The organism is Bradyrhizobium diazoefficiens (assembly GCF_016616235.1).
Classification (GTDB): Bacteria; Pseudomonadota; Alphaproteobacteria; order Rhizobiales; family Xanthobacteraceae; genus Bradyrhizobium; species Bradyrhizobium diazoefficiens_H.
This window is the reverse complement of the sequence record NZ_CP067100.1, coordinates 6950153-7007823: the sequence shown is the minus strand read 5'-3', so window position 1 is coordinate 7007823 and position 57671 is coordinate 6950153. Positions and strand designations below refer to the sequence as shown.

Genomic DNA, 57671 nt, shown 5'->3' with positions numbered 1-57671 from the left:
GCAAAATCGCGCCATTTGAGGGGATGGGGTGCCCCGTGAGGCGCTTGACGTCAAGTCATTGGGTCAAGTCATTTGGTGCCGAGCCACTTTTTGGCGGCGGCCTCGGCCTTGGCCCGGTCCTCGGCCGACAGATCCGACAATTGCTTGTCGAGCTCCGGATCGCCCTTGCCACCGGTCTTCGCCACCAGATGCCATTTGAAACCCTCAACCTTGTCGACGGGCGCGCCCATGCCGTTGATCAGCACCCAGGCGAGGCGGTTCTGCGCGATCGCGCTGCCCTGGCGGGAGGCCTTGCGGAGCAACGCGACAGCGGCCGGCTGGTTCTTCGGCGTGCCGGTGCCGTTGAACATGGCGATGGCATATTCGACCTCGGCGTCGACATTGTCGGCGAGCGAGGCGGCCTGGAGCAGCCGCACCGCGCGTTCCGGATCCTTGGGCACGCCGGTGCCTTCCTTGTAGAACGTTGCGAGCGCGTATTGCGCCTCGGGCAGGCCGGCGTCGGCGGCCTGGCGCAGCAGCTCGGCGGATCGCTTGACGTCCTGCGGCAGGGTCTGGCCGTCGAGATAAAGCAGCGCGAGATTATAGGCGGCCTTGGGCTCGCCGAGCTTGGCAGCGGAGGCCATCAGCTTCACCGCCTCGCCCTTGTCGACCGGACCGCCGCGCCCGGACATGCGCAGCATGGCGAGCGCGAACATCGCCTCGCGGTCGCCGGCGTCCGCGGCGCGCTTGTACCATTCCAGCGCCTTGGCGTAGTCGCGGCGGATGCCCATGGCGTTGGAATAGAGCTCGCCGAGCATGGTCATTGCCTTGGGATCGCCGGCTTGTGCGCGGGCGGTGGCGAGATCGAACGCGATCTTGTACTGGCCGCGCTGATAGGCGCCGAACACCAGATCGACGCCGGGTGTATCGGCCGGCGGTGCGGGGATCACGGTCGCGGGCAGTGCCGGCTTCGGCGAAGCGGCCGGCTTGGGCGAGGCCGAAGGTTTGGGCGCCGGCGCCGCCTCCTTCTTCTTGGCGGCCGGTGGCGGCTTGGGCTTGTGCTTCTCCGCGGGCGCGCTCGGGACTGTCGCCGGCGGCGTGATCTGGAGCTGTGCGGCCGCGGGCGCTGTGAGCAGCAGCGTGGCCAGAATGGTAATGCGCGGGAGTTTCATGTCGGGCGCTAGCCGTGCTCGCTGCCCGCAGGATTCTGGCCCGCAAGCGCCGCCGCATGAGCCTTCTTGATCGCGGCGTCAGCCTCGACCAACGCGGCCTTGGGCCCGCGCGGATCGGCCCAGATGAAGTCGCCAACCAGCACGAAATCGGCGCCGCTGGCGGCGAAGTCGTGGGCTTCCTCCAGCGACGTGGCGAAACCGACGCAGGGCGGCTCGAACAGCTCGGCCCACCAGTCGAGCCGCTCGGCGATGGCTTGCGACGAGGGCCGCTGTCCTTTCGCGTCGGGCTCGCCGAACAGCACGTAGTCGGCGCCTATCTCGCCCGCGCTCATGGAATCGTGGCGCGTGGCGAGCCCGCCGACACCCGCGATGCGATCGGGCTTGAGCGAGGCCGCGGCCTCTTCGAGCGCGGCAAGGCCGGTGAGATGCGCCCCGTCGGCGCCGCCGCGCGCGACCAGCTCGGCATGGCCGTCGATCAGCAGCGCGGCGCCCGCCTTCTGCACCGGCGGCGCCAAGGCTTTGATGCGCGTGATCATGCTGCGCTGGTCGGTCTGCTTCAGCCGCAGCAGCACGGCCGCCACATCGGCGGCGCCGAGCAGGCCTGGCAGCTCGGCGACCAGCGCAGCGGGATCATCGACAACAGGCGTCGCGAGGTAGAGACGCGGCGCCGGGCGCGGCGGAGGCGGTTTGTTCGACAAGATCTAGGCTGCCTTCTTTTCCAGGCTGCTTTGCCATTCGCCTTTGGACGCGAGACCGTTCATGCGGGCGCGATGGCTGAACGCGGCTTGACCGGCTGCGATGTTCTCGGCCTTGCCCGACCAGGCCTTCTGCGGCGCGGCTTGCAGCGCGCGGCCGTAGGAGAAAGTCAGGCCCCACGGTAGCCTGCCGAGCTTGTGCATGGCGTTGAGATGCGCGGTCGCCTCTTCGTCCGACTGGCCGCCGGAGAGGAAGGCGATGCCGGGCACCGCCGCGGGCACGCAGGCCTTCAGCAGCCGGATCGTCTTCTCCGCGACCTCCTCGACGGAGGCCTGCTTCGCGCATTTCTTGCCCGAGATCGCCATGTTCGGCTTCAGCACCATGCCTTCGAGCGCGACGCGCTGCACGCGCAATTCCTGGAACGTCTTGTTGAGCACGCGGCTCGTCACCTCATAGCAGCGATCGATGTCGTGGTCGCCGTCCATCAACACCTCGGGCTCGACGATCGGCACGATCTGCGCGGCCTGGCACAGCGCGGCATAGCGCGCCAGCGCATGGGCGTTGACGCTGATCGCGGTCATCGAGGGAATCCCGCTGCCGATATCGATCACCGCGCGCCATTTGGCGAAGCGTGCGCCGCGCTCGTAATATTTCTTCAGCCGCTCGGCGAGCTTGTCGAGCCCGACGGTGACGAGCTCACCCGGGCACATCGGCAGCGCCTGCGTGCCCTCGTCGACCTTGATGCCGGGGATGGCGCCGCTCTCCTCGATCAGCTTGACCAGCGGCGTGCCGTCCGCGGCCGCCTGCCAGATCGTCTCGTCATAGAGGATCACGCCGGAGATGTACTGGCTCATGGCCTCCTTCGACCGGAACAGCATCTCGCGATAGTCGCGGCGGTTGGTTTCGGTCGATTCCACGCCGATCGCGTCGAAACGTTTCTTGATGGTGCCGGAGGATTCGTCGGCGGCAAGGATGCCCTTGCCTGATACGACCATGGCGGTGGCGATCCTGTTGAGCTCAGTCAGATTCATCGAGAGGTCCTCCCAAAACGATTCTGCCCTTGCCCGGGAAAATAGACCGTTCTCGGGCAATTGCCGAGTTTAACGTTCGTCGCAGGGTAAGGGGGGAGGTCTTGTTTACCTCTCCCCGCCTGCGGGGAGAGGTCGGATCGCCCCCGGCGATGCGAAGCATCGTCCGGCGCGATCCGGGTGAGGGGGTACAGGTCCATCTATAGGACATAACTCGCGGAGAGAGCCCCTCACCCCTCCCTCTCCCCCGGAGAGGGAGGGATGGATCACGCCATCTCGCGATCCGCTACGCCACCTTCGGGTCGAGCTCGCCCTTGGCGTAGCGCTTGGCCATCTCGGCGGTGGTCAGCACCTTCTTGATCTTGGAGGCCTGCCCCGCGGTGTTGAACTCCTGGAGCCGCTGCTTGCACAGTCTGGTCATGGCTTCCATCGCCGGCTTCAGGTACTTGCGCGGGTCGAACTCTTCCGGGTTGTCCTTGAGGACCTTGCGGATCTGGCCGGTCATCGCCATGCGGTTGTCGGTGTCGATGTTGATCTTGCGCACGCCGTTCTTGATGCCGCGCTGGATCTCGGCGACAGGCACGCCCCAGGTCGGCTTCATCTTGCCGCCATTGGCGTTGATGATCTCCTGCAGCTCCTGCGGCACCGAGGAGGAGCCGTGCATGACGAGATGGGTGTTGGGCAGCTTGCGGTGGATCTCCTCGATCACGTTCATGGCGAGGATGTCGCCGTCCGGCTTGCGGGTGAATTTGTAAGCACCATGCGACGTCCCCATCGCGATCGCGAGCGCGTCGACCTTGGTCTCCTGGACGAATTTTACGGCCTCGTCGGGATTGGTCAGGAGCTGGTCGTGGCTGAGCTTGCCCTCGGCGCCATGGCCGTCTTCCTTGTCGCCCATGCCGGTCTCGAGCGAGCCGAGCACGCCGAGTTCGCCTTCGACCGAGATGCCGCCGAGATGGGCCATGTCGGTCACAGTCTTGGTCACGCCGACATTGTAGCCCCAGTCGCCGGGGGTCTTGCCGTCGGCTTTGAGCGAGCCGTCCATCATCACCGAGGTGAAGCCGGCCTGGATCGCGGTCATGCAGGTCGCGGGCTCGTTGCCGTGGTCGAGATGCACGCAGACCGGGATGTGCGGATAGATCTCGGTCACCGCGTCCATCATGTGCTTGAGCATGACGTCGTTGGCGTAGGAGCGCGCGCCGCGCGAGGCCTGGATGATGACGGGCGCATCGACCTGGTTGGCGGCGTCCATGATCGCCAGCGCCTGCTCCATGTTGTTGATGTTGAAGGCCGGTACGCCGTAATCGTTCTCAGCCGCATGGTCGAGCAATTGACGCAACGTGATCCGAGCCATCTGTCTTTCTCTCCGTTTAGGCCGACGGGGCCGCTTCTTGCCTACTGATTACTTGGTGCGCAGAACTTCGACGCCGGGCAGGGGCTTGCCCTCCATCCATTCAAGGAACGCGCCTCCGGCGGTCGAGACATAGGTGAAATCACCGGCCACATGGGCCTGGTTGAGCGCGGCAACCGTGTCGCCGCCGCCGGCGATCGAGATCAGCTTCTTCGCCTTGGTGCGCTCGGCGGCGTGCTTGGCGGCCGCGACGGTGCCGCGGTCGAATGGCTGCATCTCGAAGGCGCCGAGCGGTCCGTTCCAGACCAGCGTCGCCGCATCGTCGATCGCGGCGTGCACGCGCGCGACCGATTGCGGGCCGACGTCGAGGATCATGCCGTCGGCCGGGATCGCGTCGAGCCCATAGGCATGCGAGGGCGCATTGGCGGCGAAATGATAGGCAACGGTGGCATCGACGGGGAGGATGATGGCGCAGTTGGCGGCTTCCGCCTTCTCCATGATGCGCAGCGCGGTGGCAGCGAGATCCTTCTCGGCCAGCGACTTGCCGACCGCGACGCCCTGGGCGTGCAGGAAGGTGTTGGCCATGCCGCCGCCGATCACGAGCGCGTCGACCTTGCTGACGAGGTTTTCCAAGAGGTCGATCTTGGTCGAGACCTTGGCGCCGCCGATGATGGCGATGACGGGCTTGGTCGGCGAGCCCAGCGCCTTCTCCAGCGCGACGAGCTCGGCCTGCATGGTGCGGCCGGCATAGGCCGGCAGCTTGTGGCCGAGACCCTCGGTCGTGGCGTGGGCGCGGTGCGCCGCCGAGAACGCGTCATTGACCCAGATGTCGCCGAGCTTTGCCAGCTCCGCGACGAAGGCGGGGTCGTTCTTTTCCTCTTCCTTGTGGAAGCGGGTGTTTTCGAGACAGAGAATGTCGCCGTCGTTCAGCGCGGCCACGGCTTTGGCCGCGGGCTCGCCGATGCAGTCGTCGGCGAAGGCGACGGGCTTCTTCACGACCTTCGACAAGGCCTCGGCCACGGGCCTGAGTGAGTCCTTGGCGTCGCGTCCCTTGGGACGGCCGAAATGCGCGAGCAGGATGACCTTGGCCCCCTTGTCGGAGAGCTCCGTGATGGTCGGTGCAACGCGCTCGAGCCGCGTTGCGTCGGTGACGCGCCCGTTCTCCATGGGCACGTTGAGATCGACGCGCAGCAGCACGCGCTTGCCCTTCACGTCGACGTCGTCGAGGGTGCGGAATTTGTTGGTCATCTCTGGCTCTCTTGTCCCGGACGCTGCGCTAGCCGCGAAGCGGTGCGCTGCAGAACCGGGACCTATGCGGGGGACATGGGTCCCGGCTCTGCGGCGCACCGTGAAGACACGCTGCGCCGCGTCCGGGACACGAGAGTAACGCTTAGATCACCTTCGCCATCGCGACGGCGGTGTCCGCCATGCGGTTCGAAAAACCCCACTCATTGTCGTACCAGGACATCACGCGCACCAGCGTGCCGTTCTGCACCTTGGTCTGGTCCTCGTGGAAGGTCGAGGAGTGCGGGTCGTGGTTGAAGTCGATCGAGACGTTCGGCGCATTGGTGTAGCCGAGAATGCCCTTGAGCTGCTGCTCGCTGGCGCGCTTCATCGCCGCGTTGATTTCCTTGGCGTCGGTGGCGCGCTTGGCGACGATCTTGAGGTCGACCACCGAGACGTTCGGGGTCGGCACGCGGATCGCGACGCCGTCGAGCTTGCCCTTCAGCTCGGGCAGCACGAGGCCGATCGCCTTGGCCGCGCCGGTCGAGGTCGGGATCATCGACATCGCCGCCGCGCGGCCGCGGTAGAGATCCTTGTGCAGCGTGTCCAGCGTCGGCTGGTCGCCGGTATAGGCGTGGATCGTCGTCATGAAGCCGGTCTCGATGCCGACGAGGTCGTTCAGCACCTTGGCGACCGGCGCGAGGCAGTTGGTGGTGCAGCTTCCGTTGGAGACGACCAGGTGATCCCGGGTCAGCGTGTCGTGGTTGACGCCGTAGACGATGGTGGCGTCGGCGCCGTCGGCGGGCGCGGAGACCAGCACGCGCTTGGCGCCGGCGGTCAGGTGCGCGGAGGCCTTCTCCTTCGCGGTGAAGATGCCGGTGCATTCCAGCGCGATGTCGACGCCGAGATCCTTCCAGGGCAGCTTCGAGGGATCGCGCTCGGCGGTCACCTTGATCTTGCCGTTGCCGAGGCTGATCGAGTCGCCATCGACCGTGACGGTGCCGGGGAAGCGGCCATGGACGGAGTCATAACGAAGCAGATGGGCGTTGGTCTCGACCGGACCGAGATCGTTGATGCCGACGACCTCGATATCCTTGCGGCCGGACTCGGCGATAGCGCGCAGCACGTTGCGGCCGATGCGACCAAAACCGTTAATTCCGACGCGGACTGCCATGTTTCGTCTCCTTATGACCGTTCAATGACGTCTTCAATAACCCTATCGCCCCGCACAACGCGCCTTGGTGCGCCTGCGAGGGTTCTTTAGGGCGGACGCCCGGTTCGGCCGGGCGGTGCTTGATCATATGAGGAGTTACGTAGTCCTTTTTTTTGGCAAGCTCAACTCTCAGGAAACGCGCTTCAGCACAGCGTTAACCGCAGCCTCGGCGGTAATGCCGAAATGCTTGAAAAGGTCCTTTGCCGGGCCGCTTTCGCCGAAGGAATGCATGCCGACAAATTCACCATCCTGGCCGATCACGGCATCCCAGCCCCAGCGCACCGCGGCCTCGATCGCGACCTTCACCGGCGCGTTGCCGATGATGGCAGCGCGCTTGGCTTCTGGTTGCGCTAACAACAGCTCGAGCGAGGGCACCGAGACCACCCGTGACGCGATGCCGCGCTCGGCGAGCTGCTTCTGGGCGGCAACCGCGATCTCGACCTCGGAGCCGGAGGCGAACAGCGTCGCCTTGGCTTCGCCCTCGGCTGCAACCAGCTCGTAGGCGCCGGCCGCGCAGGGATTGTCGTTCGGCGCATTGGTGCGGAGCTGCGGCAGGTTCTGCCGCGTCAGCGCCAGCACGGTCGGACCGTCGATGCGGTTCAGCGCCAGCTCCCAGCACTCGGCGACCTCGATGGCATCGCAGGGGCGGAACACGCGCATGTTGGGGATGGCGCGGAGCGCTGAGAGATGCTCGACCGGCTGGTGGGTCGGACCGTCTTCGCCGAGGCCGATCGAGTCATGCGTCATCACGTAGACGACGCCGGCGCCCATCAGCGCGGCAAGGCGCATCGCGGGCCGCGCATAGTCGGTGAACACCAGGAAGGTCGCGCCGTTCGGGGCGAAGCCGCCGTGCAGGAAGATGCCGTTCAGCGCCGCGCACATGCCATGCTCGCGGATGCCGTAATGGATGAAGCGGCCCTTCGGCGTCTTGGCGGAGAAGGCGGTCGCCGACTTCGCCTTGTTGTTGTTGGAGCCGGTGAGGTCGGCTGAGCCCGCCAAAAACTCCATCGGCATCGCGCCGGCAATGACTTCGATCACCGCCTCCGACGACTTGCGTGTCGCGGCCGTCATCGGCTTTTCCAAGAGCTCCTTCTTGTAGGCGCGCACCGCTTTGGCGAGCGCGGCCGGACGCTCATGGCGCAGGCGGCGCTCGAACTCGGCGCGCTTGCGGCTGCCGAGCTCATTGAGCCGTGCTTCCCATTCCTGCCGTGCGGATGCGCCGCGGCTGCCGGCTGCGCGCCAGGCCTTGAGCACATCCTCGGGCACCGCGAACGGCTCGAGCGCGATGCCGAGATTTTCCTTGGCCGCCTTGAGCTCGTCGGCGCCGAGCGCCTCGCCATGCGCCTTCGCGGTGCCGGCCTTGTGCGGCGCGCCGAAGCCGATGGTGGTGCGGCAGGCGATCAGCGTCGGCTTGTTCGACTTCTGCGCGCGCGTGATCGCTGCGGCGATCGCAGCCTGGTCGTGGCCGTCGATCTTCTCGGCAGCCCAGCCGCACGCCTTGAAGCGCTTCACCTGGTCGACGGAATCGGAGATCGAGGTCGGACCGTCGATCGAGATGCCGTTGTCGTCGTAGAGCACGATCATCTTGTTGAGCTTCCAGTGCCCGGCCATCGCGATCGCTTCCTGCGACACGCCTTCCATCAGGTCGCCGTCGGAGGCGAGCACATAGGTGTGGTGGTCGACGATCTTCTTGCCGAACTCGGCGGCCAGCATCTTCTCGGCGAGCGCCATGCCGACCGCGGTCGAGATGCCCTGGCCGAGCGGGCCGGTGGTGGTCTCGATGCCCTTGGTGCGGAAGTTCTCCGGGTGTCCCGGCGTCAGCGAGTCGACCTGGCGGAACTGCTTGATCTGGTCCAGCGTCATTTCGGAATTGCCGGTGAGATACAGCAGCGAATAGAGCAGCATCGAGCCGTGGCCGGCCGAGAGCACGAAGCGGTCGCGATCGGGCCAGGCCGGCGCTGAGGCATCGAATTTCAGGAATTGCGTGAACAGCACCGTGGCCATGTCGGCGGCACCCATGGGCAGGCCGGGGTGGCCCGATTTCGCCTTCTCGACGGCGTCCATCGAGAGGCCGCGGATCGCGTTGGCCATACGGGTGTGGTCGACTTGCGTCATGTCTGAAATCCGTCTGAAATGAAGCGCTTGGCTCTGATCGAGCCGCGTGGGAGGAGCCTGGGGGCCACTGAAGGTCCGGGCTGGGATAGCACCTCGGTTCCGGGAGTCCAAGGCAATCAAACGCCGGTTTGGCCGTAAAAGTTGCCTCCAATACGCGCCCGAAAAGCAACGGCCGATTGTCCGACGCGATCGTGCCTGCACGGAACCGGCAGGCGGTCTGCTTCCGATTGATCGGTGCATAGTTTCGCGGCGGCGTTGCGCTTGGCTAGCTTGCCACGTAAATTTCTGCTTCTAACCGTTTGCCGAACCGAGTCTTTTGCCGGACGGCAGGTCCCAAGGTAAAGGCCACAGGCTCCGCCGCTGACTGCATGAACGATCGCGTGTCCAACAGCTCTGCCATGACGGAGTCGTCCGCCGTCGAGATCGAGATCGCGACCCGCAGGCTGACGGCGGCGCTCGACGCGCTCGAAAGCGCGGTGGAACGGCGGCGCGATGCCGATCGCGACGAGAACGAGCTCGCTGCGCGCATTCAGGCACTGGGCGCCGACCGCTCGCGTTTAGCCGATGAGCTCGACGGCGCGCTGGTGAAGGCGCGCAAGCTCGAGCGCACCAATCGCGAGATCTCCGACCGGCTGGATTCCGCGATCGTCACGATCCGCTCGGTGCTCGATACCGGAGAGGACGGATGAGCCACATCAACGTCACCATCAACGGCCGGCAATACCGCATGGCCTGCGAGGAGGGCCAGGAGGTGCGGCTCTTGAAGCTCGCCGAGAGCCTGGAGACCCGGATCGAGTCGCTGCGTGGAAAATTCGGCGAGATCGGCGATGCGCGCCTCACCGTCATGGCGGCGCTGACCGTCTGCGACGAACTGGTCGACGCCGGCAACCGCATCCGCACCCTGGAGCAGGAATTGACCGAGCTCAGGGATTTCCGCAATGCCGCCGTCGAGCGCGCCCGGATGACGCAGACGGCGGTGGTGAATGCGCTGAATGCCGCGGCCGAGCGTATCGAGAAATCGACCCAGGTCCTGAACCGGACCGTCGGCAACGGCATCGCGATCGGGTAATTTTCTCCCTCCCCCGCTTGCGGGGGAGGGTCGGGGAGAGGGTGTCTCCTCAACGGGACAATCCCCCAGAGGAAAGAACCCTCACCCGCCGCGCTTCGCGCGCCGACCTCTCCCGCAAGCGGGAGAGGTGAGTAACTGCCACCCGGGCTGGCGGTTCGTCAGTATCGTTGTTACATTGCCCGAGCGAGGCTGCGACGCGCGTCAGGAGCCATATATCCCCGGGGCCTTATCGATCCTTTAGGGAACTGTCCCTGGCCGGGCCCGTGGGCCCGGACATATGGTGCCCACCTACTTTCGTAGGGAACTCCGGGATCGAGTGCTTCAACGGCGTCCGCGGCTTCGCACTGTTGTCTACTTGGTTTGTGCTTGTTGAAACCGACTGCGGCCAGTTCAACAGGTGTCATGCCCCGGCTTGACCGGGCATCCAGTACGCCGCGGCCTTTGTGTGAAACACGACCGCCTCTGGAATACTGGATCACCCGCCTTCGCGGGTGATGACCTTGGGGGACCAACGCGCATGTCCAATTCGAAAGCCGAGCTCCGCGCCAAAGCCCTCGCCAAGCGCGATGCGCTGAGCGAGAAGAAGCGCGCCGACGCCGCCGCCGAGCTCGCCGAGCGCGGGCTGCCGTTCGATCTTCTGCCCGGCAGCATCGTCTCCGGCTACGCGCCGATCCGCAGCGAGATCGATCCGATGCCGCTGCTGAAGAACCTCGCGGAGGAGGGCGCGAAGCTGGCGCTGCCTTGCGTCACCGCGCGCGGCCAGGCGCTGATCTTCCGCATCTTTCATCCGAACGATCGCCTGATGCTTGGTCCGCTCGGCATCCCCGAGCCGTCGCCGGCGGCCGCCGAAGTCATTCCCGACATCATGCTGACGCCGCTTGCGGCGTTCGACCGTCTCGGCCATCGCATCGGCTATGGCGCGGGGCATTACGATTTCACCTTCGCGCATCTGCGCAAGGTCAAGCACATCGTCGGCATTGGGCTCGCTTTCGCGGCGCAGGAGATCGAGGCGGTTCCGGCACTATCCCACGACGTGGCGCTGGATTATGTGCTAACGGAATCGGACGTGTTCGATTTCCGGAGTTCTGAAGTTGCGCATTCTGTTCGTGGGTGATGTCGTCGGCCGTAGCGGGCGCGAGGCCATCGCCGAATATCTGCCCGGCATGGTCAAGGACTGGTCGCTCGATTTCGTCGTCGTCAATGGCGAGAATTCGGCCGGCGGCTTCGGCATCACGGAAGCGATCTACCAGGAGTTCATCGAGGCCGGCGCCGACGCGGTGACGCTCGGCAATCATTCCTGGGACCAGCGCGAAGCCCTGGTGTTCATCGAGCGCGCCGACCGCCTGGTGCGTCCCGCAAACTATCCGCGCGGCACGCCCGGCCGCGGTGCTGCCTTGGTCGAGACCAAAAACGGCAAGCACGCGCTCGTCGTCAACGCGCTCGGCCGCGTCTTCATGACCCCGTTCGACGATCCCTTCGCGGCGCTTGAGCGCGAGTTAGGGGCCTGCCCGCTCGGCGTTGCCGCCGACGCCATCGTCGTCGATTTTCATTGCGAGGCGACCAGCGAGAAGCAGGGCATCGGCTTCTTCTGCGACGGCCGCGCCAGCCTCGTCGTCGGCACGCATACGCATGTGCCGACCGCCGACCACCAGATACTGTCCGGCGGCACCGCCTACATGACCGACGCCGGCATGACCGGCGATTACGACTCCATCATCGGTATGCAGAAGGAAGAGCCGCTGCGAAGGTTCACCTCGGGGATTCCGTCCGGCCGCTTCGAGCCGGCCGCGGGCACAGCGACGCTCAGTGGCGTCGCAGTGGAGACGGACGACGCGACCGGGCTCGCGCTGCGCATCGCGCCGGTGCGTGTGGGCGGCCGGCTGGAGCCGGCGACGCCGAAGTTCTGGTTGAGCTGAATTTTCGCCGGGCGCTAACGGTGCGCTCTCGCCCCCTGTAGGAGAGGCTGGCTCGGTGCGTTCGCCTCGCCGCCATCTCGCTGCTGATCGAGGCCGAAGGCTGCCACGAGGCTGCCGCGGTTGGGCAAGCGGTGCGATTCCGGTACTAGTCTTCTCAATCGCGACGTCCGTGCCATGATCGCGAGCACCACGGCGATCTCGGAACGACGATGCAATAGCGAGCAAAGTTTCTTGTCGAGCCCCTTAGATCGGGAAGAAGAGCCCCGCCGCCCTGCATCCGGCGGCGCCCTCGACGATGGATGGAGAACCTCGCCCGGACGGACGGCAGGTCCAGCTCGATAATAATGCTAGTTTTGATCGCGCTGCTGGCCCTCGAACCAGCAGCCAACGGCTCCAGGAGGTATTACCGGGCATGGAGACCGGTCCCTAGTGCCTGCTGGTAGGTGCGGAACGGCAGCGGCTAAGCCCTCAAGCGGTTTGAGGCCCGGTTCTTGGCGGCTGGTGCTCTCGGACGATCGAATTTCGTTGGATGGGGCCGTTTCGGATCGACATCTTGGCGCGAGTCGACTACCGCAAGCGCTTCGCACCTTCACGTAACATTAGGAACTTTACAGGAAGCTCGGCGATTCTTATGATTGCCTTGCAAGGGGAGAAGCTCATGACCAATGAACTTAAGGAACTGATTGAGCGGGCTCGCCAAATTGAAATGTCGCCGGCCGAGCTCGGTGAGCAGCGCCGCAGCTTCGCCTACGGCAACACCCAGATCGAGAACGAGTTGATCACCCGCGAGATGATCGCTAGCCTCGACAAGAAGCTGCATCAGGGCGAGTAGTCGCACCGTGACCGATGATCGGCACAGCGTTGCCGAAACCGCTTCACTCCTGAAAGACCCAAACGAGATCGCACTGCGCGAGGCCGAAAACGGCATTCGTCAGTTCGATCTCGCGGTCGAAATGATACGGTCCTTTGTCAAGGACAAGGAGCGGCCGTTTCGGCTACGCGCAAACCTAATCTTGCAATTGCACCAAGCCGCGCTTGACGGCATCCATCCGCTGGCCGGAACGTGGCGCAATACGAAGGTCTCAATCGGTAAGAGCAAGCACGTTCCGCCGGAGGCCGCATTCGTCTCTGACGAGATCCAGGATATGTGCGAGTACGTGAATAGCAATTGGACAAGGAATGCCGACCACCTGGGCGCCTATGTGCTCTGGAAGCTGAACTGGATTCATCCGTTTGCGGATGGCAATGGCCGCACTGCGCGCACCGTTTCTTATGTCGTGATGAGCGCTAAACTCGATAGCCTCTTGCCAGGCGCGCCAACTATTCCGGAGCAGATTTCCGCCAATAAGGCGCCTTACTACGCCGCGCTTGAAAAGGCCGATGAGCATTACAAAGAAGGTAAGATCGACGTCAGCGAGTTGGAGGACATGCTCAATGCGATGCTTGCCAAGCAGCTGCTGAGCGCCGCGAAGCAGGCCAGCGGCGAAGTCCCGCCCCCGGAGACGCGCAACTATCACTGATCACTACAAGGGCGACGAGCCGCGACGTTTTGGGGCGGCAACGGCAACGCGATAACTGCAGCCTTGCGATCACTCCGCCGTCTGCTCCCTTAGCTCCGCCACGTCCTTCGCCGTCAGCTTCGAGCCCTTCGCACCGAACCGTGCCGTGACGTAGTTCGCCACTGCCGCGATCTCGTCGTCCGTATACGCCTTGCCGAGCGCCGGCATCGACAGCGCACCATCTGGCGTATGCCGCTTCGTGCCCGAGATCACGATCTGCGCGACGTTGGTGGCGGCTGGGTGGTTGACGACCCAGATGCCCGTGAGCGTCGCCATCGGCGACACCGGGCTTTCGCCGCTCCAACCGTGGCAGCTGGCGCTGGCGAACATTTTCTTGCCGCGCGCGTCGGCCGTCACGCCGTCCTTGTGCGAGGCGGGCGCGACCGGGGCTGTCGTCGCCGGCAGGTCGGGCGAGGGCTGCGGCGGCACGCTGCGCAAATACGAGGAGCGGATGTCCTCTGGCGCGAACTGGCTAAAACTGTGGTCGACCGCTTCACCATCGGACCCGAGGCCGAGCCGTGGCCGGGCGCATGGCCGAGCGACAGATACGAGATCAGATCCTCGTTGCGTCAAATGCCAAGGCTAGTCGCCTTGCCATTGTTCATTTTTGCAAACCATATTCAGCCATCCTTGCGGCATGTGTCTCCGGATCAAGTATCTCGTAGGCTCGCACCATCATGTTCAGAAAATCTCGCACGTCGTTGAAGTAATTCCGGAATGCGGATTTCATTTCTTCGACGTTTCTGGCGCCCACTAAAACAATATTGTCATCCGGAAATTCTTTCTCAAGTTCGAGAAGCCGGGACGATGCCTCCAATTCCAGATCAAATTGGTAGAGTTTGAATCCCTCCCTTTTGGAGGCGCGTAAGATGATATGGTCCGCTTCTATGTGATCACCGACCCAATCGTTAATGACTAGGTTTACCAGCATGTCCATAACGCCGATTTCGCGATTTAATGTCTCAAATTCTGCGTACAACTCCTTATTGCTCTTATCGGGAAATAAGCGTGGTGGGATACCTTCAATTGCTCTCGCCAACATTTCACTCGATAGGCGAAACAGTTCGATGTAACGCCTGTCGCCACGATCAAATTTCGGCTGGTTCTCAGTTACCTCGGTCACAACCTCGACTGCGGTTGCCCATGCATGCTGAACATTGGTGCGGTACTGAATCTCAATAAGGAGCCCGTCGCACTTCGGATTCCCCTTCTTAGACTTGGACTTATGTTCGTAGATGTCATGGATGCCGCGGTAGCCGCGATCCGAAGGGCTTTCTATGTAGTCGTACTTACTTTTCTCGTTTTTGCGAATGTGTTTGATTTTCGCGTGATGGAGCTTGGAACGAAATTCGTGGAGCGCTTTGATATCTGGAAATATCAGTCGGCAGCCAGCAACGTCATCCATGCGAGCAAGCTGCATTCCGTCATGGCGGGACAGCTTGTCTATAATCGTTGAGCGGCGCTTCAATCGCTGCGCCACCTGCACATCCAAGTTCTTGGCTCTGGCTCGCAAGAGTGACTGAAACGAGTTGATCACATCACGATGGGACATCCTCCACGATTCCAGGATATCCGACTGGCCCGGGCCTAGCTTCCCCGCACGCAACGCGTCGCCGGCGCGATTGATCGCGCCCTTCGATCCCCAGTGGGGTAAATCCGTCTTGTTAGCCATAGCTGCCAGCGCCGCCTCGATGGACCCACTTTCGGTCCACTGCCGGAAGGCATCCGGTGGGACGCCTTCCCCGTGTGGAAAGCGTCTTATAAACCTATGATCATGTGCAGTCACAGAGATAACTCTCCTCCAAGCGAGGGTAAGAGCAGAGCACTACTCCGCTGTCTGCACCCGCAACTCCGCCAAGTCCTTCGCCGTCAGCTTCGAGCCCTTCGTCCCGAACCGCGCCCTGACATAGTTCGCCACCGCTGCGATCTCGTCGTCGGTATACGCATTCCCGAACGCCAGCATCGACAGCGCGCTGTCGGGCGTATGCCGCTTGCCGCCCGAGATCTCGATCTGCGCGACGTTGGTGGCGGCGGGATGGTTGACCGCCTAGGTGCCGGTCAGCGTCGCCATCGGCGAGACCGGGCTCCCGCTCCAGCCATGGCAGCTGGCGCAGGCGGTGGCGAACGCTTTTTTGCCGCGTGCGTCGGCCGTAAGGCCTTCCTTGTCCGAGGGTGCGAGCGGTCGTGGTGGCGGCAAATCGACGAGGGCTGCGGCGGCACGTTGCTTATGTCTTCGGGCGCGACGATGTCGCCTGGGTTGGCAGCGCGACTGTCTCGTCCGACCCGCGGGGGGTCGAAGGAGGGAATACCCTCACTTCGGAATACTAGTAGTATGCCCCTGTTTTGCCCGACGGGTCAACTGATGCAGCAGACGTGTCGAAGTCTGGCGAGATGATATTCGACTCGCTCTCAACCGGAGGAGCGGCGCTTTCGGCCGCAGTCCATTTCAGGTTCAAATCCGTCCCGCTCTAAGCCGTTGATTGCGCACGTCCCGGCTACTGTGCATGGGGTTGTTTTCAAGCTTTTCGATTCAAGGGCCGCAGGAGCGGCCCTCAGCTCTGCCGAAAGCCCATCCGGAAGGCGCCCCAGTGCTTGCCGCGGATCACGATCGGCGAGGATAAATCTTTCATCAGCACGAACTGTCCGCCGCCCATGTCGCGGCGATAGGTTTGCAGCAGGAACGGTTTTGTGTTGGCCGCGACCTTCTTCACCGCGCGGTCGGTGAACAGGCGGCGGTTGCGGCAATTGGCGTTGTTCCAGACCGGGTCCTTGCCCTGCGGCAGGCGGTAGTTCGGATTGTGGGTCGGCAGGTACCCGCCCCTGGCCCAGGCGACGCAGAACACGATGCGCGGATCGGATTTCTGGATCGGGTCCTGGATCGCGGGCAACACGCGGTCAGTGAACTCGACGTAGCTGGTGAGGTATTGCTTCGGATCGGTGCCGGGAATCTCGCGGTAGTTCTCGTCCATGAGCTGGTCGAGCGTGATCTCGCCGCGATCGATCGCAGCTTCGAACTCGGCCGAGATCCGCTTCGCCGTCTCAATGACGACACGGATCAGCGGCGCATCGGACGTCTCGACGCCGCTATCGGCGATCAGCGCGATCAGGCCTTCGGAGGTGTCGAGCAGTTTCGCCACGCGCTGATCGGCGTTCTTGAGATCGCGCGAGGAGAGGTCGACGCCCTTGGCAAGCTCGTTGAGCTCGCTGATGACGGTGTCGCAGTGGCCGAGATTGGAGGTCGCCGCGCGCGTGACGCTGCCGATCTCCGCCTCGACCGAGGCAAAGCCCTGCTGGACGCGGGAGATGATGCCGGAGATCGCTTGCGCGCCTTCGCCGGCGGTCTTGGCGCGCTGCGAGGCGTCGCTGCTCTCGCCGATCAGGCCTTCGATCTGGCCGTCGAGATCGCGCACGGTGTCGGCGATCTGGTGCGTGGCCTGGCGGGTGGCCTCGGCGAGGTTCTTCACCTCGCTCGCGACCACCGCGAAGCCGCGGCCGGCATTGCCGGCGCGCGCCGCTTCGATGGTGGCGTTCAGCGCCAGCAGGTTTGTCTGTTTCGCGATCGCCTCGATCGAACCGGACACCTTTGCCACTTGCGCCAGCGCGGAGCCGACGGCGCTGAGGCGCGCCTCGATCCGCTCCACGGCCGCGACGAGCTCGGAGATGTGGCTGACCGCGGCATCGACCGCGCTGCGCGACTGCGCGATCTCGCCGACCGCCGCTGAGGTCGTCGTCTGCACCGCCTGCGATGCATTGGCGATGGCATGGTTGGCCGAGACCATCGTCTCGGCCGTCTTCTGGAGGTGGTGGAACCGATCCGACTGGTTCGTGACGCGGTGTGCGACTTCCTGGACGTTGCCGGCAATGTCGGCGAGCTCGACGCCGAGGCCGCCGATGCGGTCGGCAAGCTGGTCGATCAGCCGTTCGGCGAGGGTCCGGTTCGATCCGGTATCCATGACTGCAAGTTGCGCAAGGGACATGTACGGGCTTTCTCCAGTCAGAGCCGTCGATCGGCTCTCCGCGGCATTCCCATTCCAGTTTCGACCTTAGAGGATGATTCGCGCCCGGCGTCTTGCCCAAGAGTGCACGAGGGCGCGTGCACTACAGTTTGTAAGCGGTGCGGAATCCACCCCAGTGCCGGCCCTGGACGCGGATCGGGACGTCGATCTCCCGCATCATCACCGTATTGCCGTTGCCCATGTCGCGCGCATAGCTCTGGATCAGGTACGAGCGCAGGTTGTGCGCGGCGGCCAGCCCCGCCGGATCGTTGAAGATTCGCCGGTTGCGGCTGTTGGCGGTGTTCCAGGCGACGTCGCCCGGCCGCTGCGGATGCGAATAGATCTTGTTGTGCACCGGCAAAAAGCCGTTGCGGTCGACCATGGCGCAGAACGCCATGCGCGGCTCCTTGGCGAGAAAAGCCTCCTGGAACGGCGGCAGTGCACGATCGGCCCAGTCGAGATATCTGGTGCGATATTGCTGCGGATTGGTGCCGGCGATCTCGGCATAGTCGGTGTCGAAGAGGTCGTCGATCTTGACCTCGCCGCGCGCAACCGCCTGCTCGAAGATCCTCGTCAGCGCATTGCCCGCCTCCATCGCACGGGTGACGAACTCGGTGTTCTCTTCGTGGATCGACCAGAGCTTGTCCTCGATCTTCTCGGTCAGCTCGGCATTGGGGACGACGAATTGCGCGCGGGCGCCGGCCTTGGACTGCTCGACCACGCGCAGGCGGCAAGCGCCGACGTCCTCAAGCGTGCCCTCGACGATCGCCTGCGGCGCCAGCCGGCTCGCGTCGGCGCCGCCGATCAGCACGCCGTCCATCGCGATCTCATAGACCGGCATCATGCCGCGTGCGGTTTCGAATTTGAGATGGCAGGGCAGCCGCTCGGTCTTGCGGCGGTCGTTATGCTCGCTCTGCTTGAGCAGCACCGCGCAGCGCGATTTCAGCTTCCGGGCGAAAGTGGTGACGGCCTTGCCGGCGCTGGCGACGTTCTCGCCATGGGTCTCGGCCGCCTTGGTCGCGGCGTCGATCTCGGCCGCGCTCTCTCCGACCGAGATGATGAACTCCGATGCGCTCGCGGCATTGCCGGAGACCTCGCTGGTGGTGGCGTTCTGCTCGGCGACGGCGCCGTTGACGGTGTCGAACACCGGGCGGATCGCCTCGATCGCCTGCGAGATGCGGTGCACGGCATCGGCGGAGCCGGCCGCGTCGCGCTGTAGTGCGTCAATCTTCTTGGAGATCTCTTCCGTGGCGCCCTGCGTCTGCACCGCAAGCGCCTTCACCTCGGTGGCGACGACCGCAAAGCCTCGTCCCGCAGCGCCTGCGCGCGCGGCCTCGATGGTCGAGTTGAGCGCGAGCAGCGTCGTCTGGCGCGCGATCTGCGCGATCAGGTTGACCACGTTGCTGATCGCCGCGGAGGACTCGCGCAGGCGGTCGACATTGGCGCGGGCCTCCTGCGCCGCGGCGCTGGCCTCGTCGGCGAGCTTGCCGGCCTCGCGCACCTGCGCGCCGATCCCTTGCGCGGACTGGGTGAACTTGTCGGCGGCGTGGGCGAAGGTGGACGCGTTCGACTGGGCGGCATTGGTCCGGCCGGTCAGGGCGTCGGTGCGCTCGCGGATGGCGGCCAGCGTCGTGGCGGTCGCCTCGGCGCCGCCAGCCACCGAATTGGCGGCCCGCTCGAGCTGGCGGATCATCGCCCCGAGCTCGAGTTCCAGCAGTTCCAGGATTTCCCGGGCCGAATCGCCATCCGTGGCCGGAGCGGGTTCGGAATGGGCCGGCGGCTGCGCAGCAGCCGGCCCCACCGCTGGCGCAGCCATGTCCGGCAGACGCTTCCGAAATAGTCCGAACGCCATCAGCTCTCTCTTGTCGGGGGATGGGCGGACGCTATTTTCGCAAGTCGGAATGAAATCAGGGTTAACGGTGCCTGCCATCCAGGCATGGGCCACTACGGTGGTACCTTAAATCCGCGGAGCCCCTTTCTTTCCGGTGGGCAGCCGGCCTATAACGCCGCGCTTCCCACGCTCATCTTAGGCGCACGATTCCTCAAGAGACCACGCATGGCCGGACATTCCCAATTCAAGAACATCATGCACCGCAAGGGGCGGCAGGATGCGCAGAAGTCGAAGCTGTTCGGCAAGCTGGCGCGGGAAATCACCGTCGCGGCCAAGCTCGGCACGCCGGACCCCGCCATGAACCCGCGCCTGCGCGCCGCCGTGATCGCCGCGCGCCAGGAGAACATGCCGAAGGACAATATCGAGCGCGCCATCAAGAAGGCGCTCGGCAGCGACGGCGAGAACTATGACGAGATCCGCTATGAGGGTTACGGCCCGGGCGGCGTCGCCGTCATCGTCGAGGCGCTGACCGACAACCGCAACCGCGCCGCCTCCGACATCCGCTCCTTCTTCACCAAGTCCGGCGGCAATCTCGGCGAAACCGGCTCGGTCTCGTTCATGTTCGACCGCACCGGCATCATCGAATACGACCGCAGCGTCGCCGATGACGACGCCGTGCTGGATGCCGCGATCGAGGCCGGCGCCGACGACGTGGTTTCCAGCGAAAGTGGCCACGAGATCTACGCCTCGACCGAAAGCTATCGCGACGTCGCCAAGGCGCTGGAAGCCAAGTTCGGCGAGCCGCGCAAGGCCGCGCTGATCTGGAAGCCGCAGAACACGGTCGCCGTCGACGACGAGACCGGCGAGAAGCTGCTGAAGCTGATGGACCTGCTCAACGAGCACGATGACGTCCAGAACGTCTACGCCAATTTCGAGGTGTCGGACGCGCTGATGGCGAAGATGGGCGGCTAGAGGCAGCGATCGCCTTTCCTGGGGGACTTCTGTTCTGTTTCTGTTTCGCTATCATGGGCCAACCGCTATCACTGGCCCATGAGCGCGCTTCCGATTCGCCAACCCGTTCGCATCATCGGCATCGACCCCGGCCTGCGCCGCACCGGCTGGGGGGTGATCGAGGCCGAGGGCAACCGCTTGATCTACGTCGCCTGCGGTTCGGTGGAACCGCCGGACGATCTGCCGCTGTCGGGCCGCCTGCTCGCGATCCATGAAGGGCTGGCTGCTGCTCTGTCCGGTCACCAGCCGACGGAAGCCGCCGTCGAGCAAACGTTCGTGAACAAGGACGGCGTTGCCACGCTGAAACTCGGCCAGGCCCGCGGCGTCGCCATGCTGGCGCCCGCAATGTTCGGCATCTCTGTCGCCGAATACGCGCCGAACCAGGTCAAGAAGACCGTGGTCGGGGCCGGCCATGCCGACAAGCAGCAGATCGCGATGATGCTGAAGATTTTGCTGCCGAAAGCCGAGCCGCCGTCGGCCGATGCCGCCGACGCGCTCGCCATCGCGATCACCCACGCCCATCACCGCCAGAGCACCGCGCTCAGGCTGAAGGTGGCGGGACTCTAATGCGCATTGTGAGGCACATATGAGCCGCATGCTTGGTGCGCTCCCTCCCCCCTTGTGGGGGAGGGTCGGGGAGAGGGGTAGCCTCGGCGGCGGTGTCGCCGTCGCCGACAAGCTGGGCACGCCATCCTCGCGCCTTCGAGAGAATCCCCGTGTGGCACCCCCCTCCCTGACCCTCCCCCACAAGGGGGGAGGGAACGGACAGACCTTGCCGTGCGTCCTGCAAGCAGTGGCCGCGCAGCGATGATCGGCAAGCTCAAAGGCCTGATCGATTCCTACGGCGAGGATTTTGTGATTCTCGACGTCGGCGGCGTTGGTTACCAGGTTCATTGCTCGTCGCGCACCTTGCAACATCTGCCCAAGCCGGGCGAGGCGGCCGTGCTGTCGATCGAGACCTATGTCCGTGAGGACCAGATCAAACTGTTCGGCTTCCGCACCGACCAGGAGCGCGAATGGTTTCGCCTGCTCCAGACCGTGCAGGGCGTCGGCGCAAAAGTTGCGCTCGCGGTGCTCGGCACACTGTCGCCGGCCGATCTCGCCAATGCGATTGCGCTGCGCGACAAGGCCGCGGTGGCGCGCACGCCCGGCGTCGGGCCCAAGGTCGCCGAGCGCATCGTCACCGAACTGAAGGACAAGGCGCCGGCCTTTGCCAATGTCGATCCGGCCGTGGTGCATCTCGCCGGCGCCGTCGACGACCAGCGCGCGCCGCGGCCCGTTGCGGATGCGATCTCCGCGCTGGTCAATCTCGGCTATGGCCAACCGCAGGCGGCTGCGGCGATTGCGTCGGCTTCGCGCAGTGCAGGTGAAGGCGCTGAAACGGCGCAGCTCATTCGCCTCGGCCTGAAGGAACTGGCGAAGTGAGCGACGGTCAGCGCCTCTCCGCGTCGGATCAAGGTGCAGCATGGCTGCAGTTGCAGCGACTCGGTCGCATGTTCGTCCTCATTCTCCTCGGAACTCTCGTTGCCGGATATCTTGCAATGCTGGCGTTTTCAGCGTCCGGTTGCTTTCTGAGCCAGGTCGTTCGATGCTTCTCGATCTCGCGCGACCTGATCGGGTTCAGTTGGTTCGCTCTGAAAGCGTTGTCCTTGCCCACGGTTATTGCAGCAGTGTTGGTTACAATCATTCTGCAAATCCGCGGCTTCCTCGTCTGGTGGAACATTCTTTCTGCTAGCTTTATTTCGGCTTTAGCGACTGGCCTGATTAGTCGAGTGTCGTTTCTTTCGGGTGACGTGTTCTTCATTTTTGTGTTGGGTTTGATCCTTTTTGCGGGGGCTCAAGCATCTCTTCTGATCCGCAATCGGCTCGACAGATCTTCGATATGAACACACCCTCCCGCATGGTCTCGCCCGAGCGCCGCAGCGACGATGTCGGGGACACTGCGCTGCGTCCGCAATCGCTGTCCGACTTCGTCGGCCAGCAGCAGGCGCGCAAGAATCTCTCGATCTTCATCGAGGCGGCGCGCAAGCGCGGCGAGGCGCTGGATCACGTGCTGTTCGTCGGCCCACCCGGCCTCGGCAAGACCACGCTGGCGCAGATCGTGGCGAAAGAGCTCGGCGTCGGCTTTCGCGCCACGTCGGGGCCTGTCATCGCCAAGGCCGGCGATCTCGCTGCGCTGCTGACCAATCTCGAAGAGCGCGACGTGCTCTTCATCGACGAAATCCATCGCCTCAGCCCCGCGGTAGAAGAAGTGCTCTATCCCGCGATGGAGGATTTTCAGCTCGACCTCATCATCGGCGAGGGCCCGGCGGCACGCTCAGTGAAGATCGAGCTGTCGAAATTCACTCTCGTCGGCGCCACCACGCGCGCCGGCCTGCTCACCAATCCCTTGCGCGACCGCTTCGGCATTCCGGTGCGGCTGAATTTCTACACGATCGAGGAATTGGAGAGCATCGTCACGCGCGGCGCGCGCGTGCTCAATGTCGGCATGAGCGCTGATGGCGCCAACGAGATCGCGCGCCGTGCCCGCGGCACGCCGCGGATCGCCGGCCGCCTGCTCCGCCGCGTGCGCGATTTCGCCTCCGCCGCCGATGCCGCCTCGATCGACCGCAAGATTGCCGACCACGCGCTGAGCGCACTCGAGGTCGACGCCGCGGGCCTCGATGCGATGGACCGGCGCTACCTCACAACCATCGCGCAGAACTACGGCGGCGGCCCGGTCGGCGTTGAGACGATGGCGGCCGCGTTGTCCGAGCCGCGCGACGCGATCGAGGACATCATCGAGCCTTATCTGATCCAGTGCGGTTATCTCCAGCGCACCCCGCGCGGCCGGCTGCTCACCTCGCACGCCTTCCACCATCTCGGCATCACCGAGCCCTCGCGCGATGCGGCAGCGCAATTCGGTCTGTTCGGCACGGACGAAAGCGACGACTGATTGCGTTGGCGCAACAGGCCCGGTTGTCATGAACTTCTGGTAACCCTTTGTGCAGGCGCCTGCACGCGAATGCAGACGGTCTGCACCAACGGACCCCAATTCCGCTTCAATCGGATCGCATCAAAACGCCGCATCAGAACCGGGCTTCCATGATCACACGTCGTCACCTCATCCGCTCCATCGGCGGTCTTTCCGCCCTCGGCATCTCGACCGCCGCCTATGGGGTCGGCGTCGAGCCGATGCGGCTCCGCGTCACCCGCTACCATCCGACCCCGCGGCAATGGCCGGCGGATTTCCGGCTGAAGATCGCGGCGATCGCCGACATCCATGCCTGCGATCCCTGGATGTCGCTGGAGCGGATCGAGGCGATCGTCGACCGTACCAACGCACTGAACGCCGACCTCATCGTGCTGCTCGGCGACTACGTCGCTGGCGTTCACCAGGTCGCGCGCATCATTCCATCGAGCGAATGGGCCAGGGTGCTGGCCGGCCTCAAGGCGCCGCTCGGCGTCCATGCCGTCATGGGCAATCACGATTATTGGGATGACCGGACCGTGCAGCGGGCCGGGCATGGGCCGACCATCGCGCATCGCGCGCTGGAGGCGGCCGGCATTCCGGTCTACGAGAACGACGTCGTGCGTCTCACCAAGGACGCCCGCTCGTTCTGGCTCGCCGGCCTCGGCGATCAGCTCGCCTTTGCGCCGGCGCAGCGCTTCCGCAGCACGGCGCGCTTCGGTGCCGACGATCTCGCGGGCACGCTGGCAAAAGTCACTGACGATGCGCCGGTCATCCTGCTCGCGCATGAGCCCAACATCGCCTGGCGTGTGCCGGCGCGGGTCGCGCTGCAATTGTCCGGCCACACCCATGGCGGCCAGGTCCGCCTGCTCGGCTGGTCGCCCGCCATTCGGGGCCCGAATAGCGGGCAGCTCGCCTATGGTCATGTCAGGTTGAAATGCGACGTCATCATCTCCGGCGGCCTTGGTTGCAGCATCATGCCGGTCCGTGTCGGCGTGCCGCCCGAGATCGTCGAGGTGACGCTGGGACGGGCCGCCCCGGTTGTGTCCTAACACGCTTGCGCGGCGGGCAGTTTTTGCGCAAAACGGGCCGGTAGCAAAAGCAAGAGGCCCGCGACGTGACTGCCCATCTCGACGGCGAGATCCGCGACGGCCGCCACCACATGCAGGTCCGCGTCTATTACGAGGACACGGATTTCTCTGACTGGACGGTGTCGTAACAGGCAGTGCTGATCGTGCCTGATTTCTCACGATCTTCTGAGAAGAGTTTCATGCTGAAAAGGGCCGCGGCGTTCAGGTACGGTGTGTATTCGTAGGGCATCCGCTTGCGTACGGGATGCACTATAATGCAGTCGACCAAGTTACGGAAAGCGATGCGAGTTTCGATCGCCTTCGGATTTGTCTTGAGACCGGTGACCAGTCTCTTAGCTTCCGAACGGTATCGGTCACCGAACTTCGGGTGGTCGAACGGGATCACGTTTTCGCCGCCACTGCCGAGCAAGCGCAAGCGTTCCTCGACAGTTTCCCGTTCCACGTCGCATTCATCTATCTGCTTGATCAACTCATCCGGTTTGCGACGGCTGTTTGCGATCGCATATGACAAGCGTTCGATCTCGGCATTCAGCACACGGCGCCGACGCTCCAGGTTAGAGCGTTCGCTGTCCTTTCGCTGATCGCTCTTCCGCTCCTCCTTCCAGGCACGCATCGCCTCTTCAACGGCTTTCGGTGAAAGCAATCTTACTTCCATTTTTTCGGCAACATCCTTCAGTAGAACGTCCATATCAAAGCTGCGGGTATGCTCGCAGGTGCCTCGCTGATGCGCGTTGGCGCACGCGGCACGCGGCCCTCCATTCCGGGAGGATTGAGAGATTCGCATACGGCCGTTGCACACACCGCACCGAAGGACTCCCGCAAGCGGGTGCTCGTTGTTGCGCGGGACCACAGGTCGGCGCCGCGGCTTGCCGGACGGCCCGAACATATGGATAGCGCGTTCATTGCGAACCTTCTGCGCGCTATCCCAGAGCGCTTGCGGAATAATCCGCAGCTCGGCGTTTTTTACGATGATGTGGCGTTCTTCGGGATTGCGGCGCTTCTGCTTCTTCTGCGTTTCCGGATTGAGAATTGTTGAGCGAACATTCCAATGTATCTCGCCGATATACAGCTCGTTGCCGATAATGCCGCGACCATGGCGACCGCCAGTGATGCACTGATGATTCCAGGTGGTGCGACCAGCCTTGTTCTTGTGACGGGTAGCCCCAGGCGAGGGTACGCCTTCGCGGGTAAGATCGGCGGCGATATCTCGCGTTGAACGGCCTGCCGTATACTCGATGAAGATACGGCGCACGATCTTTGCTTCGCTCTCATCGATGATCCGCTCGCCAGGCACGCCCGGCTTTGGCCGATAACCATACGCGTACGAGCCAGGAATTCTTCCGTTGTTGACGGCGTTATCATGCCCACGCCGAACCTTGTCAGCAAGCTGGGGCTTGTAGATCGTATTGTAGAGGCTTGCGATGCTGATGTCAGTTGCGGTCGCATAAACGCCTTTCTGATCCATCAATTCAACGCGGTTGAACTCAAACACCTGCTTGAGACGCTGGATGGTGGCGGGATCGCGCGACAGGCGGTCGAAATGCTCGACGATGATCACGTCAAAGTCTTGGCTCCGTACACCTTTGAGCAATCGCTGATAGCCATCGCGCGTATCCTCGGTAAGGCCAGACTTTGCGGCGTCGACAAATTCACCGACGATATCTAGGTCATTGCGTGCGGCGACCTTCCGGCAGAGTAATAGCTGACCGTCAATCGAGGTCGCTTTTTGCATGTCGCTCGAATAGCGGGCGTATATCACGGCCCTCTTTTTTGGTGACGCTATCGCCATCCCGTTCCCCTATCCGCTGCTCCAAACCGCCTATTTCATCCCGCGCAAGCTGCCGTCCGATGGCACGCGCCAGCTCAAGCCAAACTTCCTCATTGTCGGGATTGTCCCAACTTTGAGGGTGGGAAGGATCAAGCGGTCGGATGATCGCCTTTTGGCCCCGAGACAATCGCATTCGGGTACGCATCACAGCAAAGCCTTCAGAAGCTAGCGTAAATTTCTTTCTTGCGCTACCGGCAGGTCGCAGGGATCGCGTGCGGCGTTAGCGTCCTCCAATCGAAGATTCGATCGAAGCTCCTCTGTGATTTTAAGTGGCTCGCCAGATCTAGACCGCCCTTCAGCGGCAGCTTCACTCGGCAAGCGCCGTGACCGGACAAGCATCACGACAAAGCTACAAATCACTTTTGCTTTTGAACCGCACATGAAAGTCTCGATCTGCGATGGCGAGTCCGTTCATGTTGACTGCTGCGGTAGCGAATGAAAATGAAACTTTTCAAATGTCGGGCGCCAGCGTGTTGCTGCGAAGATGATCGTGGGCGGGCGGGAATTTGCTAAACAAAGGAGGGTAGATTCGGCGGTGGGATCGCGGCTCGAGCCCAGCCACAGCCTGGGGTAGCGTAATGAACACGTTCCGGCTCCCGGCTGAAATCATTGGGGATACTCAATGTCGAGGAACTCAAGAAAAGCTCAACGTCGACGGAAATGTCCGGGCCGGTTAAGGTCTGCACCCAGCCTGCGCCGCCTAGCACTCCCGGTGCTCTGATCCGCAATTGAGTCGGCAGCCGGGAGCATTGGGGCTGGAGAGCGATCCGTGTCGGAACGGGGTGTTCTACTGTGAGAACAGCGGAGAGATTTGAGCACCAATTTTTTGGTTAGTCCGAGATGGCCGCAGTGGGGCTGGACCGCGCTGCGGCTTTTCCGTGGGAAAACGACCTCGATCGGTCGCGACTTGCCCGTGATTTCCCAGTTCCTCGCCCGCATCCGCGATGGCGGTCAGTCGATCGAGGCCAGCGTCGGCGACCCGCCCGTCACCATACAGCGCCATTTCCTTTGCAGGATCGCCGGTTACCTCTCCGGCGTGAAGCGCAATGACGTTCTCAGCAGGTTTGGAGATCCCGCAGCTGCCCACGAACTAGCCGCCCCGCTCGTCGACGCGCCTGCCGATCTCGGCCGAGAAGACCATGGAAACCCTCACCGAGATTGTATTCACCCAAATCGGTTTCATGCCCACACGGTCGCGCCGCAATGAGATGGTACCTCTCAAGAAGGAATTCTGGGAGTTGAACAACTTCCGGACGGTCCAATACGTTCAGACGGCTGAGCAGAAGGCAGCCCTGGAACAGTATCGTGCCGTCTCAGCGGCGAGGCAGCCGACTACAACGACCTAGTGCGGTGAAACCGAAGCCGCTGTTGGGCGGGACTGCAAGGATTCGGCGTACGCATGACACGCCATGCATGAAAGATTTGAGTTACTAAATCTCAGATTGCGAATATCCCTAGTCAGAGTCAATTAGTTCCGGTCATGCTTTGCCGGTGCACCCCTGGACCTTTCATTCGCGTTTAGAGTCGGGGAAAGATGTCAGACCCCGCATTTTCGATTTGCAGCTCTGTATTGCCAGCTGGAACGAAGGACGGACCGATCGGATTCGTCTAGGCAGGAGCACTCTCGATGCTGATGTTCAAGGAAGGCGGCCTACTATCCGGAGCCGGCGCGGCTGGGCAATCTCCGTGCTGCAGGAAGCCGGAGCGACCTGCGAGTGCGAGGAGCATGGCTGGATAAAGGACAGGGTAGATCCTCTTGCGCGGGAGCGTGCCATCGCTGTCGCCCGAGAGGATCCCCCACCAGGTGTCGCTCCCGACCAGGCTCTTGCCGAAACTCACGACGTGCTCGATTCAATCGGTGATACCTGTCCAGACTATGCGCCTCAATGTCTGAAAATGCCTGTATATGCCGGGTTAGTCGAGCGCCTACGCTGATTTCCTTTGAGTCCTCGCCGCTGGCTTCTTTGCCGTCCCTGCCTTAGCTGGCTTCTTGCCCGCGATCGGTAACAGCATCTCCTTCTGACCGGAGGTCCTCTTCGGCTTTTTTTGTCTTCGATGTCTTGGCGGCTTGCTCCTGGCCGACGCTTTGGCGGAGCGCTTCCATCAGATCGACGACATTGCCGGCGACCCCTTTGCGTGGGGGGCCATATACGCAGGACTCCGGCTAAGGCGCCTTGGATTCGAGATGATCCGCTGCATGGTTAAAGTTGAGCCCGGTTGATCTCGGCTTTAATGACGCCATGCCATCATCTAATATCAGTGAGGCGGACTTGCTGGTCGAGGCGACGATGCCGCCATAATCACGCGCACAGGAGAAGATGCATGGGCGCTAGTCCCTTTCTTCGAGAAGTCACAACGCGGCCGCTAGCAACGCTATTCAGCGTGATTTGCGTGATCCTGTTTGTCCTCCAGATGCGCGGTATGAAAATCGATGGATATGGCATCAGCTTGTTGGCAATGGCTGCTCTGCCATGGAGCTTGAAAGCGCTTGAAGTAGTCGCTGATGCCGTCGGACAGGCTCTCGTGCGTGCCAACATCAAATCCTTTCAAATCGCAGGCGTAAAAGTAGAGCAAATCGAAAGGAAACTCGATGAACAAAGGCGCATGCTTGACGATTTGATCCTATATTCGATGGCATTTCACATCTACGACAAGCTTAAGTACCTGCACTTGGGAGCTCTGGACGCGCACGGCAAGTACGCGGAGTACAGATATGTCGACGACGAACCGTCCATCCATGATCTTCGCTATTTGCGAGATCATGGATATCTAGAGCATTTTCAAATCTCTGATCTTGTTCCGGGGGAAAATTTGGTCGGCAAGCTGAAGGTCACCGAGATGGGCCAGCGGTTCGTCAACCTCAAGGAAGGCCGGGGAATACAAATCGATGACCCCGCCACAAAGCGATAAGCCGCAGGGGCATGTCGCTCGGCCGCTCCCCATATCTCGGCGGCACCGATGTTGGTCGCCGGTCCTTCAGTCTGAGGTCAAACGTGGGTTCGCGGGCTGAAATACGGCGACGGTACTTCGGCAGCGAAAAGGTCTGCGGGCAAGGCGCTAATTGCTGTCGCTCGAATCAAAACTCGCACCAATCGGAGGGGCGATCCGGATCACATTGACTGACCGTCGCCTTCTTGCAGACCTTGACCGATGTAATCGGATGTATTTCCCAGAGTGAGGAGCGTTTCGGTTGTCCAGCGAGCGGATTATTTGCGTCGCCGTTCGTCACATGCATGTTATCGCGTTGAGGAGGCCTGCCTCAGCCGACGTAGCCCGATGAGCGAAGCGACATTTGGATGAACGCCCTGAACGCAAGTAGTGGAAGAGAACGTTCGAAATTTTCGGTAGCATTGTGCTGATCGCATGTTTATGCTCCGAGGTGGCGACGCCGCGATGCGGTTCGGTGGCCTGATCGTGTGCATCCGGGAGTCCATTATGGCTGACGTTGAGATCATAGACGATCCCGAGGACGAACACTCGGAGTCGGAGGAAGAACTGGACCATGAAATCGACGCGCATCTTGACGCGCCAGCCCGCGAGCAGCGCCTGGCGTTGAGGGCAGCTGCCGACCACGTTGTTCAGCAGTATGCCAATGACCCCAATTTCGATCCGCCACGGATGCCGCGCGAAGGGGTGATGATCAACAACGCTTTCGTGCACATCGAAGTCAACGAGGCCGATCCACAACAGCGGGAGCACATGCGAGACCTACGCGAGCAGATCGGGGAACTGCAGCAGCAGGTGCGAGCGGTCCAGGGACGACCAGCAGCGGCGGAAAATATCACTTTGAAGTACGTCTTGGCCACGTGTGCGATCGCGAGCGGAATCAGCGCCGTCTTATCCATCATCTTCAGTATCAAGGACCACGTCAGCGGTCCCAAGGCGAGAGCTGCCGCAGCAGCCGCCAACCCCGAGACCGACGCCGCCGCGCTGGCGAAAGCCTGGTTGAAGGACTCGGAGCAGTCATTCTGGGACAATCTCGCCAATTTCTTCGAGACCTATCGACCGCGGTCATTCCAAGAGCAGTTAATGTTCATGCAGCTCACGCTTGATATCGCAAATTCCATCCCCGTCGCGCCATGGACGTGGAAATCGCCGGGCGACAAGCTCGCTGCGGTCGTCACCCTGGTGAAAAAAATCGAGTCCGACGGGTTAGGCGCCGCCTACCGCATCTTGCCGACGATCGTCTATTTGCCCGAGAACCGTCCCTACACCCGGGCCATTGGCGCGGAGCTGATGTCGCTCGCGCTCACCCAATGGTTCGTCGCGAATGCGTAAGCTGGCTCTCATCAAAATCGGTTAGCGAGCGCCTTCGGAGAGCGAGATGGCCGCGGGAATCAACAAGGTCCTTGAGAGCCTGTCCATCAATCTCGCTTTCGCGGCTCCGGCACCCTATGGCCCGATCGCAGCGGCCGGCCTCGGCGGACTATTCGGCGTCTTGGATTTGTTCGGCGGCAGTGGCTCCGACCCTTTCGAAAAGATCGTGGATGCCATCCGCACGATGATCTCCGAAGCGGTCGAGGAGCTGGAAGGTTATATGCGCCAGCTCAACATCGAGAAGGCGGAGGGTGATGTGGTCGCCTTCTTCCAGTGGTATCAGCTCAAGATCGCTGGCCAAACGACAGCCCCGATCGTGCAGGCCGACATCACGTTAATCGAAGGGGATCCGGCGCATGGCGTGACTGGCATCCTTGAGGAGCTCGAAACGGCGCATTCATTTCTATCGGGCAGCCTTCTTAACAACTTGGTCTCGTTCTCGACCGACAATTACGTGAATCCGTCGAGCTCCGTGGCAACCCGCGACGAGGACGCGATCTTGTCCGTTCTCATGGCCACTATGACAGCGCTTATCGCGGCATCGAAGCTGCAGATACGATTGCATGCCGCATGCGCTGCCTTCTACGCGCCTGACGACGCCTTCGGCAAATGTCAAGATGCAGCGGCGGATAAAGCCTTTCAGGTTCACGTGGAGGCCTGGGCCGCTGGGATTGAAGGGCTGAAGAGTCTTATAGGCGACCAAAGGGGGAGGCTCCCTTCGACTCTGCTTCCTACCGATACCTTTGTGAATGGGCCGTGGTGGGGTGATTTCGACAGCACGGACGTCTATAGCGGACCAGCCAAATGCATTGCTACAACATATCGCCAACTGCTCCGCCCCCCGCTCGTAATGCCCCTGCCGTGGGACACGACTGTTTCAATTCCCCCTCCGAGCTCATTTCCGCCCTTCAGTCTCAGTTCCTTAGGTCCCTCAGGTTGGGGGGCGGCTCTCGAAACTCTCGCAATGTGGCGGGTCCTTCGGCGGATTGGCCAGATTATCATCAAAAATGACTACGTTAAGAGTATCCCTGGCAACTTCAACTTCTTTCAAGTCCTTGATGGGGCCACGCAAATTGACTTAGGAGGAGCCGACTTTCAATTTGACAGCGCAAAGCTCCACGTAGACAGCCCTGCTGGCGACTACTCCCACGCCTGTGCCGCGGCAGCTTCGGCTGTAGACACCTTTCTTTCCAGTCAGAAGCCTGGACAGGCGAATGCAACAACCTGGTTCGACGACATCCAGATTGTCGAGGGTTGGCACGACGGCCTGCAGCAGATTCTAAAAATGATACCACCCGAGCGGCCGGGCAATACGGCGGTCATTCACGCCTGGTCTAATGGGCCGCCGGACAGCGCGAGCGAATGGGCCAAGGCGGACCACGTATGTTACGCGTTCGCCTTTCGGGTCGACAACACTTTTCCTCGGCGAACCGAGTTTGGAAGCCCGATTGAAATTCGAGCCGCCGGAGTTCCGCGCTGGAAGCCGGATATTCATGCCATCCCGAGCAACCCTGCGCCTGGAGGGCAGACTGAAATATGGCGTCAATTCATTCATGGCGATGATCGGCGGCTGCCGAGGATCGTAGCCATAGTGCCGGGCTCTACCACGCAATTCGTGGATACAGATCTTGGACTGGATTGACCGCCGATGTGCACGACCGGCTCACGCTAGCAATGAAAAAAAATGGTGGCCATTCTCGTGGATTGTGATTCCCCCAGGTACCGTCAGCCGTCCGACGGCCTCGCCGAGAACATCCTACGAAACAGAAATTGTTTGAAGCCGGCGTAGCCTGGACCAGGGAAGTGACATCCGGGCTTGAATTGGTGCCCGAGCAAGAAGAACGGACAAAAAGGGGAAACTCATTCCCGTTGCACGGCCGCGTAAAAGATAAACCAGCGTTTATGTTTGACGGCGCCCTATGGGCGGCTCAGGACGCATGTCTGCTCCGCATCGGCTGGTCTCTTTGGCGCCCTCGCCTCCAATGTCGCCGATGGACCAGACTCGAACATACGCAGGATCATTCAAACACCACATTGCGGCTGGTTGGACGGTTACTGATCTTTCAATATGACACACTCGCTCATTTCTCTGCGCAATGCTCGGCAGAGTTCAAATGCGTCTTTGACGGTAGCAAAGGGACCGATTTCAATTCTATAAGCCTGATCTGCTTCTACCTCTTCAATTACGGGCTCTCGGGTCGTCAGAACATCCGGAAACCTGGCCTGCATCACTTCATAAGTAGCTCTCGCGCGCGCCTCGCTCACGTCGGTAGCTAAAGCAATCATGATCCTATTGTCCAAGGACAGTGACGAACTCGAAAAGGTCCTCCCGGGAGCAAGAGCACGCGGGGCAGAGCTGGTAGAGTCCCTGATGCTGCCGGTTGTCTCAGGAGCGACAGTCGAAGCCGTCCGCGTTGTGGTCTGGCCCGGATGCTCTGGAAGCCACGCCATTAATCCGCCCGTCAAAACGACACCTGCAAAAAGCGAAGCAACTCCTGTAATCAACGTCAGTCGGTGGTACGCAAAAGAGGCGCCGATCGCCGTCACGACACCCACGAGAGCTGTGCAGAGGTTGCCGGATCGGCTCGCGCGGCGCCTCTCTTCAAGAACTTCATCCAAAAGTCTGTCGTACGTGCGCGCGCGCGGATAAACCTCGTCCTCATCCATCGGGCTCTCGCACAGAGCCTCAATCAGGTGAGTACGAGGATCAAAATCCTGTTTCGGGCTCTGACTCATCGCTGATTCCAATATTTCTCGAGGCGACGTTTGATCTTCTTGCGTTTGCTTTCGTGTTCTTCCTCGGTGACCTTTAGTTGAGGTTCAAAGCCCATCATTCCTCTGACGATCTCCTTCGCAACGGGGTCATCCTCGAACAGTCTTAGCACCCCGACCACGAAATCCTGACATTCATCGAATCCTGCTTCGGACTCGTCAGTCTGCAGATCATCCTCACCTTTCGGTCCCCTTTTTGGCTTTGGCCCCTGTTTATCGCGCAACTTCCGAGCAATATCGCGAATAAGACCCTTGTTCCCGCAGAAAAAAGTCATCGCCTCGACATCAACGGGCCACCCGCGCGTTCCGTCGAGCACGCGCCGAAAGGCCTCTTGCAATAGGTCTTTTCTCTCCTCGTAGCCCCAAGGCGCGAGCGATTGCTGCCAAGCTGCCTCCCGCTGCAAGTGGGCCTTCTCTTTGGGAGTAAGGCTCTTTAGCGCCGTAGCTACCTGATCTAGTGATCGATACTCGGGCAAAGCTCCGTTCCCTAGTATAGGGCCACCAATGTTAGCTTTTCGGACGCTATTTAAAAAAATATTCTTGGGCTGATCCACGCCGCCGGCGTCCGCCGAAAGCCATTTGTTAACCATACCGTACTTGGGAGCAAAACGCTCTCGGCCCAACAAAGGAGCTTGAGCATGGGCAAGTGGTACAGACGCGGGCGGTATGATCGCGAACACGGTCGTCCCTACAGGCCTCCGCACGACGATTTCATAACTCTTCTATTGTTGTCCGAGCGACAGAGGAGAGAGCGCCAAGCGTATGATGAAGGTTGGAACGACGGTGCGTGAGTGCATGAGGGGGCGCCGCAATTGCGGCGTCCTATTTTTTGTCGTGTCGGTGATATTCGAGCCAGGAAGAAGCGGGGGCGCTCATCAGATTGGCTTCCGTTGACCAGACCAAGGAATTCCGAGGAGGCGACGACGTAGCACGCCCCGGGACATTGCCAGTTGGACAGTCGACGAATGGATGTAAGTGCATGCTGCATTGCGACTACGACGATCGAACTGAGCGATCCTTGAGGGCTGGATCACCGCGTACCTGAACCAGGTCCTCCCGTAGATCGACCAATAATTGCTCAATAGGACTCAATGGGCCTCTGACGCCGTCGGGCAATGAGCTTCTATTCTTGTCTGCTGTATGTCCGAATTTGGTCAGTGAAAGTCCAGTGTTGGGAGGACCGGCATGCGTCGAGCGTCTCTCTTTATGGTGGGTCTGTTACTAATATTCTCGTCGTCCGTCGCAAGCGCGGAAACGAGAGTCGCGCTTGTCATCGGAAACGCGAAGTATTTGAAAGCGCCTCGTCTTATGAATCCGGCCAACGACGCAGCAGACGTCGAGGGTTCTCTGAAGCGACTCGGGTTTTCCGTGTCAACTGCGTTGGATGCAAACTATGACGCGATGAGACGTGCCGTCGGTGACTTTACCAGACGAGCGCGAGCAGCAGACTACGCGATCTTGTTCTATTCCGGGCATGGCATGGAAGTTGGCGGCGAGAATTGGTTGATACCGATCGATGCCGAGTTGCAGTCCGATACGGACGCAGAAACCCAAGCCATCAATATGAAGACCGCTATGTTGGCGGTTAGCAGTTCAAGGGCGCTCGGTCTGGTCATCTTGGATGCTTGCCGCAATAACCCCTTCCTGGTGCGCATGGAGCGAACCAACCGAACTCGTGCCGTAGAGCCCGGATTCGTTCGCGTAGAGCCAGGCGACAACGTAATGGTGATCTACGCGGCGAAGGATGGTACTACGGCACTTGACGGCTCCGGTCGCAACAGTCCGTTCTCGGATGCGCTCGTTCGTCACATTGAAACGCCTGGACTGGAGATCACGCAGCTGTTCAGAGTAGTGCGTGACGAGGTGATGCAATCGACGGCGCGAAAGCAACAACCTTTCGTCTATGGCACCCTTTCCAAGCAGTTGGTCTATCTAAAACCGCCAGCGACGGCACCATTACAGGACGAACAGCGGTGGCAGATCATAACGCAAGCCGCGGCATCTCAGGAGTTCAACGAAGCCGCTCCAGCGCGCATCAAGCACGGTCTAGAACTCAAGGCAGTGGAGCAGTTCGTCCGCGAATATCCCGACAGCAAGCTGATTCCGGTAGCGCTGCAGCGGGTTCGTGCCCTCAAGGAATTGATTGCCAGCGATCCCCCTACACCGGATACGACGCAAGATGAGGCAGCTTGGCAAAACATTCAGGAAGTGAGATCCGGAAAGCTATTTCCGGAGTGGACTCCGCCCCAGCGACTGCAAGCGGAACAGCAGGGATTGGAAGCATTCAGAAAAAAATACCCAAACAGTCGTCACGAGAAGGAAGCAGCGGTCCGGATGGCGGAATTGAGCTCCGCGATAGAGAAGAATCCTTTGCCCGACGTTGGAGAAGAGCTCGCCTGGCGAACGTTGAACCAGATTGAAGCAGGAACGTTGTTCAAAAATATGAGGGACCAGCAACGACTTGTTTTCGAAGCAAGCTCGCTCGAAGAATTCATCAAGCGATGGCCAAACAGCCTTCATTTGGCTGAGGCGCAACGCAGACTTGAAGTACTAGAACAGAAGCTCGCTGGCCAGCTTGATGCGACAATTGAGAACAGGGCTAATTCGGAACAGGGCGCAGATGCCGTCTTCATTGCGACCATAAAGGTGCGACCGGCCAGCTCGCTCCTGCCGACTGAGCGTAAGCGACTCGCTAAGCTGGCCGACCGCAGGCCGAGCCTTGAGCTCGAGATTCCTTTTGAATACAACTCCGCGGCTATCTCGGCGAAAGCTCTTCCTGTACTTCGGGCGCTCGGACGCGTGCTCAGCAGCGAAAAGCTTCAACGTGCCTCATTGCTTATCGGCGGGCATGCCGACGCTTCGGGAGCAACGGCGTATAACCAAGAGCTGTCACAACGTCGTGCTGAGGCAGTAAAGCGTTTTCTACTTGAAGAGAACAAGCTCAGTCCGGCCAACCTGATCGCGTGCGGATTTGGGCAAGACTATCCCAGAAACAGAAAGAACCCGCGAGCTGATGAAAATCGTCGAGTACAGATCGTAAATCTGAGCGGGACCTGAGTTGGTGGCCGCAAAGCGGTGGCGGCCTCAGCACCCTCCCTAGATCAGCAGCGGAACAGGTGGAAAGCTCCAGACTCAGCATTTTAGAATCCCTGCTCTGTGTTAGCAGCTCGGAACGAGAGACGATCCTAACGGATTCGTCTCGGGCAGGAGCGATCTCGATGCTGATGGTCAAGGAACGGCAGCAGGCGATCCGGACCCTGCGCGGGTGGGCATTTTCCGTGCTGCACGAAGCCGGAGCCATCCGAGAATGCGAGGAGCACGGCTGGATGCAGGATCGAGCTGATCCGGTTGCCCGCCCGCTTGGTCGGTGGAAAGACAAGACTGCAAAATTCGGTTGACAATGCCTTCGCGCGGGCATTGCATAAAGAAGCCGCGCACGCCCTGAATATCAACGATGTTGGAGGGCTAAGATGAGAAGCGCTGTAGCCGGCTTTGCTGCTATTCTGTCGTTGGCTTGTAACGTTGTGAGCGCGTTCGCCGAAGAGTGCTCTCTCGTTGAATTCGACAAGGGGCCGCCGACAAGCGTGAAGGATATCACGCCACCAACGACTGAAAGCAAATTCGAGTGGGGATCAGATGTTGACCGCTGGGGATCAGAAGCTCGCGCCTGGCATTACATACGGAACCTACACAGCAAGAGACTCTCCTTAGATTGGCCAAAACCACTTTTCGTAATACCTTTCGATGGTCCGTTGGACTTTGGGGGCATAGCTTGCCAATACGACTACGCGAGCAGCCTTGAAGATTTCAAACTAGACAGGAATGCTCCCATCAGAGTTAGCAATGACGGGGTAAAGTCAGCGCAAGCCTACGTTCAGGTGGCAGCGAAAAAAGAACCAAAATCATCCGTCACAGGCGGCGAGCTGAGAAGAACTTATAAAAGCGAAACGGGGAAAATCATTGCCGCATTCGCCCGACTTCTCTTCAGATACAATTCCGCTGACAAGTTGCTTCAGGTGGATATTACATCCGGCCCCGGAGAAACCCGAGTAGGGCTCGGACCGCAAACAATAGGAATTACACAAGAGACATTCTATGCCAATTTGAAGAGGAGTGATCTCAGCTTTAAAGGTCCTATTCCCTTAGAGAAGGTTGTGCTGAGAGAAGAAACCAAAGCGATTGGAGCGGATCCTAAGCAGGATGTTATTCTTGTTCAGGCAAATGGCCAGCATTCGCTTAGGTTTGAAAACGTCTCAATCGCGCCGTCTGGCATTACACCGTTGATTTTGATCGCTCCTGACGGAAAGCCACTTGGCCTAACCGGTATCAATTTAGATTCGTTGACGGATAGAAAGTGATGAAAGGGCGATCAGCCAAGAAAGCTGGATTCATGGCTATCGCTGCCCTGGTGAGCGGCGTAACTGCATATTTGCCGGCCCCGCCTGGAATGGAATCTTCATTGGTGCTGGTTGGAACAGTTGCCGCAATAGCGGGAAGCGCGATTGGGATTCTGGTCGACGAGTTCCGCGCGTTGATGAAGATCTTGCTAGTAGTGGTGATTCTTATGCTGTGTATCTATGCGATAAATCAGTTTCGCAGCATCGCAGGCGGTGAGCCCGGCAGAGAAGCGTCGAACATACTTCTGTTCTGGGCGGCCGTCGTCTTTGCACCCATTGGCTTCGTGATTGAGTTGGCAGGGCTCAGCTTCGCTGACAAATGACGCATTGTCCCTATGCGTGCAGCCGTAAATGAGGGCTGCCATCCGTGCTCGGCTTCGATGCTGCTTCAGCCTAGACAGCGGACGTTAAAAATGAGGTTGTCACCTACGCTGATTTCTCTTTGAGCCGTCGCCGTTGACTTCCTTGCCGTCCCTTCCTTGGCCGGCTTTTTGCCAACGATCGGTAACGGCATCTCCTTCTGCCGGAGGCCTTCTTCGGCTTCTTTGACTTCGATGTCTTGCCGGTTTGCTCCTGGCCGACGCTTCGGCGCAGCGCTTCCATCAGGTTGACGAAGTTGCCGGCGGCGGGCCGCTCCTTGGGAGTGATCGGCTTTCCGGCCGCTTGCTGTTGATGAGGTCGATCAGCGCAGTCCTCGTAGTGGTCCTCGAACTTCTCGGGCTCGAAGCTTCCGGATTTCTGGTTGACGATGTGCTTGGCGAGATCGAGCATGTCCTTCGTGACTTTGGCGTCTCGGATCTCGTCGAAATACTCCTCCTCGGAGCGGACTTCGTATGGGTAGCGCAGGAGAGTGCCGACGAGGCCCTTGTCGAGTGGTTCAAGCGCAATGATGTGCTCGCGGTTGGTCAACACCACCCGGCCTATGGCGACCTTATCCATCTCGCGGATCGTCTCCTGGCCGGAGTTGGCTTAGAGGGTTTTCAATTTTGACTGAATTGCTTCCCACAGTGTACCATGTACGCAGCGCTTTGCTGATGGATGGTGTACCCAGCTAGTTGCACACTCTGGTCTGTAGGCGTCGCATCCATTGTTGGCGCTCCACGAATTCGCTTCCGTCCGACCCGCCTCGATGAATGAAGATCCGGCCCCCATTGCGCAGTAAAGCTCATCGGGGAGAATTGGACCGCTGACATGATCCACTACAATTAGTCCGATTAGGCCGGCTATGATGAGCCCAAACGTGGAGCCTCCAGGGCTCGACGCTTTTCCGACAGCATTGCCAGAGAGCTGCGAACTCTCAGCGGATGTTACGATCTTCTGCTTCAAACTGTGGAACTCATCGTCGGAGAGCCTTGTCGCTGAGAATGAGAACAGCACTGGCTGGCCCGGTCAGGCGGATCTTTTGCTCACCGAGTGACGTCAGGCCACCAAGTCGGATCCGGTACTTTCCGGTCGTACGTCGAGCGTACAGGGCTCGCCGCAAATCCATCAGTTCCTTATAACTCTGAGGCTTGTTGAGCTGCAGCCATTCGAGAACGTCGGTAGGTAACGAGTCGGGATAGCGTTGGCGATACGACTTGCGGCGATCTGGCGGGGCGGGCTGTGCGGTCAGCGGTGGAGAGGGTGAGTTTCCCGGCTCATCCCAAAGCGATCGGGACTTGATCTTGCGGCTCTGTTCCGGAGGCATTGAACTGCTGCAGATCACGAGAGTTCTCCATTTTCACGGAGGCCGTTCTCGTATTGCTTCCGTTGCTCTTTGTAGACGCGAGCTGGTCCCGCCGCTCCGTACGTCACGCCTCGTAAGCCGCACTCATGTTGCAGCTTATTGCCACCATAACGATTGGTGGCCATCCCCCGAAGGTGAGATGGATAGTTGCCGATAAGACTCTCTTCGATGTTTGTGGATTTTGAACTTCTTGATGCTGGAAGGCTCCAGCGTGTTGGCGCATCGGCCATAAATGTCTCCGTTTCGTTGTGAATAGGGATGCAGGTCCACTGCATGGAGATATTTAGGAATCGCCGTCGAAGGGGTTGCGCTTTTGGGAGCGATATATCCACCAAGGCCGCTGCGCGTTACGTCAACTCTGAGTTTCGAAATACCGAAATATTTACTTGTAACGTCGGGCAAAGCAGTGGTTCATAGGGTGACCGACGAGGGCCATCAGCCCGTTGCGCGGGCGCATGATCATCATCGATCGGGGATGTGCTGCGGCTCCATTCTGGCATAGCGCTGCAGAACTTGATGTTTGCGCTGGCCGACGAGCCGATGAAGGTGTCGACCAGCTTCCTGAGCAGGGCCTGACGCGGTCAAATGGCCATCGAGGGAAGGAGAGATCGCAATGCCGGTTGCAGTTTCGAACACGGTCAGTGGAATTCAGATAACCGCGAAAAATTCTCGCTGAGAGGCGTCGATACCGAGTCCCATGAATTTGAGACGGCTCTGGTGCAGCCCGAAGGCGTCGTGAAATCCTTTTCGGACTGGATTGGTGAGGTGACGCGCAATCAGTTTCTGTTTCCCAACCAGAACCCTGGCGTCGGTCATGCGATTACGCACTCAAAAATGATTGTGATCGACCCCTTTTCAGACGACTGCAAGGTCGTCACCGGATCCCACAACTTTTCCGGCTCCGCCAGCGAGCAGAACGACGACAATTTTGTCGTGGTGCACGGCAATCGATCTCTGGCGGAGGCGTACAGCGTCGCCTGTCTTGCAACATATGAGCACTATTCCTGGCGTGCCTACGTCAAACGGCAGTTCGATCAGGGTAAGGTACCGTGGTCGCACTTGTCGGACGATCCCGCGTGGCAGGGCCCCTATCTATCCGCTTCGCGCAAGAAGCACTTGGCAATATGGTGTCCATAGTAGCGTCAATAAAGCACTGCGGCGCTAAGTGGGGTACGCTATCCCTTCACTAGCGAATGGTTTCACGAATGGAATTGGATGCAAAGCCGCCTGTCGAAGGCAGGAATTTCCGGTTTACGATCCTGGGTGGCATTGGCGTGACCCGCATTACCGTCCGGCTGAGCGGGAAGGTGGTGCACGACAGCGATTGTCCCGACCCACCGTGTCACGAAGAGATGCGGATGCCGCAGGGCGTGGGCGGGGCAGAATTGGTCGTGATCGCCAAGGATTCGACCGGGAAGGTCCTGGAACGGAAATTCATTGTCGGCAGAACGGAAGGTCAGGCGGGCGGAGCCATGTCAGCCTGAGATCCTCTCCATGAGCGCGCTTCAAGAGCTTTTTCAAGAGCTGTCCAAGCTTCAGCCGGCTACGTTGACAGTCGTAACAGCCGTCGTAGGTGCGACCGCTGCCGTGATCGTTGCCGTCCTTACAGGGGTGATCACCAAATTTGTCGTACGTGCGCGCGACAGACAAGATCGAGAGGTCGAATGGCGTAAGCACGCAATCGAGCTCACCAAGCTCGACCTCGACCGGAAGCTCAAAACGCGAGCACCGACAGACACGCGGCCACTGAGGCCGAGCATCCTGGATTTCTTGGCCAACTATCGTGATCTGTAGGACCTCGACAAGGCCTCGCCGCGTGATCTTTATGCGACTATCCTGGCGATGCGGATCAAGAAGCAGACTACAACGACGCCCGAGCCGTCGCCCAAAGAGCCGCCCGCGGCTACCGAGTACGAAGATTGACGGATCGTTCCCGCGAAAGTGTGTTTCTGGCTAGGGCCAAATGTGGTTCACGATTTCGGCGAGACGGGCTCCCGCCTTGGCAAGCTGCTGTCGCTTGATAGCATCCGCCGACTGAAGGTAGGCGACTCGATCCGAGAAGGAGATCGTCCACTTCCTGGGACCTATCTTCGTGTAGGTCACGTTCGACATCGCCTGCTTTGCCACCGCGATCGTGTCCGTGGCCCAAATTGCCGACCAGTTCTCGATGCGATCCATATCGGCCGGAACGGCCTTTGCGACGTTCACCAAGACCAGCGGGGCGGTATCTCCCAGATCGGATGGGGTGTCGTCCCAGGCATGATGGAACGCGTCGCTTCCGACAGTGATGGCTTTATCGTGGATCCAGTTGCCGCCCGCAGTTTCGGTCGACGGGTCGATGGTGTGCGTGACGTCCGGATCGACCAGGCTTCCGTTGGGATCGAGGTAGGGCGCAGCGACATGAAGCGGCTGTGCCATGTCGCCCACGAGATGAGCGAGTATGAACAGAGCCTCCTTTTTGTCTTTGATGTCGAAGGGGGGCGGAGCCGGCCGGCCAAGCAGCACGCAGATCGCGGCGTCGGTAGCCGCGACCAGATCATGATCATTGGTACCTGCATAGTTTCGATCGAATTTGTCGCGCTGAACGGCCACATCATCGAAGTGGTACGTATTGTGACAGCCGAGATTGGCGGTCGCGCTCGCGCCTTCCGGATAGACGCAATCGATCCAGTTTCGGCGGGCATAATCGACCATGGCGTTGCGGTCGTTTGCGAATGGGGTGCAGGGAGGTTCGTACTGCGGATCCACGACATAGCTGAGGCTGCCGTCGTTTTGCCTGTGCACGCTCTTCACGCAATCGAGCCATGGCCCCGCTCCCCGTAGGTCGACGCCCAGCAAGGTCTTCACCTGCTGCTTGGCATTCGGGGTCAGTAACTGGTCAGCAATCGACCCGACCAAGCGGTGTCCGTCGGGTCCCCAAGCGGATGCAGGCTTTGCCAAGAACAGGCTCAAGAGCACAACAATGGTGGCGGCAATTCTAGCCATGATCGGGATCCTCTCGTGGGAAAAGTTCGACACTTCGTTCGATTCATGAGCCTGCGGTCGCGGCGATCGCGATCGTGTTGGCGAGCGCCTCTGCCATCCGGCGGGCGCTCCAGTCACTGTGGTGGAGGCGGTCGGGATCGGTGGGATCGACCATCCGGTCAAAGGAGGTCCGTTCTGTCTGATGCCACTGCTTCATCAATGCGAAGCGGTGAAACACGTTGACCGGGAAGCCGGCCCGGCTGGCTGCCGTCTCAATCAATGCGACCATTCGGTGCGCTCGCTCCTCCGTTGTCGGAGTGAGCACCGCCGGCACGTACTGAAGATCCATCAGCACGACGTCCATCAATTCATTTGCGAACATCGCGAGACCGCGTTGGATCGCGGCGGCGGTGGCGTCCAGATCCTGGTTCTTCCAAACCGCGTTGGTACCAACTTGCCAGACCACGACCGATGGTTTCTCGCCGAGTACGTCGCCCTGAATCCTTCGTAACTCATCCGGAGCTTCTTGACCGCCGACGCCGCGGTTGAGAACATCGAAGTTTCTCGCCGGGAAGCTTGCTCGCAGTGCTCGCTCGAGACGTTGCGGATAGGGCACGATGTCGCCTTCACCAGCCGTGGTGGACGAGCCGATCGCCACGATCTTGATCGCTCCGACGCCGGCCAGGCGTCCCGACAGCCCACCGCATGTGGTGCTGAAACCGCATCGGTTGGGCCGGAATGGCGGCCTGATCGACTTCGGGCATGAGGTTCACCTACGCGAGAGAGTTTCGATGGAATTTGGCGTTGAAATGTGACGGGGCCATTACGCTAGAGGCGACCGACATGGTTGGCCTTTTCCCATTTGAACTCGATGTCATCGGCGATGCATTTCGGCGGCTGCGGGGCGCTTTGATCGAAGTAATGCCTGAAGTCCACGTGTACCCGCATGTTGTCGGGAAGGTACGCCGCCATGCGGTCGAACAGCAGCACCGGGCCGACCTCGAACCGCCGATAGACAGATTTGTGTATTGGCGAGCTTGACGCACCGGTGTTTGGATCCACGGGAAGCTGACGCACGCCAGCCTTCAAGAATCCACCGGCCTGCTCGTTGTGTTGTTGGCCGGCAGGATTTGGGAAAAGACGGAGGACCCCGCCGTCATGCTTGAGCCCGTCTGGAATCAGCGAGGCGCCCGCGAGCATCCAGTTCAGAGCCACGTCGGAGAGCCTGGCTTCGTTTTCCAGATAGCCCCCGCCGACATCGGCGTGTACGCCCGGAAACCACACTTGTTCAAAGAACAGATTGCCTTGGGCATCGCGCCGATCTTGTTTCTCCGCCGTCGGCGACCAGGGCACTCGCTTGAAATCCGCACGGTTCTCGTCGATCGAGATCGCATGTTTGGCGTAGCCGACATTCGGGTTCAAAGTGGTGTCGTAGAATTTGTGCTTCGGTGGCGCCAGGTGAAGCGTCAGCAGGCGCCTGGCTAAGCTGTAGCCCGGCAACGGCGGCGCCATCTTGAGATAGTTCATCAGAAAGCCGATCAGCGCGGCCGCGACGCCGAGGTAGCTCAGGATCCGAGCGGCCCATCCGGCCCAAGGGAAGTACGGCTCGAGCGCACGGCCTCCCCAATGCAGCCCCACCAGGACGGCGATGCCAAGCGCCACGAGCGCGGGGCCGAGATATTTGTGACCGAGGGCCGCAACCGTATCGAAGACGCCGATGAAGTAGGGAAACAGGTTGGCCTGCTCGGTCTCGCCGACGGTCCGCGAACTCCCATGTTCGCGCCTGAATTTGGCTGCGATGAGGTCACGTGTATCGAGCAGGAACTGGCGGTAGCCCTTGGTGTCCTTCCGGCGATAGGAGGGGCAGAACTGATACACGTCCTTGACGGCATGCTCGGCCAGCTTTTGTAGGCTCTTCGCATCGCGTCTCAGCGGTGAACCGTCCGGCATATGCTGCGGGATGCCGCAATAGGTCAAAACGCCGGCGACGGAACGCACCGTGTAGGCACCGCGACTGAACCCGATCAGATAGATGCGATCGCCGGGCTCATACAGGCTGATGATCGCGGCATAGCAGTCAACGATGTTGCGGGTGATGCCGAGACCCGTTGCCATGCTGGCCAGGTTGTAGAGCCATCGCATCCAGCCGATCTTGAAATGACCGCCGTCTGATGCCGAGCCGAGACCAGGATCATAGAAGGCGACCTGCTCCGAAGGCTCGACCTTGGTGTCGGGACCGACACGACAAGCCCGGTAGAGCTTGTAGACGTTGGTTCGGGCTTCGTCGAAATTGATGCCGCCGGCCTGTCCGGTGCCGTCGGAGAAAATGAGAATATTTTTCGGCATTGCACGCAACCCCCCAAAAAAGTGCGCCAATACCCTAGTTATATCACAGATTGCGTAAGTCGAAGTGTGACCTGCCTTACTCTTGAAGCCCGGGACGGTTGCCTCGCTACTTGCCGTCGACAAGCTTGACGCCGATCCTGTCCGCGAGAATGACGAGGTCTGCGTACAAGGCGTCGATGGTCAGCAGATCCAGCGGAGCGCCCACGGGCGATAGATCCGCCGCGGCGACGCGATCGCCGAAGATCACGATCGCCAGAGCACGATCATCCTGGCGAGACACCCAGCAAAGTCCCTCGGCATGGGAGCAAGCAGCGTGAATTGCTTCGGCCCATTTGCGGGTGTTCGGATACTCGTTCTTTTCGGTATCGACGAGCTGACTGCGTGGAAGCCCAAGTCTCTTGAGGGCCGTCACGCTGAGGTCGACGAGTTTGAGGTCTCTTTTCGGCGTCACCTGTGAATAAACGTGGCCGGCCAGCTTTTGCTTATCGAAGGTCTTTAGTCCAGCGAGAAAAGGCACGTCATGAAAGACGGTTTCCATAGCGGCGCAATCGAAGGCCGTGCCGCCATAAAGAGTAGGGATGTTTGCGCCGCTTGAAGCTTTGATCGGACTGAACCGGGCATTGCCATGTGGGCCTGGATTGAATTGGCTGCTGCCATGGGCTTTTGGGTGGATCCGATGAATGACCTGGCCTTTCGGCCAGGTCGTCATGTTCACCAGATTGGCAAGACCGGCGGGCGGAGCCGGCACGACCGAGAGTGGGGATGGGGAAGGCGGGGTTGGCCCAGCCCTGGTGGCCTTCGTCCGGGCAGCCGGGCGGCGTATACCGGACTTCTTCTTAGCCATGGAGCACGCCGGCTACCTCGTCCTCAGCCGCTGCGACAACGCGATCGGGCTCGCTAATCAGCAAATCCTGCGGCCGCTTGCCGCCAAGGAAGCTGTTGACCGACGCAAACCAATAGGCGAGTCCCCAATCGTCCTTCTTTCCGCGGAAGACCTTCAGCGCCCGTGCCAGGCCCTTGCTTGGTCGATAGTCGGTCGAAGCGTCGAGGGCGTAGCCTGGAAAATAGTCCGTGCCACGATGATGTATGGCGAAGATCTGTCCCTCTCGCTTCCACTTGTTCGGCTGCGCGCTCGGGTTGGTGGTGCTAAAGCCAGCGATCTCGGCGATTTGTGCCGCCGTCATCCACTCGCCGGTCTCGATCACGCTCTTGCGGGCTTCCGCTGTCATCCGAGCTTCAATCAGCTTGTGCCGGGGCGGAGGAATGTCTGGCACCAGAGCCTCAATAATCGACCGGTACTTTGCCTCGTGGCGGCGCTCAATAATGCTAGGAATGAGCGCGGTAAGCCCAGCAACCGTATCCAAGAGCACGTGAGCGAGCGCGTGGTTGCCATGCTGCAACGTCAAAGCAACGACTTGGTCCACTGGCAGGTGGGCCAGCTTTTTTCGTACCTCATCGGGAGTTCCGGTAATGGTTCCGACACCCGAGCGCTCAAGAGCATTTTCTGCGGTCGTCATGGCTTCATTCCGGTTATCTCGGTTATCAATATAGCACGATAACCGAAATAATCAAGAGCCTTCGAAAGCCAGTCGCACAGGGCTCACTACTGATTGCGATCTTGTCAATCATGACCGCAGCGCGGTCACGTCGCCGGGGGCACTTTTTGCCTTTTGGCTGGCGCGGGGTGTCATTCGGCCTGCAATATTGACCCCTCGTATTGCCGTATCTGCAAATGTTACCCTGATGGCGCCATTGCCGATGACGATCCGATGTCGATTGATCGGCCGCGCCAGATGGCTTTCCCGGCTTGCTCGACGAGAGGGGCTGTGGGCGGGTCGGGCCCTACATAGCCCGAGCCGTCCACAACCCCGGGCAATGGGGCAGCGGTCGTGGCATCGCCGAGCGGGCCTCGGGCGACTAACCGTTCGGCAGCCCTCCGCCTGAGCGCCCTCAGCAGACGTTGCACAATCGAATGCTGTCTCTTTCCGAACTCCTCAGGGTATTTCTCGCTCAGCCGGCCGACAATTGCGAGCGCCGTCAGCTGCGGCTGCTCTGCGAGCCAGGCTTCGATCGCAGCAAGATGCGGGTCGAGCTTGGACGGCATGCGAACTCTGGTCTTATAGGGCCGACGAGTTCGCCGGTGCGTGGCACGCGGCTCGCCGACCGTCACCGTCTTGCCGAGCGTCTTCGCGAACGTCGCCGCGGTCGCTGGCAGGGCGCTAGTGTGAGCGGGTTGCAGGCCGCGCGCCTGTCCGGCACGACGATCGACGCGATTACCTAGTTCCTCTTGGGTTGCGCGAATCTCCGCCAACAGCGCGACGGGATCGAGCGAGCGATACTGATCGCGGAGCCGCTTCTTCACGGCCGCGGTCACCTTGGGATGCGCCAATGCACGCTCATAGGGCATCGATGGGAGATGATAGCGCTTGATCACTTTAGCCCCTTCGCGACGCTTCTCCTTCAGCTTGAACGACGGCTGGAAGAAGTTGACGTAGAGGCGTGCCGCCGCATAGAGGCGGCCCATCATACGCGCCGTCTCGACGCCATCGAAGCGGCCATAGCCCATAAGGCGGCGGACGACGGCACCATTCTTCTGCTCGACGAACGCCTGATCGTTCTTCTTGTACGCGCGCGAGCGCGTCACTTCGAGCTTCTGTTCGCGACACCATGGCACGACGACATCGTTCATGAAGGCGCTGTCGTTGTCGAAGTCCACGCCGCGCAACAGCCACGGGAACAGGCTCTGTGCGCGGCTGATCGCCTCGACGACCAGCGAGCCTTCCCGCGTCAGCAGCGGCAGACACTCCGTCCAGCCGGTGGCGACATCGACCATCGTCAGGGTTTGGATGAACGAGCCAGCCACCGACGTGCCGCCATGGGCGACCATATCGACCTCGCAGAAGCCGGGCACCGGGCTGTTCCAGTCATTGAACGTGCGGATCGGGACCTCGCGCCGGATTGCCGAATAGAATCCGGCACGGCGCCGCCTGCCGCCGCTCGCTGCGATCTTCACATCGACGAGCAGGCGATCGATGGTGGCGGCGCTGATGGCCAGAACACGATCACGGTCCGACTGGCCAAGCTGCAATCGGCCATGTTGCTCGAGAGCAGGCAGCAAGGTCCAAGGTAGCTGAATTGTGCGCTGACGGACGGGAAGTCCCAGCTCTCGATAATTGCCCGGCTCGGGGGCCAATTGCCCGGTCTCTCTACGAGTCGCTCTCAACCGCACGCGTTCACGGAACCGGGCCGGATGCCGGCTGCTCGCGCATGTTGGTCCGGAAGGGAGCAGCTTCAGGGACGTCACGGAGCCCAAGGGCAAGACGATTGGGATGTCCAGCCTTTCCGTCGCTGCGCAACTTCTTCGCTGTCGGATAGCGGGCTTGATCCGCGAGCAAATGTTCAGTGGCCCGAGTTTCCGTCGATATGCGGGCGAACGCTTTACATCGGGTGAGACTCAGCGAAAGCCTGGCTCACCGAACGACCGACCAATCGAGATGCCCTCGAAATCGCCTCGAATCTCGGTGGCGATTGCGCCAGACGATGTTCAAGCGGCTAGGGGATGCGCCCGTCGAGCGAGCGCCGTCAGGGGTTGTAGGGAATTGGCGTAGCATGAAGTGAACTAAAATCGACTTCGGGATAGGAAATCTCGCGCCAGTCGGCAGCCGCGGTGCGAACATCTCATTTTAAATTGCAATTTTCTTTCCTAGAGCAATCGCCATCGCGCGGTCCGAAATCCAGAACCTGGCTCGTCTTACGGAGTAGCGACAGGTTTGATGGAGGCGTTTTGGATCCTCGCGGCGCAAGGATGTATCGCAATTTCAGTCATCTATTTGGTCGTCGCCTGGGTTCATTGGCGGTCTTCAAACAAAACGCACATTGCGACCGGCCAATCGACGGCGAACGAATCGAATGAGCAAGGAGCCAAAGACTGAACAAGGAGACCCTGATCATCTGCGCGAGTTACGCCGCCATCACACTGATCGACTTCGCGACAGCGATTGCTTATGCGTTAGACATTTAGAAGAAGCCGGCGAGTGAGAGAGCACTCGCTGGCTTCATTGGCAGCTCTCAGGGCTGGGTTTTGTCGGTACTGGCTGGCAATGGCGAGCACCGAACACTACCTATATGACCGAGTTTCTCAAGGTCGATGGACGAGTTAACGTCGCGATTCAATCTTGGCATCTCCATGATCTCCGATTGGGATGGCACCGCATGAGCCAACGTACGATCCTTCACTCCGGAGGCGTGAGTCTCTTGGAGTGCAGGAGGGAGAATATGACATGTCCTTCCCGATCAGCAAGCCGCCTGACCTTCACGCACAGGCTCTCATTGAGGTCGCCCTGCCCGCGCGCGCGTCAATCAGATGGTCTTCCTCGTGTGCGTACCTTCGCTATGAGAAGAGAGCTGAACGCACGTCACAAAATTATCGCAGCTAGCGTGCCGAGCGCACCGAACACCAGCCCGATCAGCGAACCGGCTGTCGGCACGTCTCGAAAGAGCAGAAGCGCCAGAATTGGTTCCACCACTAAAATTGCGCCCACCGATATCGCGACAATGATCCAGATATTCTTGAGATACATGTAGCCGAGTGCGTATCCGCAGACGAGCAGGATACCACCGACTGATATCAGGAGGAACATCGGCACAAGCGTTGTGAGCTGCCCGTCAGCTTTCCCAAACTGCCTTGATGCAATCAACTCGGCGATTATCGAAAGGGCTTCTCCAAAGAAAATCGCCCCCACCGCCGCCATTTTCAATATTGAGCTCATCGCCTGACTCAAAAGCAACGTGAAACGTACCTTCTAATTAAAACGTCATCTAGCGCTGCCTCTTACAACTGGAGTTCAATATCGTTTCAGAAGCCGTCGCATTGCTCTCGACGTACTCCAGCCGGAATAGGAAAGTGCTCGAAATTGCAATCTCCATCCAATAGTCGACGCTTAAGAGCGCAATTTTTGGGCGTTCGGACAGTGCATACCGGGCATCATGGTGATCGAGAGACTTCACGGCCTTGCCGCGGCGGCTTGCTGCGGGTAGGCTTCGAGCTGCAGCGTGCGAAAGACAGTGAAGGTCGGGCCGTTACCGGTCGATCATCGTATTCCGTGCAGCGCCCGGCTCTCTGCGAATCATCGACCAGCGCATCTCCAATCATCTCGACAGAAGTGCCAGCTGCTGTGCTCACCCAGCTCACAACCGCGCGATCAAGGATAGCCATTGTTTGAATGGCCTCTATAACATCAGAAACCATTCGGCGAGATCGCTCCTGAAACCGCCACGTTGGTCCCCGAAGATGGTGAACTCCAGTTCATCGTGCCGGCTCCCGCCCAAGTCAGAACATCACAGCTTAAGCTGCAATGTGCACTCGGAATGCGAAATAACCGCCACCGCAAGAATGTGCGGCAACATCTCTCGTTCGGATTTCGGCATCCACCGCTACGTACCGCGATATCGGGACGGTAGACACAGACCACAAGGCATTCTCGTCAGAGCAAATCGTAACGATTGCCGACGTGCCTGATCGCTCGCACCGATCGTGTGAGACCCGAAGAGGCCGCTGGGCGCCCGGCGCCGGAATCACTCCGCAACGGGGCACGACATTGACCTCAATTCGGGCGATGGCTCCATCTGTCTCGCTCTACGGCCTGGGGAGGTTTTTCGACATTTCTCAAGATCGCGACGCGGCATTTGTCGAGCAACTCCTTCGTGTATATGGCGCCGAAATAGTCAAGCAGGAAGGTGCCAGCGTAGCTTAGATCATCGATGTCGCTGATTATGCTATCGAGCATTGCACCAATTTCTCCAACGCGGTCGCGATAGCGTGCGCGAATCACGTTAACGGCGTTCATCGAGTGAACCGCCTCGTCGGCAATCACCTCTCGCAGCCAATGATGGAAGATGTCGTTGCGAAGTTCGGTATAGAACGGCTTGTCTGCGGCATAGGCGTGGCAAGTGCACATCTCATCGAATGCGATGATAACCATCACAGAGAATTCGTCCGTGAGGTGATCATTGATCGTACCGAAATCATGCGGTCGAGCCTCCAATCTCTCTCGGAGGTTCCTCTCGGATCCATTGGCGACAAGTTCAATGATGCGGACAAAGCCATCGGTGTGACGTTCTTCGTCCGCGGCCCAGACAGTAAAAAATGCGCGAGCTTCATCGGTGGCAATCAGATTGCGGACGGATAACTCGGCTTTCAAATGCCTGGCGTCATATTCGGTGTACAGGTCAGGCCACAATTTATTCCACCGTGCGCGCACAACCGACGGTTCGGCGCTGAACATCGCCGGCGTAAGAGCATTGAACAATTCTTTTGGACTCCAGTTCCGTTGAAATGGCGTGATCATCCGACTGCTCCTGAGCGTGAGCGCTGCAAGCGGCTCTGTTGGACGAATTGTCCTTCCAAATGTTGGCAAAGAAGTGTGCCACACACAAAAAATGCCGTCGCCTCCTTGTTTTGGTGGGTACAATTCCGGACGCTGCACCTTTCGGCTCGGCCTGAAGTGTTGCCTTGAACGGCGCAGTACGGAATTTTCGGGGCGCACCGCCGAGCCAACAATGGTCGCGATTCCGGAAAGTTTGGGGATGACTTCATCAGCTCAGGCTGTCTGACCAGTCCTCAGGTCGTGGGCCATTTCTATGGGGCGGGTTGATCAACCTCGATATCGCACGCACTGTTGGCGGGGCATGAACGCTGCTGTCTTCCGTTTTTCGGCTACATGGAGGGCGCACTACAGTCGCGATTGGCTGCGGGGTTCGCATCGTCCGCGACGAGGGCCTCGTTTGATCGGGTATCTGACTTCCGCAGCGTTATACTCGGGAAGCAAGTAGCGGTGCGGTCTTGCAGCGGCTAGGGATGTCGGTTCGAAAAAGCGCTTCCAAAGACCTTCGTCGACGCTATCTACCTTGCGAAAGCAATTCTCTCGCGAGGTTTCGCAGCATGTCGAACCGCCAGCGATCGTAGGACGTCACTGCGATTTCCCGGCTTCGGAACAGTTCATCGACTTCCTGCAAGCTTTGCGGACGCCAGATGCGGGAGTCGCCGATCATCATGGCCGCTACGACCGCGTAGCGCATCATCAGCGGCGAACATATGATTTCCGCGCTGGCGGTTGCCGGCCCGACCGCCTCTTCGACCGAGACACGCTCGAGTTCCGCCAAAAGACTTGTGCTGTCGATCAGAGTAGCCAACTCGTCGGAAATCAGCCCTCTTTCGACGGGGGATGTTTCGTTGCCGAAATAATCTTTGCGATCGCGGAAGCAGGCGATCGCTGCGACCTGCAGAATATTCGTCGCGATACTCGCTCGCGTGCTTGCCGGAAGGTTGTCGAGCTTGTCGCCGGGCGGTACGTCGGTGCTTGCGTTACGTCGAGCCATCGCATCCCTTTCGTTCAGCACCGCGCGTGCTTGACGAAAGACGGCGTCCGCGAAGCGATCGGCTCGAGGCTCGCCCGGCTGCGATCGCGCATGATAGTAACGCGAAAGCGAGAGAGCGAGAGCCTCGCAATCGAAGCGGATGTAGGGTACGCCCTGGCCGGTTCGCTCTTTTCTGTCTTCCTGCAGGCGGATCCGCGCCTCGCGCAGCCACCGCTCGGACTCGTTGAAGCCCCGTTCGTCCCGGGCTCTTACGCGGGTGGACACGGCCAGAAGATAGTAAGCCTCGCGTCCGCTCATGTGGGATCGAAGTTCGGCTCGCGGCGAGCGAGTACGTATCGGATCCCTTAGATCCTTTGCTCGTTCTATGATCCTCGCTGCGCTCTCAGCGTGCTGCTCGGCCACTAGCCAGCGATTCGCGCTGGCGAAGAGCGCGCCCAGCACGAGATACTTCAGATAGCATTCCTGCCGGTGATCGTCGTCGACGGTGCTGCCGAGGGGAGGCTGGTAGCAGTCGTCGACGATGCGCTCGAACCGACGAGCGAAATCGTCGGCATCGAGAAAGATTCGTCTAGGGAGCGCGAGATCCTTGAAGATCCTATGAGTCACCTTCAGACTGTCGAACATTAGATCGGGAGGGTTTCGGACTCCGTGCCTGTGCGCGTCCAATATCGAATTCGCACCGATGCCCGAAAACTCCACGTTAGATCGGTCGCGAGCCCTGGCCATCGTCTCCTGCACGACTGCCCGAAGCTTCTCCAGGTCCCAGTTGGGGTCGCCGAACTTCAGCTTCTCGATGAGAACCTCGGATATCTCCTCCGTATTGCCGCTCAGGAAATAGCGGTGCAAATTGGCTGCACCCTCGGAAAAATCGTCCCACCGCGCATAGGCTTGCTCAATGTCTTGATGAAGCAAGCGAAAGGTCAACGCAGGCTCCGCTCTGATCGCGTATCTGGCCAGGCGATGGACCTCCGCTGCGGACTGTTCGTTTTCGTCGAATGCGAGGAAGCCTGAGAACAGCTCCGAGCGGCGACCATAGTTGCGGGATGGGAGAGTGATGTCTGCTCCGATGCTGTCGACGAGCGACCAGAGATGATGGACGTGGTCAAAAGCGAAGCGAGATGGCATTTCGCCCTCGGAGCCTCGCAAGATGTCCCGCGCGGCCGCTAGAGCAAGTACCATTTTGCGGTCGCCGGTAACGAATACGATGCGTAGCGCGTCCTCGATTTCCGACAGCCACTTGTTTGCCAGGGCGAGGCCCGTAAGCGTTTCAGCATCCACCTCCAACCTATCGCGGGAGCGCTGATATCGGTCGGGCGCAACTATAGCCTGAAAGACGGCATGTAGGTTGTTCCATTCAGGCGATTTACCCTGTCGCTTGAGTCTTGCGCAGATCTTTGTCCATGCTTCTGTCTGGTGCTCCGTCATGGAGGCGTCGCTGGGACGAAATTCCGTCAGTTCGAAGATTCCTCCTCCGCGCCGGACTAGATCCAGAAAGCCGTCCCACTCTCTGACGAACGGGCTCGTCCTTTGAAGGTCGCGAACCTGCATTCGGCTAAGAACGTTGCTCAAAAAATGGCCCGGATTGATTTCCAATGGCCATTTCTCGGACTGCACATTGGTTCTTATGAACTGCAGGGTCTGATTCAGGATGTGATCCTGCCGCGCCTCGGCCGTCGAGCGTACGTAGGCAGGTTCGGACTTCGCGTCCAATTTCACGGCCTCGTAGACGCGTAGCGTCTCGGCGAAATGCGGGCCCATCTGCAATATCGGTTGATGCTCTAGCGCGTTGCGCAGAGCCTTGTCGGCCAACAACCAGCACACTGCTTCGGCACGGCGGCGCTCTTCGAACAAAGCCGCTTGCCGTCGTCCGGGCGGGTAGCTTTCGTAGGGCTTTTGCGGAAGAACCTGTCCGTATCCTCGCCCGAGAAAGACGTCATCGGCGGGGCCGGTTCGCCAGGGAGCGCAATGCGCCACGATCACGTCGGTATCAAAAACGTATAGGACGCGGCGCTTGTTGTCTGCGCCCAACCAATTCGAGAGCTCCTTTGCCTTGTACCCCTCGTGGGCGACGAACGCGGCGTTTCGAACGAGTTCTGCTTTTAGCTCGTTCGTTCCGGAAGGCCGCGGTCGAGGGATATACTCCATCTCAGGCGGCCTCTTCCTCGGTTATGAGGTTCGCCAATTTGGGATCAAGCTTCTGTTTGAATCGCCAGGCCGCCGGTTTGGTCGCCGGTTCTTCGGGCGGCGAGAACAGTTCATCGGGAGCCTGAGGCAATCGAAAGTGATGCCAATCCAGGATATCCGTGATGGGAGCGACGGCGTAACGCGTCCCTTCATCGTAGATCGCCACTATGACGCCTACGAGTGAGGAGTTGGCCGTCGTTACCATGGCGCCGTTGCGGATCGCTCTGTTTTCGCGCATGTCCTGATCCGAACGCCGAAGTTGGATCAAGGGGTAGATGTGTCGACCGCCCCATCGCAGGTGAGTGAGCTCGTCGAGCAGCGTTCCCACGGCGCCTTCGCCCAAGATGTACGCGGTCTGTCCCGCACAGTCGTCCCATTCCACGATCTGCACGTTCGGTGAACCGACCGATGCATCGACCCTTACCTTGTCCGATACGGTGAAGGCGCACGTGAGTGCGCCCCCACGCAGGACGTCTGGGTTTTCGAGATCGTCTGTGCCAAGATCGCGATAAGCGTCCAGGATGCCGACATCGGCCCCTTGGACGAAGACTTGCCGTCGTTCACGAATTGGCCAACCGGCACTGAAGGACAGTGGGTCTTTCGTTGAGACGAGTTGAGCCGTCGTTAACCCCTTTCTTGCCCCTCCGTAGTCCTCAAAGACATAGGAAAGCCGAACCGAATGGTTTGCGTCGTTGACCTTTAATAGGGACGTCGAATTGAGCATCAGAAGCTCGTTCCTTTGTCTCGCGAGGCGGGCGAATTGAGGACAATCGGAGCACCGAAGAAGTTGCCATCCAATCCTCCGAGGGGCATGAGCCGTTGTCTGACTTCCTCGTCGGTGAGGGCGGTGAAGATGACCCACTTGGCGCTTTGTTTGTCGCTGCGCGGATGGAAGGTTACGGTTTCGGCATCGAGGTTGTCTCGCGCGAAACTCATGAGAATAGGTTTGTTTTTCTCCATGGTGTCGCGGGTGACTTCGTCTTTATCTTCCCCGTAGCGTGCCAAAGTTAGACGATGTGGCATCGCGTCGAAGAGCACGTATTCGCCGCCGGTGACCCCCGAAAGGGCGTCGATCAGATGGGCTTCGGTGTCCGTCTCAGTGAAGATGCTCTTCGGACCTATCGCTACTTCGATGCCTTTCGCCGGAAATACGGCCTTGCTCTTCGTTTTGCGCCCTTTCACGGGCTTCTTTGCGGGAAAATTCTTGGCGGCCCCGAATCTGCAGATAGTGATCTTCCTTTGCTTAACGGTCGCATCTTCGGACTTCCATAGGTCGAGTTCGGAGCTCTGCTGAGCCCTGTCTCGATGCGAATAAATAATTCTCTTCGTCGCTATGAGATAGGCGAGCAGCAGCTTGTTGATCGGCGCCGAGGTCGGCTCAAAGGCGCTCTGAATCGTACCGACCAGGACCGGTTTGAGATGGTCCGGCGCGATCGGCTTGAAATTGCCGTCCAGAAAACGGATGAGCGTACGCTTGTCCTTTTGCAGGTCGGAGATGCAGCTGAGATAGAAGCTCTCTTCATCTTCCGCGTAGGAATTGGAAGTCTTTTCGCTGCTTCGCGACATCGCCCAGGCGACGCTGCGGATGCTTTCTTCATGAGCCTGTATCTTCTTTTCCATGGGCTCAAATATTGGAGGTCTGACTTTGACCTCGCGATTGTCCCGGAATAGCGTGGTCGCGTGCTGCGGTCGGAGCCTAGCAATCGTTCCCAACGGAATTCGCCAAGCGTCATCGGGCTTTTTTGCGCAGCAGCGCACGATGTCGATAAGCGCGCCGTCGCCGACGCCATATACGATGGAAGGGCGCGAGTGAGTGTCTTCGTCAAAGTCCTCTTCTTTTGTCCAATAATCGTGGAAACCCCAAGCCGTGCCGCTTTCATCCCCAAAGCCTGCGGCGATCACGACTAGCTGGAAATTCTCCCGGACCTCGCTTCCGTCGACTTCAAAGGTCACGCTTAGTCGATGTGCAAGAGAGGTATCGCCTTGAGTGATTCTTTTTGCCTTGTGTTTAGTTTTCACGCTGTTCGATATCAGATCGTCGTAATCCGTCGCGATCCGCTCTTGAAGTTGTTTGACGACATGGTCAGCCGATTCGGCGTACCAGTTTAAAACAGGGAGGCTGGTGAAGACGTCCATGGATCCGAGCAGAGGCCATCGGTTATAGTTCGGATGCACGAGCCTGTGCTTAGCACGAGCACCTCTCGTGATGAGTGATTTCCCGGCTTCGTACAATGATACGTTCTCTGCACCCTCGTTGCTTATCGCAAGAAGGAAGGTGAGACCTGAGGCTCCCCCGCCGATTATACAGATTTTGCGGGTTTTCAGGGCGTCGCGTCCGATGCGGTTCGTGATCGCCGCCGCAAGCAATGTCGCTCGACGCTGTTGGAAGTAGAAAGCTACTCGATGTCCGCGCGGCGCAAGCGAGTAGACCTCGCTACACCCCTTCACGCGTGAGGTTCGCAGAATAAGCTCGACTAACTCCGGCGCGATCTCGATCGAATCAACCATAAGGGTTGACCCTTTCGGCCGCGGACCCAGCCGGCCGCCTTCGGTAATGGTTCATATGCGCTTGCAAAATAAGAGAGGGGAAGAAACAGAAGTCATATCAATCGCTAGTAATTCTAGGTTGAACGGCGCTTGCGTTGCAAGCTTATTCCGAAGCCTGAACGAAAATCAACCTAACATCGATGGGGAGGGGCCGGCAGCTGGGGCCCGCCCCGGGCATTGACCGTTTGGTTGCACCGGTGGGGATGATCGTATGGTCCCACCCTCAACAGCGTCTCTGTCGGGAATTGGTCCTGCGGCATGGACTGCTTTCTGCCCAAGTGCGCGTCCGTATTCGGCGTCTTCGCCCACAGTTGCCGCACTACTTGACAAAGCAGAGGACGGATTCGGTTGCCCCCGAAGGGCGTACATATGATCGACGACCGGGGTTGATGTCGGACATGGATCGCAGGTGAAAGTTCTTACGTCGCTCGAGGCTCAGCCCATGTTCCACTCCGATTTCGGTGATGATCTTGGGCAGATCATTGTGCAGGTCCTTGTAGTAGGAATCCTGAATGACAAGGATCGCGTGACCCCCGGGTTTCAGCGCGTGGGACATGCGCTCGATCGAGCGCGACATTTTGTGGAAGTAGTCAAGATGGGTGCGATAGTAGTATCCGCTCGATGCCTTCGACGGATGCTTCCGCAGCTTCTGTAGGAACCGGGCACAAGTCTTGCCCCAGCTTTCATCGACCTCGATCGAAGCGCTTGGTACTTGCGTTGATCCGATCATCTGTTTACCAAGCGCGCGCGCGCCGACAGTTAGCAATGGCGCCAGAACGGCAAGTTCAATGCGCGTCGCCGCAGTATAGTCGATCCGGGTGCAGTACGGCGGCGACGTCAGCACGAAGTCGACGCTGCCCTTCCTTAGCTTCATTGATGCGGTGTCGGAGAGGTTTATCTTACACTCCCCGGCGCGGGGAGGGTTCGCAATACGAAGATCTGCATCGAGTTTGACTGCCAAGGCCGCGGACATGTCCCGTACATTGGCCGCGAAGTACTGCGCGACTGTCGCC

51 protein-coding genes, 1 other RNA gene and 4 pseudogenes (1 of these 56 cut by a window edge) are annotated in these 57671 nt (G+C 60.2%); 26 read left to right on the top strand and 30 right to left on the bottom strand.

From position 1 onward, the window contains the following. Positions 1-68: 68 nt before the first annotated feature. The 7 genes from JJB99_RS32995 to tkt all read right to left on the bottom strand — a co-directional run bounded on the left by JJB99_RS32995 (position 69) and on the right by tkt (position 8778). The gene (locus JJB99_RS32995; RefSeq protein ID WP_200496282.1) at positions 69-1151 is read right to left on the bottom strand and encodes a tetratricopeptide repeat protein; all 1083 of its coding nucleotides are present in this window, start codon (positions 1149-1151) and stop codon (positions 69-71) included. Between the two features lie 8 nt (positions 1152-1159). After that, complete coding sequence (locus JJB99_RS32990; RefSeq protein WP_200496281.1) at positions 1160-1849, bottom strand: thiamine phosphate synthase; 690 nt, start codon at positions 1847-1849, stop codon at positions 1160-1162. Positions 1850-1852: 3 nt separating this feature from the next. After that, positions 1853-2878 carry a class I fructose-bisphosphate aldolase gene (locus JJB99_RS32985; RefSeq protein ID WP_200496280.1) on the bottom strand — a complete coding sequence of 342 codons (1026 nt, stop codon included), beginning with the start codon at positions 2876-2878 and terminating at the stop codon, positions 1853-1855. Between the two features lie 283 nt (positions 2879-3161). Then, positions 3162-4229, bottom strand: coding sequence for a class II fructose-bisphosphate aldolase (gene fba / locus JJB99_RS32980; RefSeq protein WP_200496279.1), 1068 nt, complete (start codon positions 4227-4229; stop codon positions 3162-3164). 48 nt (positions 4230-4277) lie between these two features. Then, entirely contained in the window at positions 4278-5474 is a 1197-nt protein-coding gene (locus JJB99_RS32975) for a phosphoglycerate kinase (protein ID WP_200496278.1), read from the bottom strand. A 142-nt stretch (positions 5475-5616) separates the two neighbouring features. Beyond that, positions 5617-6624, bottom strand: a complete 1008-nt coding sequence (gene gap / locus JJB99_RS32970) for a type I glyceraldehyde-3-phosphate dehydrogenase (protein WP_200496277.1) — start codon at positions 6622-6624, stop codon at positions 5617-5619. Positions 6625-6792: 168 nt separating this feature from the next. Continuing rightward, positions 6793-8778, bottom strand: a complete 1986-nt coding sequence (gene tkt, locus JJB99_RS32965; RefSeq protein ID WP_200496276.1) for a transketolase — start codon at positions 8776-8778, stop codon at positions 6793-6795. Between the two features lie 368 nt (positions 8779-9146). On the opposite strand from tkt, the gene JJB99_RS32960 reads away from it, so the two are divergent. From JJB99_RS32960 to JJB99_RS32930, 7 genes are all read left to right on the top strand, one after another. After that, a complete protein-coding gene (locus JJB99_RS32960) occupies positions 9147-9467 on the top strand; it encodes a DUF4164 domain-containing protein (RefSeq protein WP_014439722.1) in 321 nt (106 codons plus the stop codon). After that, positions 9464-9847, top strand: a complete 384-nt coding sequence (locus JJB99_RS32955) for a cell division protein ZapA (RefSeq protein WP_200496275.1) — start codon at positions 9464-9466, stop codon at positions 9845-9847. The genes JJB99_RS32960 and JJB99_RS32955 overlap by 4 nt, the downstream gene beginning before the upstream one ends. Positions 9848-10030: 183 nt before the next feature. Further along, a non-coding RNA gene (ssrS, locus tag JJB99_RS32950) (6S RNA) lies at positions 10031-10191 on the top strand. 173 nt (positions 10192-10364) lie between these two features. Continuing rightward, entirely contained in the window at positions 10365-10961 is a 597-nt protein-coding gene (locus JJB99_RS32945; protein ID WP_200496274.1) for a 5-formyltetrahydrofolate cyclo-ligase, read from the top strand. Beyond that, positions 10939-11763: a TIGR00282 family metallophosphoesterase gene (locus JJB99_RS32940; RefSeq protein WP_200496273.1), complete on the top strand. Its 825-nt coding sequence runs from the start codon at positions 10939-10941 to the stop codon at positions 11761-11763. Before JJB99_RS32945 ends, JJB99_RS32940 begins: the two co-directional genes overlap by 23 nt. 658 nt (positions 11764-12421) lie before the next feature. Further along, a complete protein-coding gene (locus tag JJB99_RS32935; protein WP_200496272.1) occupies positions 12422-12595 on the top strand; it encodes a hypothetical protein in 174 nt (57 codons plus the stop codon). Between the two features lie 7 nt (positions 12596-12602). Further along, positions 12603-13283: a Fic family protein gene (locus JJB99_RS32930; protein ID WP_200496271.1), complete on the top strand. Its 681-nt coding sequence runs from the start codon at positions 12603-12605 to the stop codon at positions 13281-13283. Between the two features lie 69 nt (positions 13284-13352). Here JJB99_RS32930 and JJB99_RS32925 read toward each other — a convergent pair. From JJB99_RS32925 to JJB99_RS32905, 6 genes and pseudogenes are all read right to left on the bottom strand, one after another. Further along, positions 13353-13927, bottom strand: a pseudogene (locus JJB99_RS32925) (c-type cytochrome); the annotation flags it as partial. After that, positions 13924-14742 carry a RelA/SpoT domain-containing protein gene (locus tag JJB99_RS32920; protein WP_349629030.1) on the bottom strand — a complete coding sequence of 273 codons (819 nt, stop codon included), beginning with the start codon at positions 14740-14742 and terminating at the stop codon, positions 13924-13926. The gene JJB99_RS32920 and the pseudogene JJB99_RS32925, both read right to left, overlap by 4 nt. A 405-nt stretch (positions 14743-15147) precedes the next feature. Continuing rightward, positions 15148-15285 carry a c-type cytochrome gene (locus JJB99_RS37075; RefSeq protein ID WP_246775088.1) on the bottom strand — a complete coding sequence of 46 codons (138 nt, stop codon included), beginning with the start codon at positions 15283-15285 and terminating at the stop codon, positions 15148-15150. Positions 15286-15369: 84 nt separating this feature from the next. Continuing rightward, positions 15370-15519, bottom strand: a complete 150-nt coding sequence (locus JJB99_RS37070; protein ID WP_246775087.1) for a c-type cytochrome — start codon at positions 15517-15519, stop codon at positions 15370-15372. Between the two features lie 355 nt (positions 15520-15874). After that, positions 15875-17299, bottom strand: coding sequence for a methyl-accepting chemotaxis protein (locus tag JJB99_RS32910; RefSeq protein WP_200496269.1), 1425 nt, complete (start codon positions 17297-17299; stop codon positions 15875-15877). A 121-nt stretch (positions 17300-17420) separates the two neighbouring features. After that, positions 17421-19169 carry a methyl-accepting chemotaxis protein gene (locus tag JJB99_RS32905; RefSeq protein WP_200496268.1) on the bottom strand — a complete coding sequence of 583 codons (1749 nt, stop codon included), beginning with the start codon at positions 19167-19169 and terminating at the stop codon, positions 17421-17423. Positions 19170-19373: 204 nt separating this feature from the next. On the opposite strand from JJB99_RS32905, the gene JJB99_RS32900 reads away from it, so the two are divergent. The 7 genes and pseudogenes from JJB99_RS32900 to JJB99_RS32870 form a co-directional block, all read left to right on the top strand. Continuing rightward, positions 19374-20120 carry a YebC/PmpR family DNA-binding transcriptional regulator gene (locus JJB99_RS32900; protein WP_200496267.1) on the top strand — a complete coding sequence of 249 codons (747 nt, stop codon included), beginning with the start codon at positions 19374-19376 and terminating at the stop codon, positions 20118-20120. Positions 20121-20198: 78 nt separating this feature from the next. Then, on the top strand, positions 20199-20726 hold the full coding sequence (gene ruvC / locus JJB99_RS32895; RefSeq protein WP_200496266.1) for a crossover junction endodeoxyribonuclease RuvC: 528 nt from the start codon (positions 20199-20201) through the stop codon (positions 20724-20726). A 240-nt stretch (positions 20727-20966) separates the two neighbouring features. Continuing rightward, positions 20967-21584, top strand: a complete 618-nt coding sequence (gene ruvA / locus JJB99_RS32890) for a Holliday junction branch migration protein RuvA (protein WP_200500414.1) — start codon at positions 20967-20969, stop codon at positions 21582-21584. Beyond that, positions 21581-22045 (top strand): hypothetical protein, encoded by a 465-nt coding sequence (locus JJB99_RS32885; RefSeq protein ID WP_200496265.1) that lies wholly within the window; start codon positions 21581-21583, stop codon positions 22043-22045. The genes ruvA and JJB99_RS32885 overlap by 4 nt, the downstream gene beginning before the upstream one ends. Beyond that, positions 22042-23094 carry a Holliday junction branch migration DNA helicase RuvB gene (gene ruvB, locus JJB99_RS32880; RefSeq protein WP_200496264.1) on the top strand — a complete coding sequence of 351 codons (1053 nt, stop codon included), beginning with the start codon at positions 22042-22044 and terminating at the stop codon, positions 23092-23094. Before JJB99_RS32885 ends, ruvB begins: the two co-directional genes overlap by 4 nt. 149 nt (positions 23095-23243) lie before the next feature. After that, the gene (locus JJB99_RS32875) at positions 23244-24161 is read left to right on the top strand and encodes a metallophosphoesterase (RefSeq protein WP_200496263.1); all 918 of its coding nucleotides are present in this window, start codon (positions 23244-23246) and stop codon (positions 24159-24161) included. A gap of 65 nt (positions 24162-24226) precedes the next feature. Next, positions 24227-24310 (top strand): annotated as a pseudogene (locus JJB99_RS32870) (acyl-CoA thioester hydrolase); the annotation flags it as partial. Here JJB99_RS32870 and JJB99_RS32865 read toward each other — a convergent pair. Further along, positions 24289-25989 (bottom strand): recombinase family protein, encoded by a 1701-nt coding sequence (locus JJB99_RS32865; RefSeq protein ID WP_200496262.1) that lies wholly within the window; start codon positions 25987-25989, stop codon positions 24289-24291. The pseudogene JJB99_RS32870 and the gene JJB99_RS32865 sit on opposite strands and share 22 nt — an antisense overlap. A gap of 850 nt (positions 25990-26839) precedes the next feature. On the opposite strand from JJB99_RS32865, the gene JJB99_RS32860 reads away from it, so the two are divergent. Together JJB99_RS32860 and JJB99_RS36595 are read left to right on the top strand one after the other, a co-directional pair. Further along, on the top strand, positions 26840-27235 hold the full coding sequence (locus JJB99_RS32860; protein ID WP_200496261.1) for a hypothetical protein: 396 nt from the start codon (positions 26840-26842) through the stop codon (positions 27233-27235). Positions 27236-27630: 395 nt separating this feature from the next. Next, a complete protein-coding gene (locus JJB99_RS36595) occupies positions 27631-27963 on the top strand; it encodes a hypothetical protein (RefSeq protein ID WP_246775351.1) in 333 nt (110 codons plus the stop codon). On the opposite strand, the pseudogene JJB99_RS36590 reads toward JJB99_RS36595, so the two are convergent. Next, positions 27955-28162: pseudogene (locus JJB99_RS36590) on the bottom strand (Ku protein); the annotation flags it as partial. The gene JJB99_RS36595 and the pseudogene JJB99_RS36590 sit on opposite strands and share 9 nt — an antisense overlap. Positions 28163-28350: 188 nt before the next feature. Between JJB99_RS36590 and JJB99_RS32855 the strand changes: the two are divergent. From JJB99_RS32855 to JJB99_RS32845, 3 genes are all read left to right on the top strand, one after another. Continuing rightward, positions 28351-28938: a hypothetical protein gene (locus tag JJB99_RS32855; RefSeq protein ID WP_200496260.1), complete on the top strand. Its 588-nt coding sequence runs from the start codon at positions 28351-28353 to the stop codon at positions 28936-28938. A 525-nt stretch (positions 28939-29463) separates the two neighbouring features. Then, a complete protein-coding gene (locus JJB99_RS32850; RefSeq protein WP_200496259.1) occupies positions 29464-30306 on the top strand; it encodes a hypothetical protein in 843 nt (280 codons plus the stop codon). A 46-nt stretch (positions 30307-30352) separates the two neighbouring features. Continuing rightward, the gene (locus JJB99_RS32845; RefSeq protein WP_200496258.1) at positions 30353-31987 is read left to right on the top strand and encodes a hypothetical protein; all 1635 of its coding nucleotides are present in this window, start codon (positions 30353-30355) and stop codon (positions 31985-31987) included. Positions 31988-32397: 410 nt separating this feature from the next. On the opposite strand, the gene JJB99_RS32840 is transcribed toward JJB99_RS32845, so the two are convergent. Both JJB99_RS32840 and JJB99_RS32835 read right to left on the bottom strand, forming a co-directional pair. Continuing rightward, positions 32398-33012 (bottom strand): hypothetical protein, encoded by a 615-nt coding sequence (locus tag JJB99_RS32840; RefSeq protein WP_200496257.1) that lies wholly within the window; start codon positions 33010-33012, stop codon positions 32398-32400. 65 nt (positions 33013-33077) lie between these two features. Then, positions 33078-33797, bottom strand: coding sequence for a hypothetical protein (locus tag JJB99_RS32835; RefSeq protein ID WP_200496256.1), 720 nt, complete (start codon positions 33795-33797; stop codon positions 33078-33080). A gap of 628 nt (positions 33798-34425) precedes the next feature. Between JJB99_RS32835 and JJB99_RS32830 the strand changes: the two genes are divergently transcribed. From JJB99_RS32830 to JJB99_RS32815, 4 genes are all read left to right on the top strand, one after another. After that, positions 34426-36174: a caspase family protein gene (locus JJB99_RS32830; protein ID WP_246775086.1), complete on the top strand. Its 1749-nt coding sequence runs from the start codon at positions 34426-34428 to the stop codon at positions 36172-36174. Positions 36175-36335: 161 nt separating this feature from the next. Further along, entirely contained in the window at positions 36336-36515 is a 180-nt protein-coding gene (locus JJB99_RS32825; protein ID WP_200500465.1) for a hypothetical protein, read from the top strand. 72 nt (positions 36516-36587) lie between these two features. Beyond that, the gene (locus JJB99_RS32820; RefSeq protein ID WP_200496254.1) at positions 36588-37475 is read left to right on the top strand and encodes a hypothetical protein; all 888 of its coding nucleotides are present in this window, start codon (positions 36588-36590) and stop codon (positions 37473-37475) included. Positions 37476-37507: 32 nt separating this feature from the next. Next, the gene (locus JJB99_RS32815) at positions 37508-37837 is read left to right on the top strand and encodes a hypothetical protein (protein ID WP_200496253.1); all 330 of its coding nucleotides are present in this window, start codon (positions 37508-37510) and stop codon (positions 37835-37837) included. Positions 37838-37902: 65 nt separating this feature from the next. Here JJB99_RS32815 and JJB99_RS32810 read toward each other — a convergent pair. Beyond that, positions 37903-38471, bottom strand: a pseudogene (locus JJB99_RS32810) (Ku protein); the annotation flags it as partial. A gap of 1354 nt (positions 38472-39825) precedes the next feature. On the opposite strand from JJB99_RS32810, the gene JJB99_RS32805 reads away from it, so the two are divergent. The 3 genes from JJB99_RS32805 to JJB99_RS32795 all read left to right on the top strand — a co-directional run bounded on the left by JJB99_RS32805 (position 39826) and on the right by JJB99_RS32795 (position 41034). Next, entirely contained in the window at positions 39826-40377 is a 552-nt protein-coding gene (locus tag JJB99_RS32805) for a phospholipase D-like domain-containing protein (RefSeq protein WP_200496252.1), read from the top strand. A gap of 68 nt (positions 40378-40445) precedes the next feature. Further along, positions 40446-40724, top strand: a complete 279-nt coding sequence (locus JJB99_RS32800) for a hypothetical protein (protein WP_200496251.1) — start codon at positions 40446-40448, stop codon at positions 40722-40724. A gap of 10 nt (positions 40725-40734) precedes the next feature. Further along, complete coding sequence (locus JJB99_RS32795) at positions 40735-41034, top strand: hypothetical protein (protein ID WP_200496250.1); 300 nt, start codon at positions 40735-40737, stop codon at positions 41032-41034. A 159-nt stretch (positions 41035-41193) separates the two neighbouring features. Here the strand turns inward: JJB99_RS32795 and JJB99_RS32790 are convergent, their stop codons facing one another. The 12 genes from JJB99_RS32790 to JJB99_RS32735 form a co-directional block, all read right to left on the bottom strand. Then, on the bottom strand, positions 41194-42225 hold the full coding sequence (locus JJB99_RS32790) for a S1/P1 nuclease (protein WP_200496249.1): 1032 nt from the start codon (positions 42223-42225) through the stop codon (positions 41194-41196). 43 nt (positions 42226-42268) lie between these two features. Then, positions 42269-42862 carry an SGNH/GDSL hydrolase family protein gene (locus tag JJB99_RS32785; protein ID WP_200496248.1) on the bottom strand — a complete coding sequence of 198 codons (594 nt, stop codon included), beginning with the start codon at positions 42860-42862 and terminating at the stop codon, positions 42269-42271. A gap of 170 nt (positions 42863-43032) precedes the next feature. Next, on the bottom strand, positions 43033-44550 hold the full coding sequence (locus JJB99_RS32780; RefSeq protein ID WP_200496247.1) for a DUF2235 domain-containing protein: 1518 nt from the start codon (positions 44548-44550) through the stop codon (positions 43033-43035). Between the two features lie 106 nt (positions 44551-44656). Further along, complete coding sequence (locus JJB99_RS32775) at positions 44657-45394, bottom strand: RES family NAD+ phosphorylase (protein WP_246775085.1); 738 nt, start codon at positions 45392-45394, stop codon at positions 44657-44659. Continuing rightward, positions 45387-46067, bottom strand: a complete 681-nt coding sequence (locus JJB99_RS32770) for a hypothetical protein (protein ID WP_200496246.1) — start codon at positions 46065-46067, stop codon at positions 45387-45389. The genes JJB99_RS32775 and JJB99_RS32770 overlap by 8 nt, the downstream gene beginning before the upstream one ends. Positions 46068-46285: 218 nt before the next feature. Next, positions 46286-47743 (bottom strand): integrase catalytic domain-containing protein, encoded by a 1458-nt coding sequence (locus JJB99_RS32765; protein WP_200496245.1) that lies wholly within the window; start codon positions 47741-47743, stop codon positions 46286-46288. 1222 nt (positions 47744-48965) lie between these two features. Further along, positions 48966-49319 carry a hypothetical protein gene (locus JJB99_RS32760; RefSeq protein WP_200496244.1) on the bottom strand — a complete coding sequence of 118 codons (354 nt, stop codon included), beginning with the start codon at positions 49317-49319 and terminating at the stop codon, positions 48966-48968. A gap of 834 nt (positions 49320-50153) precedes the next feature. After that, positions 50154-50897, bottom strand: coding sequence for a hypothetical protein (locus JJB99_RS32755; RefSeq protein ID WP_246775084.1), 744 nt, complete (start codon positions 50895-50897; stop codon positions 50154-50156). A 550-nt stretch (positions 50898-51447) separates the two neighbouring features. Beyond that, positions 51448-54072, bottom strand: coding sequence for a hypothetical protein (locus JJB99_RS32750; RefSeq protein WP_200496243.1), 2625 nt, complete (start codon positions 54070-54072; stop codon positions 51448-51450). Position 54073: 1 nt separating this feature from the next. Next, positions 54074-54835 (bottom strand): hypothetical protein, encoded by a 762-nt coding sequence (locus JJB99_RS32745; protein ID WP_200496242.1) that lies wholly within the window; start codon positions 54833-54835, stop codon positions 54074-54076. Further along, positions 54835-56619 carry a hypothetical protein gene (locus tag JJB99_RS32740; protein ID WP_200496241.1) on the bottom strand — a complete coding sequence of 595 codons (1785 nt, stop codon included), beginning with the start codon at positions 56617-56619 and terminating at the stop codon, positions 54835-54837. The genes JJB99_RS32745 and JJB99_RS32740 overlap by 1 nt, the downstream gene beginning before the upstream one ends. A 358-nt stretch (positions 56620-56977) precedes the next feature. Further along, positions 56978-57671, bottom strand: partial view of a DNA methyltransferase gene (locus JJB99_RS32735; RefSeq protein ID WP_200496240.1) — the 3' portion only. 653 nt of this gene lie beyond the right edge of the window; 694 of the gene's 1347 nt are visible here — the last part of the coding sequence; its start codon lies off the right edge, out of view; it ends in the stop codon at positions 56978-56980.

Excerpts from the sequence above, each read along its gene's own strand:
- JJB99_RS32995 (WP_200496282.1), bottom strand. The coding sequence starts at position 1,151 with ATGAAACTCCCGCGCATTACCATTCTGGCCACGCTGCTGCTCACAGCG.
- ruvA (WP_200500414.1), top strand. The coding sequence starts at position 20,967 with ATGATCGGCAAGCTCAAAGGCCTGATCGATTCCTACGGCGAGGATTTT.
- ruvC (WP_200496266.1), top strand. The coding sequence starts at position 20,199 with ATGAGCGCGCTTCCGATTCGCCAACCCGTTCGCATCATCGGCATCGAC.
- gap (WP_200496277.1), bottom strand. The coding sequence starts at position 6,624 with ATGGCAGTCCGCGTCGGAATTAACGGTTTTGGTCGCATCGGCCGCAAC.
- JJB99_RS32800 (WP_200496251.1), top strand. The coding sequence starts at position 40,446 with ATGGAATTGGATGCAAAGCCGCCTGTCGAAGGCAGGAATTTCCGGTTT.
- JJB99_RS32790 (WP_200496249.1), bottom strand. The coding sequence starts at position 42,225 with ATGGCTAGAATTGCCGCCACCATTGTTGTGCTCTTGAGCCTGTTCTTG.
- JJB99_RS32755 (WP_246775084.1), bottom strand. The coding sequence starts at position 50,897 with ATGATCACGCCATTTCAACGGAACTGGAGTCCAAAAGAATTGTTCAAT.
- JJB99_RS32875 (WP_200496263.1), top strand. The coding sequence starts at position 23,244 with ATGATCACACGTCGTCACCTCATCCGCTCCATCGGCGGTCTTTCCGCC.
- JJB99_RS32780 (WP_200496247.1), bottom strand. The coding sequence starts at position 44,550 with ATGCCGAAAAATATTCTCATTTTCTCCGACGGCACCGGACAGGCCGGC.
- JJB99_RS32815 (WP_200496253.1), top strand. The coding sequence starts at position 37,508 with ATGGCTATCGCTGCCCTGGTGAGCGGCGTAACTGCATATTTGCCGGCC.
- JJB99_RS32770 (WP_200496246.1), bottom strand. The coding sequence starts at position 46,067 with ATGACGACCGCAGAAAATGCTCTTGAGCGCTCGGGTGTCGGAACCATT.
- fba (WP_200496279.1), bottom strand. The coding sequence starts at position 4,229 with ATGGCTCGGATCACGTTGCGTCAATTGCTCGACCATGCGGCTGAGAAC.
- JJB99_RS32975 (WP_200496278.1), bottom strand. The coding sequence starts at position 5,474 with ATGACCAACAAATTCCGCACCCTCGACGACGTCGACGTGAAGGGCAAG.
- JJB99_RS32955 (WP_200496275.1), top strand. The coding sequence starts at position 9,464 with ATGAGCCACATCAACGTCACCATCAACGGCCGGCAATACCGCATGGCC.
- ruvB (WP_200496264.1), top strand. The coding sequence starts at position 22,042 with ATGAACACACCCTCCCGCATGGTCTCGCCCGAGCGCCGCAGCGACGAT.
- JJB99_RS32760 (WP_200496244.1), bottom strand. The coding sequence starts at position 49,319 with ATGAGCTCAATATTGAAAATGGCGGCGGTGGGGGCGATTTTCTTTGGA.
- JJB99_RS32830 (WP_246775086.1), top strand. The coding sequence starts at position 34,426 with ATGAATCCGGCCAACGACGCAGCAGACGTCGAGGGTTCTCTGAAGCGA.
- JJB99_RS32795 (WP_200496250.1), top strand. The coding sequence starts at position 40,735 with ATGAGCGCGCTTCAAGAGCTTTTTCAAGAGCTGTCCAAGCTTCAGCCG.
- JJB99_RS32840 (WP_200496257.1), bottom strand. The coding sequence starts at position 33,012 with ATGGATGAGGACGAGGTTTATCCGCGCGCGCGCACGTACGACAGACTT.
- JJB99_RS32910 (WP_200496269.1), bottom strand. The coding sequence starts at position 17,299 with ATGTCCCTTGCGCAACTTGCAGTCATGGATACCGGATCGAACCGGACC.
- JJB99_RS32820 (WP_200496254.1), top strand. The coding sequence starts at position 36,588 with ATGAGAAGCGCTGTAGCCGGCTTTGCTGCTATTCTGTCGTTGGCTTGT.
- JJB99_RS32865 (WP_200496262.1), bottom strand. The coding sequence starts at position 25,989 with ATGGCGATAGCGTCACCAAAAAAGAGGGCCGTGATATACGCCCGCTAT.
- JJB99_RS32745 (WP_200496242.1), bottom strand. The coding sequence starts at position 54,835 with ATGCTCAATTCGACGTCCCTATTAAAGGTCAACGACGCAAACCATTCG.
- JJB99_RS32845 (WP_200496258.1), top strand. The coding sequence starts at position 30,353 with ATGGCCGCGGGAATCAACAAGGTCCTTGAGAGCCTGTCCATCAATCTC.
- JJB99_RS32825 (WP_200500465.1), top strand. The coding sequence starts at position 36,336 with ATGCTGATGGTCAAGGAACGGCAGCAGGCGATCCGGACCCTGCGCGGG.
- JJB99_RS32985 (WP_200496280.1), bottom strand. The coding sequence starts at position 2,878 with ATGAATCTGACTGAGCTCAACAGGATCGCCACCGCCATGGTCGTATCA.
- JJB99_RS32850 (WP_200496259.1), top strand. The coding sequence starts at position 29,464 with ATGGCTGACGTTGAGATCATAGACGATCCCGAGGACGAACACTCGGAG.
- tkt (WP_200496276.1), bottom strand. The coding sequence starts at position 8,778 with ATGACGCAAGTCGACCACACCCGTATGGCCAACGCGATCCGCGGCCTC.
- JJB99_RS32960 (WP_014439722.1), top strand. The coding sequence starts at position 9,147 with ATGAACGATCGCGTGTCCAACAGCTCTGCCATGACGGAGTCGTCCGCC.
- JJB99_RS32750 (WP_200496243.1), bottom strand. The coding sequence starts at position 54,072 with ATGGAGTATATCCCTCGACCGCGGCCTTCCGGAACGAACGAGCTAAAA.
- JJB99_RS32920 (WP_349629030.1), bottom strand. The coding sequence starts at position 14,742 with ATGCAGCTTGCTCGCATGGATGACGTTGCTGGCTGCCGACTGATATTT.
- JJB99_RS32905 (WP_200496268.1), bottom strand. The coding sequence starts at position 19,169 with ATGGCGTTCGGACTATTTCGGAAGCGTCTGCCGGACATGGCTGCGCCA.
- JJB99_RS32775 (WP_246775085.1), bottom strand. The coding sequence starts at position 45,394 with ATGGCTAAGAAGAAGTCCGGTATACGCCGCCCGGCTGCCCGGACGAAG.
- JJB99_RS32945 (WP_200496274.1), top strand. The coding sequence starts at position 10,365 with ATGTCCAATTCGAAAGCCGAGCTCCGCGCCAAAGCCCTCGCCAAGCGC.
- JJB99_RS32855 (WP_200496260.1), top strand. The coding sequence starts at position 28,351 with ATGGGCGCTAGTCCCTTTCTTCGAGAAGTCACAACGCGGCCGCTAGCA.
- JJB99_RS32805 (WP_200496252.1), top strand. The coding sequence starts at position 39,826 with ATGGCCATCGAGGGAAGGAGAGATCGCAATGCCGGTTGCAGTTTCGAA.
- JJB99_RS32740 (WP_200496241.1), bottom strand. The coding sequence starts at position 56,619 with ATGGTTGATTCGATCGAGATCGCGCCGGAGTTAGTCGAGCTTATTCTG.
- JJB99_RS37075 (WP_246775088.1), bottom strand. The coding sequence starts at position 15,285 with ATGCTGGCGTTCGGGAATGCGTATACCGACGACGAGATCGCAGCGGTG.
- JJB99_RS32900 (WP_200496267.1), top strand. The coding sequence starts at position 19,374 with ATGGCCGGACATTCCCAATTCAAGAACATCATGCACCGCAAGGGGCGG.
- JJB99_RS32935 (WP_200496272.1), top strand. The coding sequence starts at position 12,422 with ATGACCAATGAACTTAAGGAACTGATTGAGCGGGCTCGCCAAATTGAA.